The 42,486-nt window shown below is 69.4% G+C and carries 38 protein-coding genes; 17 read left to right on the forward strand and 21 right to left on the reverse strand.

The window, feature by feature from the left end:
• The 5 genes from infB to pnp all read left to right on the forward strand — a co-directional run.
• Nucleotides 1-2,164: translation initiation factor IF-2 (infB, locus tag E5198_RS10600; RefSeq protein WP_256659042.1), on the forward strand; the 2,164-nt coding region annotated here is incomplete at its 5' end.
• Nucleotides 2,165-2,259: 95 nt separating this feature from the next.
• Complete coding sequence (gene rbfA / locus E5198_RS10605) at nucleotides 2,260-2,649, forward strand: 30S ribosome-binding factor RbfA (RefSeq protein WP_136489966.1); 390 nt, start codon at nucleotides 2,260-2,262, stop codon at nucleotides 2,647-2,649.
• Between the two features lie 3 nt (nucleotides 2,650-2,652).
• Nucleotides 2,653-3,567 (forward strand): tRNA pseudouridine(55) synthase TruB, encoded by a 915-nt coding sequence (truB, locus tag E5198_RS10610; RefSeq protein WP_136489967.1) that lies wholly within the window; start codon nucleotides 2,653-2,655, stop codon nucleotides 3,565-3,567.
• Between the two features lie 96 nt (nucleotides 3,568-3,663).
• A complete protein-coding gene (gene rpsO, locus E5198_RS10615) occupies nucleotides 3,664-3,933 on the forward strand; it encodes a 30S ribosomal protein S15 (protein ID WP_136489968.1) in 270 nt (89 codons plus the stop codon).
• A 212-nt stretch (nucleotides 3,934-4,145) separates the two neighbouring features.
• Nucleotides 4,146-6,251, forward strand: a complete 2,106-nt coding sequence (gene pnp / locus E5198_RS10620; protein ID WP_136489969.1) for a polyribonucleotide nucleotidyltransferase — start codon at nucleotides 4,146-4,148, stop codon at nucleotides 6,249-6,251.
• A gap of 71 nt (nucleotides 6,252-6,322) precedes the next feature.
• On the opposite strand, the gene E5198_RS10625 is transcribed toward pnp, so the two are convergent.
• The 15 genes from E5198_RS10625 to dksA form a co-directional block, all read right to left on the reverse strand.
• Entirely contained in the window at nucleotides 6,323-6,628 is a 306-nt protein-coding gene (locus E5198_RS10625) for a DUF2845 domain-containing protein (protein WP_136489970.1), read from the reverse strand.
• A gap of 70 nt (nucleotides 6,629-6,698) precedes the next feature.
• Complete coding sequence (locus E5198_RS10630; RefSeq protein ID WP_136489971.1) at nucleotides 6,699-9,827, reverse strand: DUF748 domain-containing protein; 3,129 nt, start codon at nucleotides 9,825-9,827, stop codon at nucleotides 6,699-6,701.
• 111 nt (nucleotides 9,828-9,938) lie between these two features.
• Complete coding sequence (locus E5198_RS10635) at nucleotides 9,939-10,955, reverse strand: class I SAM-dependent rRNA methyltransferase (RefSeq protein ID WP_136489972.1); 1,017 nt, start codon at nucleotides 10,953-10,955, stop codon at nucleotides 9,939-9,941.
• A gap of 84 nt (nucleotides 10,956-11,039) precedes the next feature.
• Entirely contained in the window at nucleotides 11,040-12,977 is a 1,938-nt protein-coding gene (acs, locus tag E5198_RS10640; protein WP_136489973.1) for an acetate--CoA ligase, read from the reverse strand.
• 99 nt (nucleotides 12,978-13,076) lie between these two features.
• On the reverse strand, nucleotides 13,077-14,741 hold the full coding sequence (pgi, locus tag E5198_RS10645) for a glucose-6-phosphate isomerase (protein WP_136489974.1): 1,665 nt from the start codon (nucleotides 14,739-14,741) through the stop codon (nucleotides 13,077-13,079).
• Nucleotides 14,742-14,826: 85 nt separating this feature from the next.
• The gene (gene panD, locus E5198_RS10650; protein WP_136489975.1) at nucleotides 14,827-15,207 is read right to left on the reverse strand and encodes an aspartate 1-decarboxylase; all 381 of its coding nucleotides are present in this window, start codon (nucleotides 15,205-15,207) and stop codon (nucleotides 14,827-14,829) included.
• A gap of 13 nt (nucleotides 15,208-15,220) precedes the next feature.
• Nucleotides 15,221-16,081, reverse strand: coding sequence for a pantoate--beta-alanine ligase (gene panC, locus E5198_RS10655; protein WP_136489976.1), 861 nt, complete (start codon nucleotides 16,079-16,081; stop codon nucleotides 15,221-15,223).
• Complete coding sequence (gene panB / locus E5198_RS10660) at nucleotides 16,078-16,872, reverse strand: 3-methyl-2-oxobutanoate hydroxymethyltransferase (protein WP_136489977.1); 795 nt, start codon at nucleotides 16,870-16,872, stop codon at nucleotides 16,078-16,080. The genes panC and panB overlap by 4 nt, the downstream gene beginning before the upstream one ends.
• 74 nt (nucleotides 16,873-16,946) lie before the next feature.
• A complete protein-coding gene (gene folK, locus E5198_RS10665) occupies nucleotides 16,947-17,468 on the reverse strand; it encodes a 2-amino-4-hydroxy-6-hydroxymethyldihydropteridine diphosphokinase (protein WP_136489978.1) in 522 nt (173 codons plus the stop codon).
• Between the two features lie 7 nt (nucleotides 17,469-17,475).
• Entirely contained in the window at nucleotides 17,476-18,873 is a 1,398-nt protein-coding gene (locus E5198_RS10670; RefSeq protein ID WP_136489979.1) for a polynucleotide adenylyltransferase PcnB, read from the reverse strand.
• Nucleotides 18,874-19,009: 136 nt separating this feature from the next.
• The gene (locus E5198_RS10675) at nucleotides 19,010-20,416 is read right to left on the reverse strand and encodes a sigma-54 dependent transcriptional regulator (protein ID WP_136489980.1); all 1,407 of its coding nucleotides are present in this window, start codon (nucleotides 20,414-20,416) and stop codon (nucleotides 19,010-19,012) included.
• 137 nt (nucleotides 20,417-20,553) lie between these two features.
• Nucleotides 20,554-23,508 carry a sensor histidine kinase gene (locus E5198_RS10680; protein WP_136489981.1) on the reverse strand — a complete coding sequence of 985 codons (2,955 nt, stop codon included), beginning with the start codon at nucleotides 23,506-23,508 and terminating at the stop codon, nucleotides 20,554-20,556.
• A complete protein-coding gene (locus E5198_RS10685; protein ID WP_136489982.1) occupies nucleotides 23,492-23,668 on the reverse strand; it encodes a hypothetical protein in 177 nt (58 codons plus the stop codon). The genes E5198_RS10680 and E5198_RS10685 overlap by 17 nt, the downstream gene beginning before the upstream one ends.
• A 79-nt stretch (nucleotides 23,669-23,747) precedes the next feature.
• Nucleotides 23,748-24,635 (reverse strand): tRNA glutamyl-Q(34) synthetase GluQRS, encoded by an 888-nt coding sequence (gene gluQRS, locus E5198_RS10690; RefSeq protein ID WP_136489983.1) that lies wholly within the window; start codon nucleotides 24,633-24,635, stop codon nucleotides 23,748-23,750.
• Nucleotides 24,636-24,736: 101 nt separating this feature from the next.
• The gene (dksA, locus tag E5198_RS10695) at nucleotides 24,737-25,177 is read right to left on the reverse strand and encodes an RNA polymerase-binding protein DksA (RefSeq protein WP_136489984.1); all 441 of its coding nucleotides are present in this window, start codon (nucleotides 25,175-25,177) and stop codon (nucleotides 24,737-24,739) included.
• 194 nt (nucleotides 25,178-25,371) lie between these two features.
• Here dksA and E5198_RS10700 point away from each other — a divergent pair, with 194 nt between their 5' ends.
• Together E5198_RS10700 and sfsA are read left to right on the forward strand one after the other, a co-directional pair.
• Entirely contained in the window at nucleotides 25,372-26,553 is a 1,182-nt protein-coding gene (locus E5198_RS10700; protein ID WP_136489985.1) for a pyridoxal phosphate-dependent aminotransferase, read from the forward strand.
• Nucleotides 26,543-27,250 carry a DNA/RNA nuclease SfsA gene (gene sfsA / locus E5198_RS10705; RefSeq protein ID WP_136489986.1) on the forward strand — a complete coding sequence of 236 codons (708 nt, stop codon included), beginning with the start codon at nucleotides 26,543-26,545 and terminating at the stop codon, nucleotides 27,248-27,250. Before E5198_RS10700 ends, sfsA begins: the two co-directional genes overlap by 11 nt.
• A gap of 7 nt (nucleotides 27,251-27,257) precedes the next feature.
• Here the strand turns inward: sfsA and E5198_RS10710 are convergent, their stop codons facing one another.
• Nucleotides 27,258-27,581: a Rieske (2Fe-2S) protein gene (locus tag E5198_RS10710; protein WP_136489987.1), complete on the reverse strand. Its 324-nt coding sequence runs from the start codon at nucleotides 27,579-27,581 to the stop codon at nucleotides 27,258-27,260.
• A 125-nt stretch (nucleotides 27,582-27,706) separates the two neighbouring features.
• On the opposite strand from E5198_RS10710, the gene E5198_RS10715 reads away from it, so the two are divergent.
• From E5198_RS10715 to E5198_RS10725, 3 genes are read left to right on the forward strand one after another with little or no spacing between them, the layout of a single operon-like run.
• Nucleotides 27,707-28,744 (forward strand): iron ABC transporter permease, encoded by a 1,038-nt coding sequence (locus E5198_RS10715; RefSeq protein ID WP_136489988.1) that lies wholly within the window; start codon nucleotides 27,707-27,709, stop codon nucleotides 28,742-28,744.
• On the forward strand, nucleotides 28,744-29,511 hold the full coding sequence (locus E5198_RS10720) for a heme ABC transporter ATP-binding protein (RefSeq protein WP_136489989.1): 768 nt from the start codon (nucleotides 28,744-28,746) through the stop codon (nucleotides 29,509-29,511). The genes E5198_RS10715 and E5198_RS10720 overlap by 1 nt, the downstream gene beginning before the upstream one ends.
• A gap of 12 nt (nucleotides 29,512-29,523) precedes the next feature.
• A complete protein-coding gene (locus E5198_RS10725) occupies nucleotides 29,524-30,417 on the forward strand; it encodes a ChaN family lipoprotein (protein ID WP_136489990.1) in 894 nt (297 codons plus the stop codon).
• Nucleotides 30,418-30,663: 246 nt separating this feature from the next.
• On the opposite strand, the gene E5198_RS10730 is transcribed toward E5198_RS10725, so the two are convergent.
• From E5198_RS10730 to E5198_RS10740, 3 genes are all read right to left on the reverse strand, one after another.
• Nucleotides 30,664-31,461 (reverse strand): Crp/Fnr family transcriptional regulator, encoded by a 798-nt coding sequence (locus E5198_RS10730; protein ID WP_136489991.1) that lies wholly within the window; start codon nucleotides 31,459-31,461, stop codon nucleotides 30,664-30,666.
• A 103-nt stretch (nucleotides 31,462-31,564) separates the two neighbouring features.
• Complete coding sequence (locus E5198_RS10735) at nucleotides 31,565-31,837, reverse strand: TfoX/Sxy family protein (RefSeq protein WP_136489992.1); 273 nt, start codon at nucleotides 31,835-31,837, stop codon at nucleotides 31,565-31,567.
• A 140-nt stretch (nucleotides 31,838-31,977) separates the two neighbouring features.
• A complete protein-coding gene (locus E5198_RS10740) occupies nucleotides 31,978-33,519 on the reverse strand; it encodes a bifunctional aminoglycoside phosphotransferase/ATP-binding protein (RefSeq protein WP_136489993.1) in 1,542 nt (513 codons plus the stop codon).
• Nucleotides 33,520-33,634: 115 nt separating this feature from the next.
• Between E5198_RS10740 and mrcB the strand changes: the two genes are divergently transcribed.
• The 3 genes from mrcB to E5198_RS10755 all read left to right on the forward strand — a co-directional run bounded on the left by mrcB (nucleotide 33,635) and on the right by E5198_RS10755 (nucleotide 37,075).
• Entirely contained in the window at nucleotides 33,635-35,986 is a 2,352-nt protein-coding gene (gene mrcB, locus E5198_RS10745; protein WP_136489994.1) for a penicillin-binding protein 1B, read from the forward strand.
• An 88-nt stretch (nucleotides 35,987-36,074) separates the two neighbouring features.
• Nucleotides 36,075-36,746 carry a tetratricopeptide repeat protein gene (locus E5198_RS10750; protein ID WP_136489995.1) on the forward strand — a complete coding sequence of 224 codons (672 nt, stop codon included), beginning with the start codon at nucleotides 36,075-36,077 and terminating at the stop codon, nucleotides 36,744-36,746.
• Nucleotides 36,746-37,075 (forward strand): YqcC family protein, encoded by a 330-nt coding sequence (locus E5198_RS10755; RefSeq protein WP_136489996.1) that lies wholly within the window; start codon nucleotides 36,746-36,748, stop codon nucleotides 37,073-37,075. Before E5198_RS10750 ends, E5198_RS10755 begins: the two co-directional genes overlap by 1 nt.
• 4 nt (nucleotides 37,076-37,079) lie before the next feature.
• Here E5198_RS10755 and E5198_RS10760 read toward each other — a convergent pair whose 3' ends face one another.
• Complete coding sequence (locus E5198_RS10760; RefSeq protein WP_136489997.1) at nucleotides 37,080-37,514, reverse strand: DUF4124 domain-containing protein; 435 nt, start codon at nucleotides 37,512-37,514, stop codon at nucleotides 37,080-37,082.
• Nucleotides 37,515-37,914: 400 nt separating this feature from the next.
• On the opposite strand from E5198_RS10760, the gene E5198_RS10765 reads away from it, so the two are divergent.
• From E5198_RS10765 to pssA, 4 genes are all read left to right on the forward strand, one after another.
• Nucleotides 37,915-39,639: an acetolactate synthase 3 large subunit gene (locus tag E5198_RS10765; RefSeq protein ID WP_136489998.1), complete on the forward strand. Its 1,725-nt coding sequence runs from the start codon at nucleotides 37,915-37,917 to the stop codon at nucleotides 39,637-39,639.
• Between the two features lie 2 nt (nucleotides 39,640-39,641).
• The gene (ilvN, locus tag E5198_RS10770) at nucleotides 39,642-40,133 is read left to right on the forward strand and encodes an acetolactate synthase small subunit (RefSeq protein ID WP_136489999.1); all 492 of its coding nucleotides are present in this window, start codon (nucleotides 39,642-39,644) and stop codon (nucleotides 40,131-40,133) included.
• Between the two features lie 44 nt (nucleotides 40,134-40,177).
• Nucleotides 40,178-41,194, forward strand: a complete 1,017-nt coding sequence (ilvC, locus tag E5198_RS10775; protein ID WP_136490000.1) for a ketol-acid reductoisomerase — start codon at nucleotides 40,178-40,180, stop codon at nucleotides 41,192-41,194.
• 139 nt (nucleotides 41,195-41,333) lie between these two features.
• Complete coding sequence (gene pssA, locus E5198_RS10780) at nucleotides 41,334-42,161, forward strand: CDP-diacylglycerol--serine O-phosphatidyltransferase (RefSeq protein ID WP_136490001.1); 828 nt, start codon at nucleotides 41,334-41,336, stop codon at nucleotides 42,159-42,161.
• Between the two features lie 96 nt (nucleotides 42,162-42,257).
• Here the strand turns inward: pssA and E5198_RS21835 are convergent.
• A partial coding sequence (locus E5198_RS21835) for a hypothetical protein (RefSeq protein WP_218569053.1) occupies nucleotides 42,258-42,486 on the reverse strand: 229 nt, incomplete at its 5' end.

A 42,486-nucleotide genomic window follows, 5' to 3' on the forward strand; every position in this document is an offset into this window, starting at 1 on the left:
CGAGGCCGCGCGCCAGAAGGCCGAGGCCCCGGCCCCCGCGCCGGCCCGGCCGGAGTCGCGCCGGCGTGTCGACGACGCCGAGGAAGCCCGCCTGCGTGCAGTGGCCGCCCGCCAGGCTGCCGCCGAAGCTGCCGCTGTGGCGGCAGCCCAGGTCGAGGCCGCCAAGCCGGCCACTACCGAGCGCGCCAAGGAAGAGGCTCGCCGCGCGGCACCCAAGCGCAACGAGGACGACGAGCGTCGCGATCGCAAGCAGGCCCAGCATCGCCCGTCGCTGAAGGAAAAGGCGCCGACTCCGCGCGTCGCTCCGCGCAGCGATGACGAGGACGGTTTTGCCCGTCGTGGCGGCCGTGGCGGCAAGGGCAAGCTGAAGAAGCGCAACCAGCATGGCTTCCAGAGCCCGACCGGCCCGATCGTACGTGAAGTGAGCATCGGCGAGACCATCACCGTGGCCGAACTGGCCGCGCAGATGTCGGTCAAGGGCGCCGAAGTGGTCAAGTTCATGTTCAAGATGGGCTCTCCGGTGACCATCAACCAGGTGCTCGACCAGGAAACCGCGCAGCTGGTGGCCGAAGAGATGGGCCACAAGGTCAAGCTGGTCAGCGAGAACGCCCTGGAAGAGCAACTGGCCGAATCCCTCAAGTTCGAGGGCGAGGCCGCGTCGCGCGCACCGGTGGTCACCGTCATGGGTCACGTCGACCATGGCAAGACCTCGCTGCTCGACTACATCCGCCGCACCAAGGTGGCGACCGGCGAGGCGGGTGGCATCACCCAGCACATCGGCGCCTACCACGTGGAAACCGATCGCGGCATGATCACCTTCCTCGACACCCCCGGCCACGCCGCGTTCACCCAGATGCGTGCCCGTGGTGCCCAGGCGACCGACGTGGTCATCCTGGTGGTGGCGGCCGACGACGGCGTGATGCCGCAGACCCAGGAAGCCGTGCAGCACGCGAAAGCGGCTGGCGTGCCGATCGTGGTCGCGGTGAACAAGATCGACAAGCCGGACGCCAATCCGGACAACATCAAGAACGGCCTGGCCGCGCTGGATGTGATCCCGGAAGAGTGGGGCGGCGATGCGCCGTTCGTGCACGTGTCGGCCAAGGTCGGTACCGGCATCGACGAGCTGCTCGAAGCCGTGCTGCTGCAGGCCGAAGTCCTCGAGCTGAAGGCCACGCCGTCGGCCCCGGGCCGTGGCGTGGTGGTCGAGTCGCGCCTGGACAAGGGCCGCGGTCCGGTGGCCACCGTGCTGGTGCAGGACGGTACCCTGCGTCAGGGCGACATGGTGCTGGTCGGCGTCAACTACGGTCGCGTGCGTGCCATGCTCGACGAGAACGGCAAGCCGATCAAGGAAGCCGGTCCGTCCATCCCGGTCGAGATCCTCGGCCTCGACGGCACCCCGGATGCCGGCGACGAGCTGACCGTGGTCGCCGACGAGAAGAAGGCCCGCGAAGTCGCGCTGTTCCGTCAGGGCAAGTTCCGCGAGGTCAAGCTGGCCCGCGCCCACGCCGGCAAGCTGGAAAACATCTTCGAGACCATGGGTCAGGAAGAGAAGAAGACCCTCAACGTGGTCCTCAAGACCGACGTGCGCGGCTCCTTGGAGGCCCTGCAGGGCTCGCTGGAAGGCCTCGGCAACGAGGAAGTCCAGGTGCGCGTGGTCGGCGGCGGCGTCGGTGGCATCACCGAGAGCGACGCCAACCTGGCGCTGGCTTCCAGCGCGGTGATCTTCGGCTTCAACGTGCGTGCCGACGCCGGCGCGCGCAAGATCGTCGAGCAGGAAGGTCTGGACCTGCGCTACTACAACGTCATCTACGACATCATCGAGGACGTCAAGAAGGCGCTCACCGGTATGCTCGGCAGCGACGTGCGCGAGAACATCCTCGGCATCGCCGAAGTGCGTGACGTGTTCCGTTCGCCGAAGTTCGGCGCCATCGCCGGCTGCATGGTGCTGGAAGGTACCGTCCATCGCAACCGTCCGATCCGCGTGCTGCGCGACGACGTGGTGGTCTTCGAGGGCGAGCTGGAATCGCTGCGCCGCTTCAAGGACGACGTCGCCGAAGTGCGTAACGGCATGGAGTGCGGTATCGGCGTGAAGAGCTACAACGACGTCCGCGTCGGCGACAAGATCGAAGTCTTCGAGAAGGTCCAGGTAGCGCGCAGCCTCTAAGCGCCAGCGAGTGCTGCAAGCGCCAAGCCGGAAGCTCCTGTAGGATGCTTCCGGCTTGTGCGTTTCGGCTTCAGGGTTTTTTACGGATTACAGTCATGGCCAAAGAATACAGCCGCACCCAGCGGATCGGTGACCAGATGCAGCGCGAACTCGCGCAGCTGATCCAGCGCGAGATCAAGGATCCGCGTCTGGGCCTGGTGACCCTGACCGGCATCGACGTCAGCCGCGACCTGGCCCACGCCAAGGTGTTTTTCACCGTGATGGGGCAGGACGACAACGCCGAGAAGATCGCCCTCAACCAGGAGATCCTCAAGGATGCCGCCGGTTACCTGCGCATGCTGCTCGGTCGCGCGATCAAGCTGCGTACCATCCCGCAGCTGCATTTCCTCTACGACGAGAGCGTGCGCCGCGGCGCCCAGCTGTCGGCGCTGATCGAGCGCGCGGTGGCCGAGGACCGTCGTCACCAGGACACGGACAAGGAGTAAGGCGTGGCCCAGGTCAAACGCATCCGCCGCGCGGTCAGCGGTATCCTGATCCTCGACAAGCCGCGCGGCTTCAGCTCCAACGCCGCCCTGCAGAAGGTGCGCTGGCTGCTCAACGCCGAGAAGGCCGGCCACACCGGTAGCCTCGACCCGCTGGCCACCGGGGTGCTGCCGCTGTGCTTCGGCGAGGCGACCAAGTTCTCCCAGTACCTGCTGGACGCCGAGAAGGGCTACGCCACGGTCATGCACCTCGGCGTCACCACCACCACCGGCGATGCCGAGGGCGAGGTGCTCGAGCGCCGCGAGGTGAACTTCGACCGCGAACAGCTGGAGGCCCTGCTGCCGCGTTTCCGCGGTGCCATCCAGCAGGTGCCGCCGATGTACTCGGCGCTGAAGAAGGATGGCCAGCCGCTGTACAAGCTGGCGCGCGCCGGCGAGGTGGTGGAGCGCGAGGCGCGTTCTGTTACTATTGACCGGCTCGAGCTGACCCGCTTCGCGCCGCCGTTCGCCGATCTGGAAGTCAGCTGCAGCAAGGGCACCTACATCCGCACCCTGGTCGAGGATCTCGGCCAGGCGCTGGGCTGCGGGGCACATGTCGCCGAGCTGCGCCGCACCCAGGCCGGTCCGTTCAGCCTGGCGCAGGCGATCAGCCTCGACGAGCTGATCGCCGCCCACGAGCAGGGTGGCGCCGAGGCACTGGATCGCTTCCTCCTCCCGGTGGACTGCGGTCTGGAGCACTGGCCGGCAGTGCAGCTGTCGGAGCACAGCGCCTACTACTGGCTGCACGGGCAGCCGGTGCGGGCTCCCGAAGCGCCGAAGTTCGGCATGCTGCGGGTACGCGATCACCAAGGTCGCTTCATCGGTATCGGTGAGGCGACCGACGACGGGCGCATTGCGCCGCGTCGACTGATTCGGTCCTGAGGACCGGACGAGGGTGGCTGTCAGCAGGCACGGTCACTCCTCCATTCATGAAAACGGGGTACTTCCCCGGCCTGTTACCTCAGAGGAAAGTCCATCATGGCACTGAGCGTCCAAGAGAAAGCCCAGATCGTTAACGAGTATCAGCAAGCTGCTGGCGATACCGGTTCCCCGGAAGTGCAGGTTGCCCTGCTGACCGCCAACATCAACAAGCTGCAGGATCACTTCAAGGCCAACGCCAAGGACCACCACAGCCGTCGTGGTCTGATCCGCATGGTCAACCAGCGCCGCAAGCTGCTGGACTACCTGAAGGGTAAGGACACCACTCGTTACAGCGCCCTGATCGCGCGCCTGGGCCTGCGTCGCTAAGACGTGGCTCGCCGAAGCCGGGAGCTGGCGGTTCGGAGCGACAGGTGGGCCTTGGCCCGCCTCCGCCCCGGGGCGCCAGCTCCCGGTTTTCCCAGGGCATCCACGAAAGGCCGTGGCAGTCGCCTTTCGTAGATGACTTGCCGAGCGCGCCAGCGGGCGCGACTCCAGAGCTCCAGCGATTTCCCCAAGGCAACACAGAGAAGGAAAACACCGTGAATCCGGTTATCAAGCAGTTCCAGTTCGGTCAGACGACCTTCACCCTCGAGACCGGGCGCATCGCCCGGCAGGCCAGCGGCGCGGTGCTGGTCAGCACCGACGATGTCAGCGTGCTGGTCACCGTGGTCGGCGCCAAGCAGGCCGATCCGGGCAAGGGCTTCTTCCCGCTGTCCGTGCACTACCAGGAAAAGACCTACGCCGCCGGCCGCATCCCGGGTGGCTTCTTCAAGCGTGAAGGCCGTCCGAGCGAGAAGGAAACCCTGACCTCGCGCCTGATCGACCGCCCGATCCGCCCGCTGTTCCCCGAAGGCTTCATGAACGAAGTGCAGGTCGTCTGCACCGTCGTGTCGACCAACAAGAAGTCCGATCCGGACATCGCCGCGATGATCGGCACCTCCGCCGCCCTGGCCGTCTCCGGCATCCCGTTCGACGGTCCGATCGGCGCCGCCCGCGTCGGCTACCATGACGAACTGGGCTACATCCTCAACCCGAGCTACGAGCAGCTGCAGAGCTCGCGCCTGGACATGGTGGTGGCCGGTACCGAAGACGCCGTGCTGATGGTCGAGTCGGAAGCCGAAGAGCTGACCGAAGACCAGATGCTGGGCGCCGTGCTGTTCGCCCACGAGGAATTCCAGAACGCCATCCGCGCCATCAAGGAATTCGCCGCCGAAGCCGGCAAGCCGCGCTGGGACTGGCAGGCTCCGCAGGCCAACACCGTGCTGATCGACGCCATCAAGGCCGAGTTCGGCGAGGCGATCTCCAACGCCTACACCATCACCGTCAAGCAGCAGCGCTACGCCGCCCTCGACGCCCTGCGCGAGCAGGTGATCGCCAAGTTCGCCGGTGACGGCGAAGGCCAGTTCCCGGCCGGCGAAGTCAAGGAAGTGTTCGGCCTGCTCGAATACCGCACCGTGCGCGAGAACATCGTCAACGGCAAGCCGCGCATCGACGGCCGCGATACCCGCACCGTGCGCCCGCTGGCCATCGAGGTCGGCGTGCTGGGCAAGACCCACGGCTCCGCGCTGTTCACCCGTGGCGAGACCCAGGCCCTGGTGGTCGCCACCCTCGGCACCGCCCGCGACGCCCAGCTGCTGGACACCCTGGAAGGCGAGCGCAAGGACGCCTTCATGCTGCACTACAACTTCCCGCCGTTCTCGGTCGGCGAGTGCGGCCGCATGGGCAGCCCGGGCCGTCGCGAGATCGGCCACGGCCGTCTGGCCCGTCGTGGCGTCGCCGCCATGCTGCCGAGCCAGGCCGACTTCCCCTACACCATCCGCGTGGTGTCGGAAATCACCGAGTCCAACGGCTCCAGCTCGATGGCCTCGGTGTGCGGCGCTTCCCTGGCGCTGATGGACGCCGGTGTGCCGGTCAAGGCGCCGGTGGCCGGCATCGCCATGGGTCTGGTCAAGGAAGGCGACAAGTTCGCCGTGCTGACCGACATCCTCGGCGACGAGGACCACCTCGGCGACATGGACTTCAAGGTGGCCGGTACCGACAAGGGCGTCACCGCCCTGCAGATGGACATCAAGATCCAGGGCATCACCGAAGAGATCATGGAGATCGCGCTGAACCAGGCTCTGGAAGCGCGTCTGAACATCCTCGGCCAGATGAACCAGGTGATCGCCAAGCCGCGCGCCGAGCTGTCGGAAAACGCCCCGACCATGCTGCAGATGCGCATCGACACCGACAAGATCCGCGACGTCATCGGCAAGGGCGGCGCCACCATCCGCAGCATCTGCGAAGAGACCAAGGCCTCGATCGACATCGAGGACGACGGCAGCGTGAAGATCTACGGCGAGACCAAGGAAGCCGCCGAGGCTGCCCGTCAGCGCGTGCTGGGCATCACCGCCGAGGCCGAGATCGGCAAGATCTACGTCGGCAAGGTCGAGCGCATCGTCGACTTCGGCGCCTTCGTCAACATCCTGCCGGGCAAGGACGGTCTGGTGCACATCTCGCAGATCAGCGACAAGCGCATCGAGAAGGTCACCGACGTGCTCAAGGAAGGCGAGGAAGTGAAGGTGCTGGTGCTGGACGTGGACAACCGCGGTCGCATCAAGCTGTCGATCAAGGACGTGGCGGCTGCCGAAGCCTCCGGCGTCTGATCGAGCTGAGCGCATGACAGAAAAGGCCCTTCGGGGCCTTTTCTGTTTTCCGGGATCGGCGAGGGCGAGGCTCAGTAGCGGCGCTGGCTGCGGATCTCGGTGAGGCGGTTGCCCTCGAAGCGCAGGAAGTAGTACATGCCGCTGCGCGGTCCGTAGATCCACTCGTCGATGCGGACCTCCTCGTAGTTGCCCCAGTCGTCGCCGCGCTGGCGGTAGCCGATGATGCTGCGGCTGGCCGGCTCGCCGCACTTCTCCTGGACCTCGAGGGCGTGATCGCCGGTGCTGATCAGGGCGCTGCCACAGCGCAGGGTGGCGGCTCCGGCCGGAACGGCGAGCAGCAGCAGGGTCAGGGGCAGGAAGGCTTTCACTGGAATCATCCCGATGGTGGCTGGGGGGCATTCTGCGGGCCGAGGCGGCCGCTGTCGATTGGACCGCGCAGTCGCATGCTCATTCGCTGTCCAGATGCAGAGGCACGACGATGCGGCCGCCGGTGCCGGCGCCCTCGACGCTACCGACATCCAGCAGGTAGATGCGCTCGTCGGCCAGGCCGCCCTGCTCGACCAGCCAGGCCTTGATCGTGCGGGCGCGGTCCTGGGCCAGCTGGCGCTGCAGCAGCGCGCTCTGCGCCCAGGAGTCGAGCACGGCCTGGCGCAGGCGGACGGCGCGCTCGGGCTTCTTCAGCTCGCGCCATTCGGCCGGTGGCTGCTGGCCGAGGCGGGCGCGGTAGATGCCCTCGAGCAGGATCGCCTGCATGTCTTCCGGCACCTGGAGCTGGCTGGCCTCGGCCGGCACCTTGTCGCCGCGCCGCTGCAGCATGCGGTACCAGGTCTCCTGGTATTCGCGGGCCAGGCGCTGTTCGGCCAGCGGCGGGCCGTCGAGCGCGGCCACGCTCATGCCCTCGACCTCCAGGCGCAGGGCCGGGCGCTGTCCCAGCGCCTTGGCCAGCTTGCCGAGGCTGGCGCGGGCCTGCTCGTCCAGTTCGCTGGAGCCGGCGGCGAAGGGCACGCTGTCGAGCGGCTCCTCGCCGCCGTCGAGCAGGCCGGCGATCAGCTTGAACGGTGCCTGCACCGCACGCAGCATCAGGTTGCGCAGGGTCTGCCAGACGATCGGCACCACGCTGAACTCGGGATTGTTGAGGTCGCCCTGCACCGGCAGGGCGATGGCGATGTTGCCGTCGGTGTCCTTGAGCAGCGCCACCGCCAGGCGCACCGGCAGGTCGGTGGCGCTGGGGCTGTCGACCCGCTCGCCGAGCTGCAGGTCCTCCAGCAGTACCTTGTTGTCGGCGTTCAACTGGCCCTTGGTGATCCGGTAGTGCAGGTCGAGATTGAGACGGCCCTTGCGGATCTTGTAGCCGGCGAACTTGCCGGCGTAGGGCGTCAGGGTGGTCAGCTCGACGCGCTGGAAGCGGGTGGCGATGTCCAGCTGCTCCAGCGGTGCGAAGGGCGTCAGCTGACCCTTGATGCTCACCGGCGCGTAGCGGTCGACCTTGCCGCGGATGTCCACGCTGGCCGGCTTGCGCGACTGGTTGTCCAGGGTGCCGATGCGCCCGTTGAGTTGCTGGATGGCGGTGGCGAAGTTGGGGGTGAGCGAGAAGTCGGCGAAGTTGGCCGAGCCGTCGGCGATGTCGATGCCGCCCACCACCAGGTGCAGCGGCGGCTCCGGGCGGGTCGGTGCCGCCTTGGGCGGCTGCGGGATCAGCAGCTCCTTGACGTTGGTGCTGAGATCCTCGTTGATGATGAAGCGCGCGTAGGGCTGCTGCAGGCGCACGCGGTCGATGCGCAGCTGCTCGCCGTGGCGGTAGTCGAGGCCGTCGAGGTCGAGGGTCTGCCACCTGACGAAGTCGCGCCCCTTGAGGGTGTCCAGGGTGTGCAGCTGGCTGACCCTGGCCTTGCCGGCGAGGCGCAACGCCAGCGGCGCGGCGTTCTGCAGGTCGACCGCCAGTTCGGCGCCGAGCAGGCCGCTGCGCAGCTCCAGGTGGATGAACGGGCTGAGGTAGGCCTGCGCCAGGCGCAGGTCGAGGTCGCTCGCCTGCACCTTGAGCTGGCTGGCGAGCGGCCTGAGGCGCACCTGGCCGCTGGCCGCCAGCTGGCCATGGGCGCCGATGCCGCTGGCCAGCCTGAGGGTGAAGGGCTGCTCGCCAGTGCTGGTGGCATCCTGCAGGTCGAGATCCAGCGGGCCGATGTCCAGCGCCACGGCGGGGCTGGGCACGCGGTCCGCGAGGTGGGCGCGCCAGTCGCGCAGCTGGATGTCCCTGAGCTGCACCTGCCAGGGGCCGGCCGATGGCGCCGAGGCGTCCGTGCCGGCAGTCTGTTCCGTGGCCGTGGCCGGCGCGGCAGGCGTTGCACTGGCGTTGGCCGCTTCGCCGGCCGCGACCGGCTGCTCCGCCGTGCCGACGGGGCGCTCGCTGCTGCCGGCGGCCGCGGCGTGGCGCTGGAGCTGCGCCAGCTGCTGCTCGACCAGCGTCTGCCAGTCGAGGCGGCCATCCGCTTCGCGCGCGGCCCAGGCCTCCAGGCCCTGGCTGCGCAGCTGGCCGATCACCAGCTGGCGGGCGCCCAGGTCCAGGCTGGCATTGCCGGCTTCCAGGCTGGCCAGCCTGAGCAGCGGCTGCTCGCCCGGACGGTGCAGCTGCAGCGCCGCCAGGTGCGCCTGGCCGTCGCTCAGGATCAGCTGCGGTCCCGGGCTCAGACGCAGCTGGGCGCTGGCGAGGTCGAGGCGTTCGGCATCGAGCAGGGGCTGGCCATCGGCCTGCTGCAGGCGCAGGCCGCTGAGCTGCAGCTGGCTGTTGTCCAGCTGCAGATGCAGGCCCTCGCGCAGCTCGAGGCGGAAGTCGCTGGCCACGCTGGCCTGCCCTTGGGTCAGCTCCAGCGGCAGCGCGCGGCGCACGTAGGGCCACCAGGTGGTCAGGCCGATCTCGGCCACCTGCAGCCGCCCTTCGGCGCGCACGGGCTGCAGGCCCAGGCGGCCCTGCAGGTCGAGGTTGGCGCCGCTCGAGCCGCTGGCCTTGAGGCTGAACTCGCCGTTGTCCTCCGCGCGGGTGCCGATGTGGCGCAGTTCGAGGTCGAGGGCCTCGTAGCGCAGTTCGACCGGCGGCTGCGGGCGCTCGTCGAGCAGATGCAGGCTGCCGCCGCTCAGGGCCAGGCGGTCGACCAGCAGCGGGAAGGGCTCGCCGGCCGGCTTTTCTTCCGCGGCGCCCTTCGCCGGCAACCTGAACAGGCGCAGCAGGTTGAACGGCCGGTCGGCGGCGAACAGCAGCTCGACGTGCGGCCGCTCCAGCAGCAGTTCGCGCAGGTGCAGGGCGCCCTGCCACAGGCTGTCGACCTGCAGGTCGGCGTACAGGCGGGCGAAGGCCAGCTGTTCCGCCCCGGCCTCGCCCACACGCAGGCCGTGCAGGGTCAGCTCGAGGCTGAACGGGTTGAGCTCGATGCGCTCGAGGCGGGCCGGCACGGTGGCGTACTCGGCCAGCTTCTGGTTGGCCAGCTTGAGGCCGGCCCAGGGCAGCACGAGGAAGCCGAGCAGGGCGTACAGCAGGGGGGCGAGAACCAGCGCGGCGAGACCGCGTTTCAATCCTTTGGACATGGCCGGGCGCTTCTATCGGGCGTGAGCTGCCTTGGAGTATGGCATGCCCGGCCGGTTCCGATCCTTGCCGGCGCCGGCAGTTTGCCGCGGCAGGCCGGCGCCCGGCACGGTTCAGAGATGGAGGATCAGGGTCTTCAGCGGCGGGCGGCCGTCGAAGGAGGGGAAGTCGGCGGCCGGCGCCAGCACCTCGACCTCGCGCACCGGGCGGCCGTTCTTCGCCGCGCAGCGCAGCACCTGCTCGCGCCAGTCGTCCAGCTCGACCCTGGCGAGGTTGTTGCAGCACACCAGGGTGCCGCCCGCGGCGGTGGCCAGCAGCGCCGGCTTGAGCAGGCTCTGGTAGTCGCGCAGCAGGTCGACGGTGCCGAAGGCGCTGCGCGCCCAGGCCGGCGGATCGAGGAACACCAGGTCGAACTGCTCGGCGGCCAGGCGCGGGTAGCTCGGCAGGCGCTGGCCGCGGCGGTGCGCCACCGGCAGGCCGGCCAGCTGGCGGATCGCCGGGAAGTAGTCGGACTGGATGAAGTGCATTTCCGGCAGGGCCGGATTGAGCGCGCCATTCTCGCGGCCGACCGCCAGGTTGCCCTCGGCGAAGTCGAGGTTGACCACGCGGCGTGCGCCGCCGGCCGCGGCGCACAGGCCGACGCCGCAGGTGTAGGCGAACAGGTTGAGCACCGACCTGCCGGCGCTGTGGCGCCTGACCCAGCCGCGGGCGTTGCGCAGGTCGAGGAACAGCAGCGGGTCCTGTCCCGGGTGGCGGGCGCGCACCCGGTAGTTCAGCCCCCACTCGTGGCCGACCAGCTCGGCCAGCGCCTCGGGGGTAGGCTGGCAGACCGGATCCGTGCGGTCGATGCGCGAGTTGGGCTGCGAGCGGTCGTTGTACACCGCCAGCAGCTCGCTGCCGAGAAAGGCCTGGCAGGCGGCGAACAGCTCGAGCAGGGCATCGCGCTCGAGCGGCTGGTGGAAGCTCTGCACCAGCAGCTGCGGGCCGTAGCGGTCGACGGTCAGGCCCGGCGCGCCCTCCTGGCTGCCGTGGAACAGGCGGTAGCAGTCGGTGCCCTGGCCGTGCAGTTCGGCGATCAGGGCCTGACGGCGCTCGAAGGCGGCGCGCAGCGCCTGGTTCAAGGCGGACATGGCGCGTCTCCTCGGGGATGGGGAGCGGCAGTTTACCAGCGCCCGCGCGGGCTGCCGCCGCTTTTCCACGCGCCGGCGCGACGCTCAGCGGTGGATGCGCTGCTCGATCAGGTTGTCCACCACGGTCGGGTCGGCCAGGGTCGACAGGTCGCCGAGGTTGTCCAGCTCGTTGCCGGCGATCTTGCGCAGGATGCGCCGCAGGATCTTGCCCGAGCGGGTCTTCGGCAGACCCGGCGCCCACTGGATCAGATCCGGGCGGGCGAAGTGGCCGACCTCGCGGGCGACCAGCTCGGCGAGCTCCTGGCGCAGGCCCTCGCTGGGCTGGCTGTCCGTCATCAGGGTGACGAAGGCGTAGATGCCCTGGCCCTTGAGGTCGTGCGGGTAGCCGACCACCGCGGCCTCGGCCACCGCATCGTGCAGCACCAGCGCGCTCTCCACCTCAGCGCTGCCCAGGCGGTGGCCGGAGACGTTGAGCACGTCATCGACCCGCCCGGTGATCCACCAGTCGCCGTCCTCGTCGCGGCGCGCGCCGTCGCCGGTGAAGTAGTAGCCGGGGTAGGGCCTGAAGTAGGTGTCGAGCAGGCGCTGGTGGTCGCCGAAGACCGTGCGGATCTGGCTCGGCCAGCTGGCCTTGAGCGCCAGCAGGCCCGCTCCGGGCCCGTCGATCTCGCGGCCCTGCTCGTCGAGCAGCACCGGCTGCACGCCGAAGAACGGCCGGGTCGCCGAGCCGGGCTTGAGGGTGGTGGCGCCGGGCAGGGGGCTGATCATGATGGCGCCGGTTTCGGTCTGCCACCAGGTGTCGACGATCGGGCAGCGGCTGTCGCCGACCACGTGGTAGTACCACTCCCAGGCCTCCGGATTGATCGGCTCGCCCACCGAGCCGAGCAGGCGCAGACTCGCGCGCGAGGTCCGGCGCACCGGTGCCTCGCCCTCGCGCATCAGCGCGCGCAGGGCGGTGGGCGCGGTGTAGAAGATGTTGACCTTGTGCCTGTCGACGATCTGCCAGGGCCGCGCGGCATCCGGGTAGGCGGGCACGCCCTCGTACAGCAGGGTGATCGCGCCATTGGCCAGCGGCCCGTACACCCCGTAGCTGTGCCCGGTGACCCAGCCGACGTCGGCGGTGCACCAGAACACCTCGCCGTCGCGGTAGTCGAACACGTACCTGTGGGTCATGGCCGCGGCCAGCAGGTAGCCGCCGGTGCAGTGCAGCACGCCCTTGGGCTTGCCGGTCGAGCCCGAGGTGTAGAGGATGAACAGCGGGTCCTCGGCGTCCATCGGCTCGGCCGGGCAGTCGCCGTCGACCTGGCCGAGCAGCTCGTGGTACCAGTGGTCGCGCCCGGCCAGCCAGTCGATGCCGGCGTGGCGGTGGGCGACCACGATCACGCCGGTCACGTTCGGGCAGTCCCGCAGGGCGTGGTCGACGTTGGCCTTCAGCGGGATGCGCTTGCCGCCGCGCACGCCCTCGTCGGCGGTGATCACCAGCCGGCAGTCGGCGTCCTGGATGCGGTCGCGCAGGGCGTCGGGGGCGAAGCCGCCGAACACCACCGAGTGCACCGCGCCGATGCGCGCGCAGGCGAGCATGGCGCAGGCCGCCGCCGGGATCATCGGCAGGTAGATGCACACCCGGTCGCCCTTCCTCACCCCCAGCAGCTTCAGCGCATTGGCCAGCCGGCAGACCTGCTCGTGCAGCTCGCGGTAGCTGAGGTGACGGGACTGTCCCGGTTCGTCGCCTTCCCAGATGATCGCGGTCTGCTCGCCGCGGCTGGCCAGGTGGCGGTCCAGGCAGTTGTAGGCGGCGTTGAGCTGGCCGCCGCGGAACCAGCTGGCCTGGCCGCGGGCGAAGTCGCCGTGGTGCACGCTGCGCCAGGGCCTGAACCAGTCGAGGAACTGGCGGGCCTGCTCGCTCCAGAACTGCTCGGGGTGGTCGATGGACTGCCGGTACAGGCGCCGGTAGTCCTCGGCGTGCAGCCAGGCATGGCGGTAGGCGGCGGCATCGACCGGGTGGGTGCGGATGTCGAACATGGCGCAGCTCCTGGAAGGCTGTCCGCGATGTCCTTCAGCGTGGACCCGGATGGGGAGCGTCGCAAGGACGGCCCGCCGCACGGGCGGGCCGCCCCGGGCTCAGCCGCGGTGGCGGGAGCGGAAGTGGTCGATCAGGCCCTGGGTCGAGCCATCCTCGGCGGGGCTGGAGTCCTCGCCGGTCAGGCGGGCGTAGAGGGTCTTGCCCAGCTCCTTGCCCAGCTCGACGCCCCACTGGTCGAAGGCGTTGATGCCCCAGATCACGCTCTGGGCGAACACCTTGTGCTCGTAGAGGGCGATCAGCGCGCCGAGACGCTGCGGGCTGACCCGCTCGAGGACGATGGTGTTGCTCGGCCGGTTGCCGGGGATCACCTTGTGCGGCGCCAGGCGCTGCACCTCGCTCTCGGCCAGGCCGGCGGCGCGCAGCTCGGCCTCGGCCTCGGCGAGGGTCTTGCCGCACATCAGCGCCTGGCTCTGCGACAGGCAGTTGGCGAACAGCCACTGGTGGTGGTCGGCCAGCGGGTGGTAGCTGGTCACCGGCACGATAAAGTCGGCCGGGATCATCAGGGTGCCCTGGTGCAGCAGCTGGTGGTAGGCGTGCTGGCCGTTGCAGCCGACCCCGCCCCAGATCACCGGGCCGGTGCCGCAGCTCACCGGGCTGCCGTCCTGGCGCACGCGCTTGCCGTTGGATTCCATGTCCAGCTGCTGCAGGTGCTGGTTGAAATTGCGCAGGTTGTGGTCGTAGGGCAGGATCGCGTGGCTCTGCGCGCCCCAGAAGTCGCCGTACCAGACGCCGAGCAGGGCCAGCAGCACCGGCATGTTGGCTTCGAAGGGCGCGGTGAGGAAGTGGCGGTCCATCTTGTAGGCGCCGGCCAGCAGTTCCTTGAAGTTGCCCATGCCGATGGCCAGGGCGATCGGCAGGCCGATCGCCGACCACAGCGAGTAGCGCCCGCCCACCCAGTCCCACATCGGGAAGATGTTCTCTTCGGCGATGCCGAACTCGACCGCCGCCTTGCGGTTGCTGGACACGGCGATGAAGTGGCGGTGCAGGTCGGCCTCGCCGGCGCCCTGGGCGAGCACCCAGCGCCGCGCGGCCTGGGCGTTCTTCAGCGTCTCCAGGGTGCCGAAGGACTTCGAGGAGACGATGAACAGGGTGGTTTCCGCGCGCAGCCTGGCGGTCACCTCGTGGAACTCGCTGCCGTCGACGTTGGCCAGGTAGTGGCAGCGCACGCCGCGCTGGGCGAACGGCAGCAGGGCCTCGGAGACCAGCTGCGGGCCGAGGAAGGAGCCGCCAATGCCGATGTTGACCACGTCGGTGATCGGCTTCTCGGTCCAGCCGCGCCACAGGCCGTTGTGGATGCGCTGCACCAGCTCGGTCATCTGCCCGAGCACCTGATGCACCCCCGGCATCACGTCGACGCCATCGACCAGCACCTTGTCGCCCACCGGGCGGCGCAGGGCGGTGTGCAGCGCCGGGCGGTTCTCCGAGGCGTTCACCGCGGCGCCGTCGAACAGCGCCGCGATGGCCGGGCGCAGCTTCATCTGTTCGGCCAGCGCCAGCAGGGCGGCCAGGCTGTCGGCGTCGATCAGGTTCTTCGAGTAGTCGAGGAACAGGCCGGCCTGGCTCAGCGAGTAGCGCTGGAAGCGCTGCGGATCGGCGGCGAAGGCCTGGCGCAGGCTGAAGTCGTGCATGCGCTCGCGCTGCGCGCGCAGGGCCTGCCAGGCGGGCTGTTGGGTGGCATCCAGCGGCTTGAGGTAGTGTTCCATCGACTGACTCGGGTTTCGTTCGGCTAGGGGCGAATGCAACAAGCCCGGAGCGGGTCCGGGCTTGTCGGGACTGCACGGCAGGCGGTCAGGCCACCTGCACGGGGATCGCGTGGCTGGTGTGGCTGAGCTCGTTGCCCGGGTTGAAGTACAGCATGTACGGCTTGTGCTGGCTCAGCTCGGCCTCGCTGTACTGGGCGTAGGTGCAGATGATCAGGCGGTGGCCGACGCCGGCCTTGTGGGCGGCGGCGCCGTTGACCGAGATCACCTTGGAGCCGTCCTCGGCGCGGATCGCGTAGGTGGTGAAGCGCTCGCCGTTGTCGACGTTGTAGATCTGGATCTGCTCGTATTCGCGGATGCCGGCCAGGTCCAGCCATTCGCCGTCGATGGCGCAGGAGCCTTCGTAGTCCAGGACGGCGTGGGTCACCTGGACACGGTGCAGCTTGGCTTTGAGCATGATGGAGTGCATGGCGGGTTCCTCGTCAGGCCGTGGCGTCGAGATCCACGAGCAGGTTGTCGATCAGCCGGGTGGTGCCCAGGCGGGCGGCGGCCAGAATCACCAGCTGGCGGTCGGCGGAGGTGGCCGGGCGCAGGGTGAGCGGATTGCGGATTTCCAGGTAGTCCGGAACGAAGCCGGCATTCTGCAGCTGGGCGCCGGCCTCGGCCAGCAGGGCGGCGTGGTCGGTCTGCCCGCCACGCAGGGCCGCGGCCAGCTCGCTGAGGGTACGGTACAGCTGCGGCGCCACGGCGCGCTGCTCGTCGTCGAGATAACCGTTGCGCGATGACAGCGCCAGGCCGTCGGCGCCGCGCACGGTCGGCTCGCCGAAGATCTGGATCGGCAGGTTGAGGTCGCGCACCAGCTTGCGGATCACCGCCAGCTGCTGGAAGTCCTTCTCGCCGAAGATCGCCAGGTCGGGCTGGACCATGTGGAACAGCTTGGTCACCACCGTGGCCACGCCGTCGAAGTGGCCGGGCCGGCTGGCGCCGCACAGGCCCTCGCTGACGCCCGGCACGCTGACGATGGTCTGCCCGCTCATGCCGTCGGGGTACATCTCCTCGGCGGTCGGCGCGAACAGCAGGTTGCAGCCGGCCTCGAGCAGCTTCTCCTGGTCGGCGGCGAGGGTGCGCGGGTATTTGTCGAGGTCCTCGCCGGCGCCGAACTGCAGCGGGTTGACGAAGATGCTGGCGACCACGAAGTCGGCGCGCTGGGCGGCCTTGGTCACCAGCGCGGCGTGGCCGGCGTGCAGGTTGCCCATGGTCGGCACCAGGCCGATGCGCTTGCCTTCGCTGCGCGCGCGCGCGACGGCGGCGCGCAGTTCGCGGACGGTCTTGACGGTGATCATGCGGAGAAACCGTGTTCGGGGGCGGGGAACTGGCCGCTCTTGACGGCCTGGGTGTAGGCGGTCAGGGCGTCCTGGATGCTGGCCTGGCCGGCCATGAAGTTGCGCACGAACTTGGCCGGGCGCGGATTGAGGCCGAGCATGTCGTGGATGACCAGTACCTGGCCGTCGGTGTCGACGCCGGCGCCGATGCCGATCACCGGGATGTTCGCCGCGCGGCTGATCTCGGCGGCCAGCGCGCTGGGCACGCATTCGAGCAGCAGCATGGCGGCGCCGGCCTGCTCGAGGGCCCGGGCGGCCTCGCGCATCTCGCGGGCGCGAGCCTCGTCGCGGCCCTGCACCTTGTAGCCGCCGAACACGTTGACCGACTGCGGGGTGAGGCCCAGGTGCACGCAGGCCGGAATACCGTTCTCGGCCAGGCGCTGCACGGTCTCGCACAGCCAGGCGCCGCCTTCCAGCTTGACCATGTGCGCGCCGGCGCGCATCAGCGCCGCGCTGCTCTCCAGCGCCTGCTCGAGGGTGGCGTAGCTCATGAACGGCAGGTCGCTGAGGATCAGCGCCCCCCGGTTGCCGCGCTTGACGCAGGCAGTGTGGTAGGCCATGTCGGCGACGCTGACCGGCAGGGTACTGTCGTGACCCTGCAGGACGTTGCCGAGCGAGTCGCCGACCAGCAGCACCTCGACCCCGGCGGCGCAGGCGGCGGTGGCGAAGGTGGCGTCGTAGCTGGTCAGCATGACGATCTTCTCGCCGTTCTGCTTGAGCGTACGCAGAGTGGTGAGGGTGACATCAGCCATCAAGAAATCCTCGTGGTGCACCGCAAAAGGGCGCGGGCAAACGGTGCCTATAGTCCCGATGGGGGGCGGTGAAGTCAATCGGCGCCATTTTCTGCCGCTCTCGGCCCGTTGGCCCGTTCGAGGCGCTCCAGCCCGACGAACGGACAGTCGGCGAGCAGTGCCTGCAGCGGCTGGCCGTCGGGCAGGCGCAGATCCGGGGCGATCTCCGCCAGCGGATAGAGGACGAAGGCGCGGGCGTGCATATGGTAGTGCGGCACGCTCAGGCGCTCCTCGTCCAGTTGCAGGTCGCCGAACAGCAGGATGTCCAGGTCCAGGGTGCGCGGTCCCCAGCGCTCGGCCTTGCGCTCGCGGCCCTGCTCGCGCTCGATGGCCTGCAGGGCGTCGAGCAGCGCGAGCGGGGCGAGGTCGCAGTCCAGCGCCGCCACCGCGTTGACGTAACGCGGCTGGTCGGCCGGGCCGAGCGGGTCGCTGGCGTACAGCGAGGACACCGCGGCCAGCCTGCACTGCGGCAGGCGGCCGAGGGCTTCGAGGGCGGCCTCGAGTTGCTGCACCGGCTCGGCCAGGTTGCTGCCCAGGCCGATGTAGACGCGGGTCATCGCCGGCTCACTCCTGCCCGTGGCCGCTCGGCGCATCGCTGCGGCGCTTGCGCGGGCTGCGCCGGCGCTTGCGCGGCGCGGCCTTGTCGCGGCCCTCGCCCTCGCTGAGGGCGCGGATCATGCCGCGGCGCTCGCTGTCGCTGGCGTCCTGGTAGCGCGTCCACCAGTCGCCGAGGCCGCCGGTTTCCTCGCCGGCCTCCTCGCGCAGCAGCAGGAAGTCGTAGCCGGCGCGGAAGCGCGGATTCTCCAGCAGCAGGTCGGCGCGCTTGCCGTGGCGGCGCGGCAGGCGCTCCTGCATGTCCCAGATCTCGCGCAGCGGCAGGGTGAAGCGCTTGGGGATGGCGGTGCGCCGGCACTGCTCGCTGATCACCTCGTGGGCGGCTTCCTGCAGGGCCGGCAGCGCCGGCATGCCGCGCGCCTGCAGCGCCGCGGCGCGTGCCGGCAGGGCCGGCCAGAGCAGGGCGGCGAACAGGAACGCCGGGGTCACTGGCTTGCCCAGGCGGATGCGCTCGTCGGTGTTGGCCAGCGCCTGGCGGATCAGCGCGCCGGCGTACTCCGGTTCGGCCTTCAGCGCCGCGGCGCTGGCCGGGAACAGCGGGGCGAACAGGCCGTAGTCGCAGAGCATCTCGAAGGTGCGCTCGCCCTGGCCGGACAGCAGCAGCTTGAGCACCTCGTCGAACAGGCGCGCCGAGGGAATGTCGTTGAGCAGCGGCGCCAGGCGGCGGATCGGTGCGGCGCTGTGCTTCTCGATGTCGAAGTCGAGCTTGGCGGCGAAGCGCACCGCGCGCAGCATGCGCACCGGGTCCTCGAGGTAGCGCTGCTCGGGATCGCCGATCAGGCGCACCAGGCGGCTGCGGATGTCGTGCACGCCGCGGGCGTAGTCGAGGATGCGCTCGCTGGCCGGGTCGTAGTAGAGGGCGTTGATGGTGAAGTCGCGGCGCTGGGCGTCGTCTTCCTGGCTGCCGTAGACGTTGTCGCGCAGGATGCGCCCGCTCTCGTGGCGCGCGGCCTGGGCGCTGTCCTCGTCGTCTTCGCCCTGCGGGTGGTGGGCGCGGAAGGTGGCCACCTCGATGATCTCGCGGCCGAAGTGCACGTGCACCAGCTTGAAGCGGCGGCCGATCACCCGTGCGTTGCGGAACTCGGCGCGCACCTGCTCGGGAGTGGCGCTGGTGGCCACGTCGAAGTCCTTGGGCGTGATGCCCAGCAGCAGGTCGCGCACGCAGCCGCCGACCAGGAAGGCCTGGTAGCCGGCCTGCTGCAGGCGCTCGACCACGTTCACCGCGTTGCGGCTGATCTGCTCGCGCTGCAGCGCGTGCTGGCTGCTGCCGAGCACCTCCGGCGTGGTGCGAACGGCGCGGGCGCGGCGCAGGGGAGAACGGATGGACTGGAACAGCTTCTTCAGCATGGGCGACAGGGTACCGGGATAGGGCGGGAGCGGGGACGGCCCCGCGCGATGGTGGCGGATTCTAGCACTGGCTGGCGGCGATGGTGAACGCGGGGGCGGTAGCGGCCACCCCGGCAGGCGGCGGTGGGGCAACGCCTCAGCCGTCGGTGGCGGCGCCCGACTTGCGACGCGGGATGCCCAGGCGCTGGCGGCGCTCCCACAGGCACTTGCGACTGATGCCGAGCTTGCGCGCCAGCTCGGTCTCGGTCATGTGGTCCTGGTGCTCGAGGACGAAGTGCTGGAAGTAGTCCTCCAGCGACAGGTTCTCCGCCGGCTCGCTGCCGCTGCTGGTCGGCAGGCTGTGCAGCTCGCCGGCGAAGTCGTCCTCCAGCTCCAGCTCGACGTCGATGCCCAGCAGGTCGAGCGGGATGCTGTTGCCCTCGCAGAGGATCACCGCGCGCTCGATGGCGTTCTCCAGCTCGCGCACGTTGCCCGGCCAGTTGTAGTGGCGGATCGCCCGCAGCGCCTCGGGCGAGAACTGCAGGGCCTCGCGGCCCATGCGTGCGCACTGGCGTGCCAGGAACACGCGGGCGATGTCCAGCACGTCGTCCTCGCGCTCGCGCAGCGCCGGCAGGCGCAGCGAGATGACGTGCAGGCGGTAGTAGAGGTCCTCGCGGAACTGGCCGTTCTTGGCCAGGTTCTTCAGGTCGCGGTGGGTGGCGGCGATCAGGCGCACGTCGACCTTCTGCGACTGCACCGAGCCGACCCGGCGGATCTCGCCCTCCTGCAGCACGCGCAGCAGGCGCGCCTGGGCCTCCAGCGGCAGCTCGCCGATCTCGTCGAGGAACAGGGTGCCGCCGTCGGCGGCCTCGACCAGACCGGTGCGCCCGGCGGTGGCGCCGGTGAAGGCGCCCTTCTCGTGGCCGAACAGCTCCGACTCGATCAGGGTCTCGGGGATGGCCGCGCAGTTCACCGAGATCAGCGGCGCCTTGGCGCGCCGCGACAGGTTGTGCAGGGCGCGCGCCACCAGCTCCTTGCCGGTGCCGGACTCGCCCTGGATCAGCACGGTGGAGTCGGTCGGCGCGACCTTGCGGATCTTGCCGAACAGGTCCTGCATCGCCGCGCAGCGGCCGATGATGCCGATTTCGCCGGCGGGCTCGGCGCTGTCGCCGGCGGGCGCCGGGGCGCTGGCGCCCGGTACGGCAGCCGGTTGCTGGCGCTCGCGGAGGATGCGCGCCACCGCCTGGAGCATCTCGTCGTGGTCGAACGGCTTGGCGATGTAGTCGATGGCGCCGAGCTTCATCGAGTCGACGGCCGAGCGCAGGCTGGCATAGCTGGTCATGATCAGCACCGGCGTGCCGCCGGCCAGGCCGATCAGCTCGGTGCCGGGGGCGCCGGGCAGGCGCAGGTCGCTGACCACCAGGTCGAAGGCGGGGATGCTGTAGCGCTCCTGGGCTTCCTGCACCGAGCCAGCCTCGCTGACCTGGTACTGGTTGCGCTCCAGCAGGCGGCGCAGCGCCGAGCGGATGATGGTTTCGTCTTCGACGATGAGAATATGTGCCATGTCTGTTCAGCTCTCGCGACGTGCTCGGAAGCGTCTGGATCCTGTCGGTGCCGGTCTCTGCAGACGGCTTGGCGAGGGCGCGCCGGGCTTCCGGCGGGGTGGCCGCCCGGGCGTTGCGCGTGCAGTGTCCATCGGCTTCACGGGGTGTCGGCAGCCAGCGGGCCGCCATAGCGCGGCAGGCTGATCCGGATGCGCGTGCCGCGCTGGCGTTCCGGGTCTGCCGGGCTGTCGATGGTTATCTGTCCATAATGCTCCTCGACGATCGAATAGACCAGTGCGAGGCCCAGGCCGGTCCCTTTGCCGGGGTCCTTGGTGGTGAAGAAGGGTTCGAACAGGCGCTCGACGATCGACTGCGGGATGCCCGGCCCCTCGTCCTCGACCATCAGCTCGACGCTGTCGGCGCCGGCCTCGCTGCGCACGCGGATGGCGCCGCCGGGCGGCGAGGCGTCGCGGGCGTTGGACAGCAGGTTGATCAGCACCTGGGCCAGGCGCTGCGGGTCGCCCTCGACCCAGTGCTGCGGGTCGCACAGGTTGAAGTAGTGCACGTCGTAGTCGCGGTTGAGCGACAGCAGGCCGATCGCCTCGCGCGTCACGTCGGCCAGGCACACCGGCTCGCTGGCCTGCTGGCGGCCGCCGGCGTGGGCGAAGCTCATCAGCGACTGGACGATGCGGGTGATGCGCTTGGTCTGCTCGATGATCTGCGCGCAGGTCTCGCTGATCTCGGCGTCGCCTTCGCGCTCCTCGCGCAGGTTCTGCGCCAGGCAGGCGATGCCGGTGACCGGGTTGCCGATCTCGTGGGCCACGCCGGCGGCGAGGCGGCCGATCGAGGCCAGGCGCTCGGAGTGGATCAGGCGATCCTCCAGCAACTGGGTCTCGGTGAGGTCCTCGACCAGCAGCACCAGGCCGCTGGTGCCGGGGGCCAGCGGCTCGTCGATGGCCGCCTTGTGCAGGTTGAGCCAGCGGGTCTGGCCGTCGAGGGCCAGGCGCTGCTTGTGCAGGTGCTCGTCGGGCGCTTCGCTGAAGGCGGTGAGCAGGCCGCACCAGGGCTCGGGCAGGGTGGCCAGGCGCGAGCCGACCACGCGCTGCGCCTCGATGCCGGTGAGTTCCTCCATGGCGCGGTTCCACTTGAGGATCTCCTGGTCCTGGGCCAGCGAGCAGACCCCCATCGGCAGCTCCTGCAGGGTCTGCCGGTGGTAGCGGCGCAGGGCGTCGAGTTCGGCGGCCAGGCCGGTCAGGCGCGACTGGTAGTCCTCCAGGCGGCTCTCGATGAAATGGATGTCCTCGGTGACATAGGTGTCGTCGGCGGCCTTGTAGGGCAGGAAGCTCTCGACGATGTCCTGGGCCACGCTCGGCCCCATCAGCCCGGACAGGTTGGCCTCGATGCGGTCGCGCAGGCGGCGCAGGGCGTAGGGGCGCTGCTCGTCGAAGGGCAGGCCGAGGTCGCGCAGGGCCTGCTCCACCTCGCGCTGGGCGGTGCGCGCGCCGAGCGGCTTGGCCAGCTCGGCGGCGAATTCCTGCGGCGAGGCGGCGACCAGCTCGCGGCGCTGCGGGCGGCGCACGTTGTCCACCGCGCAGGTCTCGGCGGCGCCCTGTTCCTCGGCGCTCGGCTCGCTGAACAGCGAGACCAGGGTGAACACCAGCACGTTGACCGCCAGCGAGGCGATCGCCGCCAGGTGCCAGCTGGTGTCGTCGAGCACGTAGACCATGTCCAGCAGCGGCAGGTAGAAGCCGGGCAGGTTGCCGATCAGCGGCAGCAGCATGCTGACGATCCACACGCTGGCGCCGGCCAGCAGCCCGGCGATGAAGCCGCGGCGGTTGGCCGCCGGCCAGTACAGCACCGACAGCGCGCCGGGGAGGAACTGCAGGGTGGCGACGAAGGATACGGTGCCCAGGTGCGACAGCTCCTGGCCCGAGTCGATCAGCAGGTAGAAACCGTAGCTGCCGGCGATGATCGCGACGATCAGGCCGCGGCGGGTCCACTTCAGCCAGCGGTAGATGTTGCCCTCGGCCGGCGGCTGGTACAGCGGCAGCACCACGTGGTTGAGCACCATGCCCGACAGCGCCAGGGTGACCACGATGAGCAGGCCGCTGGAGGCGGACAGCCCGCCGATGTAGGCGGCCAGCACCAGCCAGGGGTTGCCGACGTCCATGCCGATGCCCAGGGTGAAGTATTCCGGGCTGGTGGCGACGCCGAGCTTGAGGCCGGCCCACAGGATCGGCGGCACCGCCAGGCTCATCAGCAGCAGGAACAGCGGCAGCGCCCAGCTGGCGCTGACCAGCGCGCGCGGGTTGAGGTTCTCGGCGAAGGCCATGTGGAACATGTGCGGCATGACGATGGCGGCGGCGAAGAACACCAGCAGCAGGGTGCGCCAGGGACCTTCCTGCAGCGGCGTGTGCAGGGTGGTCAGCGCCTGCTGGTTCTGCAGCAGCCACTGCTCGAGGCCGGCCGGACCGTCGAACACGCCATACAGGGCGTACAGGCCGATGGCGCTCATCGCGCACAGCTTGACCAGCGACTCGAAGGCGATCGCCAGCACCAGGCCCTCGTGGCGCTCGCGGGTGGCGATGCGCCGCGAGCCGAAGAGGATGGTGAACAGCGTGATCAGCGCACAGAAGCCCAGCGCCACGCGGGTCTGCACGCGTTCGCCGGTGATGATGCCGATGCTGTCGGCGACCGCCTGGATCTGCAGGGCGAGCAGCGGCAGCACGGCCACCAGCATGAACAGGGTGGTCAGGGTGCCGGCCCAGGTGCTGCGGAAGCGGAAGGCGAACAGGTCGGCCAGCGAGGACAGCTGGTAGGTGCGGGTCAGGCGCAGGATCGGGTAGAGCAGCACCGGGGCGAGCAGGAAGGCGCCGGACAGGCCCAGGTAGATGGCCAGGAAGCCGTAGCCGTACTGGTAGGCCAGGCCCACCGCGCCGTAGAACGCCCAGGCGCTGGCGTACACGCCCAGCGACAGGGTGTAGACCAGCGGGTGGCGCACCAGCGCGCGCGGCAGGGGGCTGCGTTCGGTCAGCCAGGCGAGGCCGAACAGCACCACCAGATAGACCGAGCTGATCAGCAGCAGATGGGAAACGTCAAAGCTCGTCGGCATCGCGCTGGCTCTGGAGGATGAAGGTGACGACGATCAGGATCAGCCAGAGCATGTACGGCCGGTACCAGGCGCCGTTGGGGTCGATCCACCAGTCCATGATGGCCGGGGAGAACAGGTAGATCCCCACCACCAGGAGCAGGACCAGCCGGTAGATATACATGAGGTGCCTCGTCTTGGGATGCCCGGATGGTAACGGAGGTGCGGGAGAAGCAGAAGCCGGTAACGGTCGGGTTGCGCCGTCAGTGCAGCTGTGCTTCGGCGAGGCCGGTCCGGCGCGGGATGGCGGCCGGCTGCCAGTGGCGTACGCCCCAGGCCAGCACCTCGGCGGCGCTGCCCTGCTCCAGTCCTGCCGGCGGCTGCTGGCCGAGGGCGCGCAGGGCGCGGGCGAGCAGGGCGGGCGCCTGGTCGGCGGGCAGCGGTGGCGAGCGGTAGGACTTGCCGAGCTTGTGGCCGTCGGGCTGCAGCAGCAGGGGGATGTGCAGGTAGCGCGGCTGCGGCAGGCCGAGCAGTTCCTGCAGGTACAGCTGGCGCGGGGTGGAGTCGAGCAGGTCGGCGCCGCGCACGATGTCGGTGACGCCCTGCCAGGCGTCGTCGAGCACCACCGCCAGCTGGTAGGCGTACAGGCCGTCGCGGCGGCGGATGATGAAGTCGCCGACCTCGCGGGCCAGGTTCTGTGCATATGCGCCCTGCACGCGGTCGACGAAGCGGTACTCGGCATCCGGCACGCGCAGGCGGATCGCGGCGTCCGCCAGCGGCCGAGCGGCATCGCGGCAGGTGCCGGGGTAGATGGCGTGGCCTTCGAGCTGCTTGCGCGAGCAGCTGCACGGATAGGCCAGGCCGCGGTCCAGCAGGTCGGCCACCGCGGCGGCGTAGGCGCCGTGGCGGTCGCTCTGCCGTTCCACCGGACCGTCCCATTCGAAGCCGTAGGTCTCCAGGGTGCGCAGGATGGCGTCCTGGGCGCCGGGCACCTCGCGCGGCGGATCGAGGTCCTCCATGCGCAGCAGCCAGCGGCCGCCGGCGGCGCGGGCGTCGAGCCAGGAGGCGAGGGCGGCGACCAGCGAGCCGAAGTGCAGGTAGCCGCTGGGCGTGGGGGCGAAGCGGCCGGTGTAGGCGGTGGCTGGGCTCATCGGCGGGCATTCGGCTGGAAGGGCGGAGCGACAGCGGCCCGTGCCGCGCGGGTCGGCAGGGGCCGGAAACAGCACGGGGCGCCGTGGCGCCCCGTCGCGGGTCAGGAACCCAGCTGCTTTTCCTTGATCTCGGCGAGGGTCTTGCAGTCGATGCACAGGGTGGCGGTCGGCCGCGCCTCGAGACGGCGGATGCCGATCTCGACGCCGCAGGAGTCGCACCAGCCGTACTCGTTGTCCTCGATCAGCTGCAGGGTCTCGTCGATCTTCTTGATCAGCTTGCGCTCGCGGTCGCGGGTGCGCAGCTCCAGGCTGAACTCCTCTTCCTGGCTGGCGCGGTCGGCCGGATCGGGGAAGTTGGCGGCCTCGTCCTGCATGTGGTGCACGGTGCGGTCGACTTCCTCCATCAGCTGCTTCTTCCAGCCGTTGAGGATGCCGACGAAGTGGGCGCGCATCTTGTCGCCCATGTACTCCTCGCCGGGAGTCTCCTGGTAGGGCTCGAAGCTGCGGATCTGGGTGCTTTTGTCTTGGGTATTGGTCGGCATGATCTGTCCGCCTCTCACGTTCGCTGATCCCGTGCGCAGGTTGTGTCCATCAGCGGCATTTTAGCCGTCCCTGCGGTTGCAAGCGGGCGAACCTACCAGAATCGCCGGGTGGATGCCAGTCCGGGGCGCACACGCTCTGCCACGGCGTGTGACAGTTGGCTAGAATCCGCTTTTGCCCTATCGAGGAGGGCCGCATGGCTCCGTCCTACAGTGCGCGCAGTCGCGCCATCGAACCCTTCCACGTCATGGCCCTGCTGGCGCGCGCCAACGAGCTGCAGGCCGCCGGCCACGACGTCATCCACCTGGAGATCGGCGAGCCGGACTTCGCCACCGCCGAGCCGATCGTGCGCGCCGGCCAGGCCGCGCTGGCCGCCGGGCAGACCCGCTACACCGCGGCGCGCGGCCTGCCGGCGCTGCGCGAGGCGCTGGCCGGCTTCTACGCCAGCCGCTACGGGGTGAGCGTGAGTCCCGAGCGCATCCTGATCACCCCCGGCGGCAGCGGCGCGCTGCTGCTGGCCAGCGCCCTGCTGGTCGATCCGGGCAAGCACTGGCTGCTCGCCGATCCCGGCTATCCGTGCAACCGCCACTTCCTGCGCCTGGTCGAGGGCGATGCCCGGCTGGTGCCGGTGGGGCCCGAGGACAACTACCAACTGAGCCCCGCGCTGATCGAGCGCCACTGGGAGGCCGACAGCGTCGGCGCGCTGGTCGCCTCGCCGGCCAACCCGACCGGCACCGTGCTGTCGCGCGCCGAGCTGGCCGCGCTGTCGGCCGCGCTGCGCGCGCGCGGCGGCCACCTGGTGGTCGACGAGATCTACCACGGCCTGACCTACGGCCTCGATGCCCCCAGCGTGCTGGAAGTCGACGACGGCGCCTTCGTGCTCAACAGCTTCTCCAAGTATTTCGGCATGACCGGCTGGCGCCTCGGCTGGCTGGTGGCGCCGCAGGATGCGGTGCCGGAGCTGGAGAAGCTGGCGCAGAACCTCTACATCAGCGCGCCGACCGTGGCCCAGCACGCCGCACTGGCCTGCTTCGAGGCGGAGACCCTGGCGATCCTCGAGGCGCGCCGCGCCGAGTTCGCCCGCCGCCGCGACTACCTGCTGCCGGCCCTGCGCGCGCTGGGCTTTCGCATCGCCGTCGAGCCGCAGGGCGCCTTCTACCTGTACGCCGACGTCTCGGCGTTCGGCGGCGACTCCTACGCGCTGTGCCGGCATCTGCTGGAGACCGAGCACGTGGCCATCACCCCGGGGCTGGACTTCGGCCGCCACCTGGCCGACCGCCACGTGCGCTTCGCCTACACCCAGGGCGTGCCGCGCCTGGAGCAGGCGGTCGAGCGCATCGCCCGCGGCCTGAGGACCTGGCGGCCCGATGCGCTTTGACCCGCCGCTGGAGGAGGGGCGCCTGCTGCGTCGCTACAAGCGCTTCCTCGCCGACATCGAGACCGCGGCCGGCGAGACGCTGACCATCCACTGCCCGAACACCGGCTCGATGCTCAACTGCATGGCCGAGGGCGGGCGGGTGTGGTTCAGTCGCTCGAATGATCCGAAGCGCAAGCTGCCCAGCACCTGGGAGCTGAGCGAGACGCCGCAGGGCCGCCTGGCCTGCGTCAACACCGCCAGGGCCAATGCGCTGGTCGAGGAGGCGCTGCGCGCCGGCGTCATCGCCGAACTGGCCGGGTTCGCCGGGCTGCGTCGCGAGGTGCGCTACGGCGTGGAGAACAGCCGCGCCGACTTCCGCCTCGACTATGCCGAAGGCGTCGCCTTCGTCGAGGTGAAGAGCGTCACCCTGGGCTTTCCCGGCACGCCGGTGGCGGCCTTCCCCGATGCGCGCACCGAGCGCGGCAGCAAACACCTGCGCGAGCTGGCCGCCCTGGCGCGCCAGGGCGTGCGGGCGGTGCAGCTGTACTGCGTCAACCTGGCGGGCGCCCGGGCGGTGCGGCCGGCGCAGGAGATCGACCCGCACTACGCCGCGGCGCTGCGCGAGGCGCTGGCGGCCGGGGTGGAGGTGCTGGCCTACGGCGCCGAGCTGTCGCCGCAGGAGATCCGTCTGGCCCGGCGCCTGGAGGTGCTGCTCTAGCCAGCGGCTACAGGGTGACCCAGATACCGCCGTCCTGCTCGCGGCAGGCCAGCGCCGCGAGGCTTTCCCCGGCGCAGGGCCCGGCCACGCACTCGCCGCTCTCGATGAGGAACAGCGCGCCATGGGTGGCGCACTGGATCAGGCTGCCGCTGTCGTCGAGGAACTGGTCGGGCTGCCACTCCAGCGGAATGCCGCGGTGCGGGCAGCGGTTGCGGTAGGCGTACACCCGGCCCTCGCGGCGCACCAGCAGCAGGCTGGTACCGGCAATGCTGGCGCCCCGGCTGGCGCCTTCGGGTAGTTGCTGGCTGTCGCACAGGCGCTGCTGATCCATTCCGATTCCCCCCTCGTGTCTGCCGATTATCCCCAGCGTCGCGCATTCCTGCCAGGCCGGGGCTGGCCGTGGCCGCTGCGGGCTCTTATCCTGCAGCGCTGATTTCCCCGGCAGAGCCTTGCGCCATGCATTCCCCCGTCCCCGGCCGCGTGCTGATCCCCGCCCTGCTGCTGCTGCTGGCGCTGGCCTTCTGGCTGGCGCTGGCGCTCGGCCCGGTGAGCCTGTCGCTGGGCGACAGCCTGCGCGCCCTGCTGCGCCTGGCCGGCCTGCCGCTGGCGGGCGCGGATCTGGAGCAGGCCGAGCTGATCGTCGGCCAGATCCGCCTGCCGCGCGCCCTGCTCGGCCTCGCCGTGGGCGCGGTGCTGGCGCTGTGCGGGGTGGCGATGCAGGGACTGTTCCGCAACCCGCTGGCCGACCCCGGCCTGGTCGGCGTGTCCAGCGGTGCGGCTCTCGGCGCGGCGCTGGCCATCGTCGGCGCTGCGCTGCTCGGTGGCGCGCCGGCCTGGCTGGCGCCCTGGCTGCTGTCGGTCTGCGCCTTCGCCGGCGGCCTCGGTGTCACCGCGCTGGTCTATCGTCTCGGCCGCCACGACGGCGAGACGCGGGTGGCGACCATGCTGCTGGCCGGTGTCGCCGTCACCGCGCTGGCGGGGGCCGGCATCGGCCTGTTCAGCTACCTGGCCGACGACGCCACCCTGCGCAGCCTGACCTTCTGGAATCTCGGCAGCCTCAACGGCGCCAGCTACGCGCGGCTGTGGCCGCTGCTGCCGGTGGTGGTGGTGGTGGCGCTGTGGCTGCCGCGCCGCGCCGCGGCGCTGAACGCCCTGCTGCTCGGCGAGTCGGAGGCCCGCCACCTCGGCTTCGAGGTCGAGCGGCTCAAGCGCGAGCTGGTGCTGTGCACCGCGCTGGGCGTCGGCGCGGCGGTGGCGGCGGCGGGGATGATCGGCTTCGTCGGTCTGGTGGTGCCGCACCTGGTGCGCCTGCTCAGCGGCCCCGACCATCGCCTGCTGCTGCCGGCCGCCGCACTGGCCGGCGCCGCCCTGCTGCTGCTCGCCGACCTTGCCGCACGCCTGCTGCTGGCGCCGGCCGAGCTGCCGCTGGGCACCCTCACCGCGCTGCTCGGCGCGCCCTTTTTCCTCTACCTGCTGCGCCGGGAGCGATTCTGATGCTGTGCGCCGAAGGCCTGCAGGTGTGCCGTGGCGGCTGCCCGGTGCTGAGCGGGATCGACCTGCAGCTGCGCCCCGGCGAGCTGTTCGGCGTGCTCGGCCCCAACGGCGCCGGCAAGAGCACCCTGCTCGGCGCGCTGTGCGGCGAACTGGCGCCTTCCGCCGGGCGGGTGCTGCTGGACGGCCGCCCGCTGGCCGCCTGGGCCGGGCGCGAGCGGGCGCAACGGCTCGCCGTGCTGCCGCAGAGTTCGACGCTGAGCTTCGCCTTCCGTGTCGACGAGGTGGTGGCCATGGGCCGCCTGCCCCATGCCAGCGGCCGCCAGCGCGATGGCGAGATCGTCGCCGCGGCGCTGGCGGCGGCGGACATCGCCCATCTGGGCGGACGCAGCTACCTGGCGCTGTCCGGCGGCGAGCGCCAGCGCGTGCACCTGGCGCGGGTGCTCGCCCAGCTGTGGCCGGGCGAGGCAGGCCAGGTGCTGCTGCTCGACGAGCCGACCGCGATGCTCGACCCGCTGCACCAGCACGCCATCCTGCAGGCGGTGCAGGCGCTGGCCGCGCGCGGCGTGGCGGTGCTGGTGATCCTCCATGATCTCAACCTGGCGGCGCGCTACTGCGACCGCCTGCTGCTGCTCGCCGGCGGCCGCGTGCAGGCCCTGGGCACCCCGGGCGAGGTGCTGCAGCCCGAGCCCATCCGCGCCGTGTTCGGTCTCGAGGTGCTGGTGCAGCGCCACCCCGAACGCGGCCATCCACTGATCATCGCCCGCTGAGGAAGAACGTCGATGCGCATCCTGCTGCTGCTCTGCCTGACCCTGCTGGCCGCCTGCCAGTCCTCTCCGCCGTTGCCGCCGCTGCCGCAATGGCAGGGCCCCGAGGGGCGCGGGCATGGCGAGCTGGGGGCGATCGTCGACCTGCGCAGCGGCGAGCGGCTGACCCCGGCGCAACTGATCGAGCGCCTGGCGCCGGCCAGGCGCCTGCTGGTCGGCGAGCGGCACGACAATGCCGACCACCACGCCCTGCAGCTGTGGCTGCTGCGGGCGCTGGAGCGCCGCCGCGCACCGGGCAGCCTGCTGCTGGAGATGCTCGAGCCCGGCCAGCAGGCGTCGGTCGACGCCGTGCGCGCCCGGGTGGCGCGCAGCCAGTGGCCGGCCGACCTGCCGGCGGCGCTGGCCTGGCAGAAGGGCTGGGACTGGCAGCAGTACGGTGCGCTGGTGCGCCATGTCCTGGCCCGGCCGGAGCCGCTGCTGGCCGCCAACCTGACCCGCGCCGAGGTGATGCGGGTCTATCGCGAGGGTGCGCCGCTGCCGGGAGCGTCCGCGGGTGCAGCGACGGTGCGTGAGGCGCTGCTCGGGCAGATCCGCGAGGCGCACTGCGATCTGCTGCCGCCGGGTCAGCTGCCGGCCATGCTGGCGGTGCAGCAGCAGCGCGACCGGCGCATGGCCGAGCGCCTGCTGGCGGCGCCGACCCCGGCGGTCCTGCTGGCGGGTGGCTATCACGTACGTCGCGATCTCGGCGTGCCGCTGCACCTGGCCGATCTGGGCGCGGGCGGGGGTGTGCTGGTGCTGCAGCTGGCGGAAGTCGGCCAGCCGGTCGGTGCCGACCAGGCCGACTTCGTCTGGTACACCCCGGCGCCGCCGCCGCAGGATCATTGCGCCGGCCTGCGCCCGGCGCGCTGAGGAGGGGCCATTCCGCCAGGCAAAAAAAGACCCGGCGCGTGCCGGGTCGAAACCGTGATTAGCCTGATGAGGAGATAAACCGGAGAAACGACTGCCATCTCTCGTTTATCGGCCGGTCTCGCGACCAGCTGAGTTGATGATAATTGTTTTCATTTAAGAGTCAAGCGCATTTGAGCTGTTTTTTCTGGCATGAAAAAAGGCGAGCGGATTGCTCCGCTCGCCTTGGGCTCGTTAACCGTCTGCGCTTCAGGCAGGCTGCTCGTCGCGCAGCTGGGTGACCTCCTGATTGAGCAGGCGCACGCGGCGGGCCAGGCTCTCGATCAGGCTGTGGGCGATGCGCGGATTGCTGTGCATCAGGCTGACGAACTGTTCCTTGGGGATCGCCATCACCGTGCAGGGCTCGCTGGCGATCACCGTGGCGCTGCGCTGTTCGCCGGTGAACACCGCCATGGCGCCGAAGATCTCGTCCTTCTGCACGTCGCCGACCCGGTGGCCGTCGACGAATGCCTCCGCATGTCCTTCGACGATGATGAACACGTTGTCGGCTTCGTCACCCTGGTGGATCAGTTCCTCGCCGGCGGCGAAGTGCAGGAAGCCGGTGCTCGGCCGCAACTCGGGCTGGCGCAGACGGGCGAGGGCATCGGAGAGCAGGGCGATCTGGCCGCTGAGATACTGGGTGAGCAGTTCCTGGCGCCGCGGGTCGGCATGGATGTGGGCGAAGGCGGCGGCGCGTGCGTAGGGGCGCAGGCGCACCGGGTCTTCGCAGCCGATGCGGCAGGCGGGCAGTTCGAGCCCCTGGCGCAGGCCGAGCAGGTCGCCCTCGCAGAGGTAGAACACCGGGCGCTCGTCGATGCTGGCCTGCAGCAGGCCGCTCTCGACAAGGAACAGTTGGTCGCCGGGCAGGGCGCCGAGCACGTCCGGCCGATCGGCGATCTCCAGCGCGGGCCCGGCAGGCTCGAGGCCCTCCAGCATCTGGGCGGGCAGGCTCTGCAGGTGGTTGATCAGTTGATCGGCGTAGGCCGGTTGCTCGCCGGTGAGATACATGGGCGCGATTCCTTGAAGGGCAGTTCGAACGATGGCGCCAGGCGCCTGTAGACAATAGGGCTTTCGCCGCGCCAGGTAAATTCGCTGCTGTGGAGGTTGTGAGCTAGCTCTTGTTGCGTGGTTCCTGGACATCAAGCTGGGCCAGCAGGCGGGCCTTGTGCTCGTCGCTCAGCTCGCTCCAGTGGCGGTCGAGCAGGGCGCCCTCGATCGAGTAGAGCAGCACCCGCGAGGCGTTGAAGCCGCGGGCCAGCACCGCGCGGTAGGCGGCGACCGCTCCGCGACGGCGCAGTTCGCTGGCACTGTGGATGCCGACGGCATGCAGCCAGAGTGCCGAAGTCTTGCCGAGGTTCTTCATCTGCAGCAGCTCGTCGTTCATTCCTTCCCCCTTGCTCGCCGGCGCTACCGGAGGACGCCCTGCAACTCCGCGTTTTCGGCGTCTTGCAGGGAAGTCTAGTCGGCGCCGGAAAGCCCGCGACTACCGTCAGTCGCGGGCTGCAGGGGCAGTGGTGACGCGCTTCAGATGCCGGGCAGGTGGCGACGGATGCGCTCGACCAGGCCGTCGAGGCTGGCGGCCTCGTGGGTGTCGATGCGCCCGCTGTGGGCCTGCTCGTCGGCATCGAGCGGTTCGCGCCCTGCTTCCTGGTCCTTGATTACCGCCAGGGTCGCGTCGGAAGGATCGCGCCCCTCGCTCTGCCGTTCGGCCAGCCAGGCGGCGATCACCGCCTCGGGGGCGTGGCAGTCGAGGATCAGGAAGGGCACGCCGGTCAGCTCGGCCATGGCCTGGGCGGCCTGGCGCTGGCTGCGCTTGAGGTAGGTGGCGTCCAGTGCCACCGGAAAGCCGGCCTGGAGGATGTCGCCGGCCAGCGCGTGCAGGCGAGCGTAGGTGGCCTCGCTGGCGCTGGTCGAGTACAGCTCGGCTTGCGCGGCGTCGGGGTGCAGGCGCTTGCGCTCGACGTCCGAGCGCAGGCGGATCGCGCCGAAGGCTTCGACCAGGCGCAGCGCCACGTGGCTCTTGCCGACCGCGGAGACGCCATGGGTGATGGCCAGGAAGCGTGCCGGGATGGCGGCGTAGCTCTCCGCTAGGGCGGCATAGTTGCGGTACTGGCGCAGGATCACCGCACGCTCGACCGGATCCTGCTCCTGGGCCAGGCGGAACAGGCTGATCTTGGCGCGTACCATGGCGCGGTAGGCCTTGTAGAACGGCAGCAGGGTCAGGCCCCGGTAGTCGCCGGTGTGCTCCAGGTAGGCATTGATGAAGCGCCGGGCCAGCGCCTTGAGGCCGCGGTCCTCGAGGTCCATGGCGAGGAAGGCGGCGTCGCTGATCACGTCGATCAGGCGGAACGGCTCGTTGAACTCGATGCAGTCGAACAGCACCGGACGCTCGTCCAGCAGGGTGACGTTGGCCAGGTGGATGTCGCCGTGGCACTCGCGGATGAAGCCGTCGGCCTTGCGCTGCTCGAGCAGCGGCTGCAGGCGGGTGAAGGTGTCCTCGGCCCAGGCCTCGAGGTGGCGCAGCTGCTCGAGATCGGCGGCCTCCTCGAGCAGCGGGCGGATCTGCTCGAAGTTCTGCCGCACCGGCGCCATCACCGCCTCGGCGCTGCCCAGCGGATGCTCCAGCGGCACGCGGGCGGCCTCGGCGTGCAGGGCGGCGATGCCCTCGGCCAGGGTGTCGATGTGCGCGGGTGTCAGCTCGCCGCGGGCCAGCACGTTGGACAGCAGGCCGCTCTGCGGGAACTGGCGCATCTTCAGCACGTGGTCGAGGATCGGGCCGTCGCCGCCGAGCTGCGGGGCATCGAGGCTGCCGGTGACCGGCAGCACCTCGAGGTAGAGGTCCGGGGCGGTGCGCTGGTTGAGGCGCAGCTCCTCGCGGCAGAAGTGCGCGCGGGCCTCGGCGCTGCTGAAATCGAGGAAGCCGAAGTCGACCGGCTTCTTCAGCTTGTAGGCGTAGGGGCCGGTGAGCAGAACCCAGGAGATGTGCGTCTCGATGACGTCGAAGCCCTCCACCGGGTGCGGATACAGGGCAGGATTCTGCAGGGCCTCGATCAGGGACTGGGGCACAGGGCGTCCTTTTCGTCGGAAAAATGGCTGGGCCCGCATTATGGCGGCTGCAGTCGGTCGTGCAAACCGCCGGGCGTCTCATCCGTCCGCCGCCAAGTGCGTATAATGCCGCGCCATGAGCAGATCCCGTACCCCCACCCCACGCAACTCCCGCAATCCCCGTTCCCGCCGGAAACCGGCCAGCACCGGCCGGCCGTGGCTGCGCTGGCTGGTCAGGCTCGGCCTGGTCGGCCTGGCGCTGTTCGCCGTGCTGATGGTCTATCTGGACGGGGTGGTCCGGGAGAAGTTTTCCGGTCAGCGCTGGACGGTGCCGGCCAAGGTCTATGCCCGTCCGCTGGAGCTGTTCACCGGCCTCAAGCTGAGTCGCGAGGACTTCCTCGCCGAACTGCAGGCGCTCGGCTACCGGCGCGCCAGCAAGGTGCAGGGCCCCGGCGAGCTGGCGGTGAGCGGCAACCAGGTCGAGCTGCATACCCGCGGCTTCCAGTTCTACGAGGGCGCCGAGCCGGCCCAGGTGCTGCGCGTGCGCTTCTCCGGCAACCAGGTGGCCGGCCTCGGCCAGGCCGGCGGCGAGCTGGCGGTGGCGCGCCTCGAGCCGCTGCTGATCGGCGGGCTATACCCGGCGCACAACGAGGACCGCATCCTCATCCAGCTCGGTGAGGTGCCGCCGTATCTGGTGGAGACCCTGATCGCCGTAGAGGATCGCGAGTTCTACAACCATTTCGGCGTGTCGCCCAAGTCGATCGCCCGCGCCATGTGGGTCAACGCCAGCTCCGGCGCGCTGGTGCAGGGCGGCAGCACCCTGACCCAGCAGCTGGTGAAGAACTTCTTCCTCAGCAACGAGCGCAGCCTGACCCGCAAGGCCACCGAGGCGCTGATGGCGCCGCTGCTGGAGCTGCACTACGACAAGCAGCAGATTCTCGAGGCCTACCTCAACGAGGTGTTCCTCGGTCAGGACGGCCAGCGCGCGATCCACGGCTTCGGCCTGGCCAGCCAGTACTTCTTCGGCCAACCGCTGGCCGAGCTGCGCCTGCACCAGGTGGCGCTGCTGGTCGGCATGGTCAAGGGGCCGTCCTACTACAATCCGCGGCGCTATCCGGAGCGCGCCCTCGAGCGGCGCAACCTGGTGCTCGACCTGCTCGCCGAGCAGGGCGTGGCCAGCGCCGAAGAGGTGGCCAAGGCCAAGCAGGCGCCGCTGGAGGTCAGCAGCCGCGGCAGTCTGGCCAACAGCTCCTATCCGGCCTTCCTCGACATGGTCAAGCGTCAGCTGCGCCAGGACTACCGCGAGCAGGATCTCACCGAGGAGGGGCTGCGCATCTTCACCAGCCTCGATCCGATCCTCCAGCTCAAGGCCGAGACGGCGATGGCCGACACCCTCAAGCGCCTGGGCAACCGCAAGGGCGTCGACGAGGTCGAGGCCGCCATGGTGGTGACCAATCCGCAGACCGGCGAGGTGCAGGCGCTGCTCGGCAGCCGCCAGCCGCGCTTCGCCGGTTTCAACAGGGCGCTGGACGCGCAGCGGCCGATCGGTTCGCTGATCAAGCCGGCGGTGTACCTGACCGCCCTGGAGAAGCCCAGCCAGTACACCCTGACCAGCCTGCTGGCCGACGAGCCGTTCTCGATCAAGACCGCCGACGGTCAGGTCTGGCAGCCGAAGAACTACGACCGCCGGGCCCACGGCACCATCTTCCTCTACCAGGGGCTGGCGCAGTCGTACAACCTGTCGACCGCCAAGCTGGGTCTCGAACTGGGCGTGCCCAGCGTGCTGAAGACCGTCAACCGCCTCGGCGTCGAGCAGGACTGGCCGGCCTATCCGTCGATGCTGCTGGGCGCCGGCTCGCTCAGCCCGATGCAGGTGGCGACCATGTACCAGACCCTGGCCAACGGCGGCTTCAACACTCCGCTGCGCGCCATCCGCAGCGTGCTGAACGCCACCGGCGAGCCGCTCAAGGGCTACCCCTACGAGGTGCAGCAGCGCTTCGATCCGGGCGCCATCCACCTGGTGCAGGAGGCGATGTACCGGGTGATGCGCGAGGGCACCGGGCGCTCGGTGTACAACCAGCTGCCGTCCTCGCTGATCGTGGCCGGCAAGACCGGCACCAGCAACGACTCGCGCGACAGCTGGTTCGCCGGTTTCGGCCAGGATCTGCTGGCGGTGGTGTGGATGGGCCGCGACGACAACGGCAAGACGCCGCTGACCGGTGCCACCGGCGCGCTGCAGGTGTGGACCGGTTTCATGCGCCGCGCCGTGCCGGCCCCGTTGGATACCACGCCGCCGGACAACGTGACCCGCGCCTGGGTCGACCCCTACAGCGGTCAGGGCTCCGATCCGAGCTGCCCGGGCGCGGTGCAGATGCCGTATATTCGCGGCAGCGAGCCGCCGGCGGGGCCGCCGTGCGGCCTGCCGCAGGAGCTGCAGCAGCCGGCGCAGCAGGTCATGGACTGGGTGCGTGGCTGGCTGGAGCAGTGAGGGCACTTCGTTCCGCTGCGCAGTGTCCAACCGGGGGAGCGGCAGCAGGGCTGCCCGTGACGCAAACTTCTTGGCAAGGGGACTGGATGTGAACAAGGTTTGGTTGGTGCCGCTGGCGCTGCTGCTTCTGGCGGGTTGTGCGACGCCGGTGCAGCGCGGCTCGATTCCGGTGGTGGAGGCAGGGCGTCCGGTGGGGCCGGGAGGCGTGGCCGTGGCCCGGCCGCAGGCCAGCATGCCGCAGGCGGCGCCGCGCGCGCAGCCGCAGGACTCCGGGGTGACAGTGGTGCCGCAGGCCGTCGGTGCACCGATCCAGACCTATCCGGCGGCAGTTGGCAGTGCCCCGCTGAGCACCGGGGGCGGCTTCGTTGCTCAGCCGCCGGTGAGCAATGTGCCTCCGGCCGGGGCATCCTCGGTCACCCTGGCGGCGGACGAGCGTCTCGATGGGCCGGTGCTGGCCCTGCTGACTTCGGCACAGCAGATGGAGCGCAGCGGCAACCTCACTGGCGCTTCGGCCAGCCTGGAGCGCGCCCAGCGCATCGCGCCGCGCGAGCCGCAGGTGCTCTATCGCCTGGCCGAGGTGCGCCTGGCCCAGGGCAATCCGGCCCAGGCCGAACAGCTGGCTCGCCGCGGCCTGACCTATGCGGGCGGCCGGCCGGCGCTGCAGGCCAGCCTGTGGGAGGTGATCGCGCGGGCGCGCGAGCAGCAGGGTGATGCCGCGGGCGCGGCGCAGGCCCGTCAGCGCGCCAAGGTCCAGTTGTGATGGATGCGCGTATCCCTGTCGTCGCCGACCAGCTGCTGCTGATCGAGCGCGAGCTGCGCCGGCTGGGCTGGTGGGCGGCGGTGGCGCCCGAGGCCGAGCGCCTGGCCAGCATCGAGCCGTTCTGCGTGGATACCCTGGCTTTCGAGGAATGGCTGCAGTGGATCTTCCTGCCGCGGATGAAGATGCTCATCGAGCAGCAGGCGCCGCTGCCTGGTGCCTGCGCGCTCCTGCCGATGGCGGAGGTGGTATGGGCGGCGCGTGGCGAGCAGGTGGCCGTGCTGCTGCGCCTGCTCGACGAGTTCGACCGCCTGCTGGCAGCGGGCGCCTGACGGCCTATTCGCAGTGCTCGCCGATGGCCTTCTCGGCCTCGGCGATCTTCGCCTGGCGCTCCTCCTCGGTGAGCCGCCGGGTTTCCCCGTCAATCTTCATGAGCAGGCGCGGGCTGTTGCGCAGCTGGGCCAGATTGGTGCGCTGGGCGGTGCAATATTCTCGGCGCTCCTTTTCCTTCTGCGCGACCTCGCGGCGTACCCGCTCGTCGATCTCCGCCTGCGTGGGCGGGGCGTCTTCGCTGGCCGTCGCGCTGGCGGCGACCGGGGCGGGATGGGGGGGCTGCTTGGCGGGCGGCACCAGGCTGGCGTCACCGCCCTGCGGTGGCTGGGCGGTGAAATGGGTGATGCCCTGGGCATCGACCCACTTGTAGATCTGTCCGGCGCTGGCGGCGCCAGCGCAACCGAGCAGCAGGGTGGCTAGGAGAAGGTGGCGGCGCATGCAGGGGTCCTTGTTATCGCGGAGAAACCGGCGACAACTATACCCAAAAGCCCTGCGCTGCCATTCTGCGCTGGGTCACAGGCGGGCTGGCGCGGCGCCGTGAACTTCGGCTTGACTTGCCGGTGGCGAATCCGAACAATCTGCGATTCGCTGTAGCGAGCCCATCCTGTGGCTCCTCGGCAGACCATGAGGTGCACACCCGCGCCGCCCAAGCCAGGCCCTGTCACGCGTTACCTCGCGCCGGGGTGGGAGTTTTCCGTAACACCAGGAGCGCTCCCGATACTTGCTAAGTCAGCAGCTGACGTCGCCGGCGACTACCGTCGCCCATGCTCTGCCTGGCAGTTAACCGAACTTCGGTCGCCCTCTCGAGGGTGTTTCTCAGGCGTTCTAGAGGTGAAACGTGGAGCTTTTATCAGGCGCTGAAATGATCGTCCGCTTCCTGCGCGACGAGGGCGTGAAGTACATCTACGGGTACCCGGGTGGTGCCGTTCTGCATATCTACGATGCGCTTTTCAAGGAAAAGTCCATCGAACACATCCTGGTCCGTCACGAGCAGGCCGCCACCCACATGGCCGACGGCTATGCCCGCGCGACCGGCAAGGCCGGCGTGGTGCTGGTGACTTCCGGCCCGGGGGCGACCAACGCCATCACCGGCATCGCCACCGCCTACATGGACTCGATCCCCATGGTGGTGCTGTCCGGCCAGGTGCCGAGCAACATGGTCGGTACCGACGCCTTCCAGGAAACCGACATGGTCGGCATTTCCCGGCCGATCGTGAAGCACAGCTTCATCATCAAGCACCCGTCGGAAATCCCCGAGGTGCTGAAGAAGGCCTTCTACATCGCCGAGTCCGGTCGTCCCGGCCCGGTGGTCGTCGACTTCCCCAAGGACATGACCAACCCGGCGGAGAAGTACGAGTACGTCTACCCGAAGAAGGTCAAGCTGCGCTCCTACGGTCCGGCCGTGCGCGGCCACTCCGGGCAGATCCGCAAGGCGGCCGAGATGCTGCTGGCGGCCAAGCGCCCGGTGCTCTACTCCGGCGGCGGCGTGATCATGGGCAATGCTTCGGCGCCGCTGACCGAGCTGGCGCGCATGCTCAACCTGCCGGTGACCAACACCCTGATGGGCCTCGGCGGCTATCCGGGCAGCGACCGCCAGTTCCTCGGCATGCTCGGCATGCACGGCAGCTACACCGCCAACCTGACCATGCACCACGCCGACGTGATCCTCGCCGTCGGCGCGCGCTTCGATGACCGGGTGATCAACGGCGCGCCGAAGTTCTGCCCGAACGCCAAGATCATCCACATCGACATCGACCCGGCGTCGATCTCCAAGACCATCAAGGCCGATGTGCCGATCGTCGGTCCGGTCGACAGCGTGCTCACCGAGATGGTGGCCATCCTCAAGGAAATCGGCCAGAAGCCGAACCAGGAGGCCCTGGCCAGCTGGTGGAAGCAGATCGAGGAGTGGCGCGGCAACCGCGGCCTGTTCCCCTACGACAAGGGCGACGGCAGCATCATCAAGCCGCAGACCGTGATCGAGACCCTCTACGAGGTCACCCGCGGCGATGCCTTCGTCGCCTCGGACGTCGGCCAGCACCAGATGTTCGCCGCCCAGTACTACAAGTTCGACAAGCCCAACCGCTGGCTGAATTCCGGCGGCCTGGGCACCATGGGCTTCGGCCTGCCGGCGGCCATGGGCGCCAAGCTGAACTTCCCGGATGTCGACGTGGCCTGCGTCACCGGCGAGGGCAGCATCCAGATGAACATCCAGGAGCTGTCGACCTGCCTGCAGTACGACCTGCCGGTGAAGATCGTCACCCTCAACAACCAGGCCCTCGGCATGGTCAAGCAGTGGCAGGACATGGTCTACAGCGGCCGTCACTCGCACTCCTACATGGACTCACTGCCGGACTTCGTCAAGCTGGTCGAGGCCTACGGCCACGTCGGCATGAAGATCACCCGGCTCGAGGACCTCAAGCCGAAGATGGAAGAGGCCTTCGCGCTCAAGGATCGCCTGGTGTTCCTGGACATCCAGGTGGATGCCAGCGAGCACGTTTACCCGATGCAGATTCGTGACGGCTCCATGCGCGACATGTGGCTGAGCAAGACGGAGCGCACCTGAACATGCGACACATCATCTCCCTGCTCCTGGAAAACGAACCCGGCGCGCTGTCGCGTGTGGTCGGCCTGTTCTCCCAGCGCAACTACAACATCGAAAGCCTGACCGTGGCGCCGACCGAGGACCCGACCCTGTCGCGTCTGACGCTGACCACCGTCGGCCAGGATGAGGTGATCGAGCAGATCACCAAGAACCTCAACAAGCTGATCGAAGTGGTCAAGCTGGTGAACCTGTCGGAAAGCGCCCACATCGAGCGCGAGCTGATGCTGGTCAAGGTCAAGGCCACCGGCGCCCAGCGCGCCGAGATCAAGCGTACCGCCGACATCTTCCGCGGCCAGATCGTCGACGTCACCAGCAGCGTGTACACCGTGCAGCTGGCCGGCACCAGCGACAAGCTCGACAGCTTCATCCAGGCCATCGGCACCACGTCGATCCTGGAAGTGGTCCGCAGCGGCGTCACCGGCATCGCCCGCGGCGACAAGACACTCAGCATCTGATTTTGAACCAGGCCCGTGAGGCCGCACTGAACCGAGGGTTTTCCATGCACGTTTACTACGACAAAGACTGCGATCTGTCGATCATCCAGGGCAAGAAGGTGGCCATCATCGGTTACGGCTCCCAGGGCCATGCCCATGCCTGCAACCTGAAGGACTCCGGTGTCGACGTGACCGTCGGCCTGCGCGCCGGCTCGGCCAGCGTCGCCAAGGCCCAGGCTCACGGCCTGAAGGTTTCCGAAGTCGCCGAAGCCGTGGCTGCCGCCGACCTGGTGATGATCCTGACCCCGGACGAGTTTCAGGGCCGCCTGTACAAGGACGAGATCGAACCGAACCTGAAGAAGGGCGCCACCCTGGCCTTCGCCCACGGCTTCTCCATCCACTACAACCAGGTCGTACCGCGCGCCGACCTCGACGTGATCATGATCGCGCCGAAGGCCCCGGGTCACACCGTGCGCTCCGAGTTCGTCCGTGGCGGCGGCATCCCGGACCTGGTCGCCATCTACCAGGACGCTTCCGGCAACGCCAAGAACGTTGCCCTGTCTTACGCCTGCGGCGTCGGCGGCGGTCGTACCGGCATCATCGAAACCACCTTCAAGGACGAGACCGAAACCGACCTGTTCGGCGAGCAGGCCGTGCTGTGCGGTGGCTGCGTCGAGCTGGTCAAGGCCGGTTTCGAGACCCTGGTCGAAGCCGGTTACGCGCCGGAAATGGCCTACTTCGAGTGCCTGCACGAGCTGAAGCTGATCGTCGACCTCATGTTCGAAGGCGGCATCGCCAACATGAACTACTCGATCTCCAACAACGCCGAGTACGGCGAGTACGTCACCGGCCCGGAAGTGATCAACGCCGAATCCCGTGCTGCCATGCGCAATGCCCTGAAGCGCATCCAGAACGGCGAATATGCCAAGATGTTCATCACCGAAGGCGCGGCCAACTACCCGTCGATGACCGCCTACCGCCGCAACAACGCTGCCCATGGCATCGAAGTGGTCGGCGAGAAGCTGCGCGCCATGATGCCGTGGATCGCTGCCAACAAGATCGTCGACAAGACCAAGAACTAAGGTCTGCGATGAGGAAAAGACGCGGCTACGGCCGCGTTTTTTCTGTCCGTCGTTCTGCTATAAACCGTGGGTGGCCGGCCTGCGGCGTGAATCCGTTGCCGGCCGGTCGAAATGTCATTGCGATCTAAGGTGTGTACCCATGAGTGAACAACCCGGTGAGCCGAACAAGGCGCCTGAAAGCGAGAGCCTGCTGCCGATCGACGAGCACGTCGAGGAGGGGCAGGATGCCGAGGGGCGCAAGGTCAGGCATCGTGGTGTCTACCTGCTGCCCAATCTGTTCACCACCGCCAACCTGTTTGCCGGTTTCTTCTCCATCGTCAGCGCCATGAACGGCAAGTTCGAGGTCGCTGCCATCACCATCTTCGTGGCCATGGTGCTGGACGGTCTGGACGGGCGCGTGGCGCGCCTGACCAATACCCAGAGCGCCTTCGGCGCCGAGTACGACTCGCTGTCGGACATGGTCGCCTTCGGCCTGGCTCCGGCGCTGCTGGCCTACAAGTGGGCGCTGTCCGGCCTGGGCAATGTCGGCCTGACCGTCGCCTTCATCTATGCGGCCTGCGCCGCCCTGCGCCTGGCGCGCTTCAACACCCAGATCGGCAAGGTCGACAAGCGCTACTTCATCGGTCTGGCCAGTCCTGCTGCGGCGGGAGTCGTGGCCGGTACGGTGTGGGCACTGAAGGACTTCGGCGTCGATGGCGTCGACATGCCAGTGCTGGTAGTGCTGCTGTTCGCCCTGCTGGTGGCGGCGGCCGGAGCGCTGATGGTCAGCAACATCAAGTACCACAGCTTCAAGGACTTCGACCTCAAGGGGCGCGTACCTTTCGTGGCCATCCTGGTCGTGGTTCTGGTGTTCGCAGTGATCTTCAGCGACCCGCCGCGGATCCTGCTGCTGATCTTCCTCGCCTATGCAGCCTCCGGGCCGGTGCAGCGTCTGCTGCAGGTGCGTCGCCGTCGCCAGGCAGAGTAGGGCTGGAAGGGATGGTGCTGACTGCCTGTCGGCGCCATTCTTGATGGGTTGTGTAATGGTTCTGCAAAAAAGTCGTTGACGTCGTCGCCGATGTCTCTATAATGCGCCCCACTTCCAGCGGCAAGCTGATCGAAAAGCCTTGTAAATCAAGTGCTTGGATTGGGTGGTGGAAGTGCAGGGTTGCTTTCCTGCGGCGTCGTCAGTCTCCGGGTTGAAGGCGCGTTGCTCGGAGGTGTTGACAGCGGCTATGGTTGCTGTATGATTCATCTCCCTCGCTTCGGTGGTCGAGTTCTTCGCTGAAGCGCAAGCGGTTGATTCGAAAAGA

Origin of the sequence: Pseudomonas sp. A-1, assembly GCF_004801855.1 — a bacterium.
GTDB lineage: Bacteria > Pseudomonadota > Gammaproteobacteria > Pseudomonadales > Pseudomonadaceae > Geopseudomonas.

Excerpts from the sequence above, each read along its gene's own strand:
- E5198_RS10710 (WP_136489987.1), bottom strand. The coding sequence starts at position 27,581 with ATGGATCAGCAGCGCCTGTGCGACAGCCAGCAACTACCCGAAGGCGCC.
- panD (WP_136489975.1), bottom strand. The coding sequence starts at position 15,207 with ATGCACTCCATCATGCTCAAAGCCAAGCTGCACCGTGTCCAGGTGACC.
- E5198_RS10630 (WP_136489971.1), bottom strand. The coding sequence starts at position 9,827 with ATGTCCAAAGGATTGAAACGCGGTCTCGCCGCGCTGGTTCTCGCCCCC.
- ilvC (WP_136490000.1), top strand. The coding sequence starts at position 40,178 with ATGCACGTTTACTACGACAAAGACTGCGATCTGTCGATCATCCAGGGC.
- rbfA (WP_136489966.1), top strand. The coding sequence starts at position 2,260 with ATGGCCAAAGAATACAGCCGCACCCAGCGGATCGGTGACCAGATGCAG.
- gluQRS (WP_136489983.1), bottom strand. The coding sequence starts at position 24,635 with ATGAGCCCAGCCACCGCCTACACCGGCCGCTTCGCCCCCACGCCCAGC.
- folK (WP_136489978.1), bottom strand. The coding sequence starts at position 17,468 with ATGACCCGCGTCTACATCGGCCTGGGCAGCAACCTGGCCGAGCCGGTG.
- E5198_RS10760 (WP_136489997.1), bottom strand. The coding sequence starts at position 37,514 with ATGCGCCGCCACCTTCTCCTAGCCACCCTGCTGCTCGGTTGCGCTGGC.
- E5198_RS10680 (WP_136489981.1), bottom strand. The coding sequence starts at position 23,508 with ATGCCGACGAGCTTTGACGTTTCCCATCTGCTGCTGATCAGCTCGGTC.
- pssA (WP_136490001.1), top strand. The coding sequence starts at position 41,334 with ATGAGTGAACAACCCGGTGAGCCGAACAAGGCGCCTGAAAGCGAGAGC.
- E5198_RS10720 (WP_136489989.1), top strand. The coding sequence starts at position 28,744 with ATGCTGTGCGCCGAAGGCCTGCAGGTGTGCCGTGGCGGCTGCCCGGTG.
- E5198_RS10735 (WP_136489992.1), bottom strand. The coding sequence starts at position 31,837 with ATGAACGACGAGCTGCTGCAGATGAAGAACCTCGGCAAGACTTCGGCA.
- E5198_RS10755 (WP_136489996.1), top strand. The coding sequence starts at position 36,746 with ATGGATGCGCGTATCCCTGTCGTCGCCGACCAGCTGCTGCTGATCGAG.
- acs (WP_136489973.1), bottom strand. The coding sequence starts at position 12,977 with ATGTTCGACATCCGCACCCACCCGGTCGATGCCGCCGCCTACCGCCAT.
- rpsO (WP_136489968.1), top strand. The coding sequence starts at position 3,664 with ATGGCACTGAGCGTCCAAGAGAAAGCCCAGATCGTTAACGAGTATCAG.
- E5198_RS10625 (WP_136489970.1), bottom strand. The coding sequence starts at position 6,628 with ATGATTCCAGTGAAAGCCTTCCTGCCCCTGACCCTGCTGCTGCTCGCC.
- sfsA (WP_136489986.1), top strand. The coding sequence starts at position 26,543 with ATGCGCTTTGACCCGCCGCTGGAGGAGGGGCGCCTGCTGCGTCGCTAC.
- E5198_RS10670 (WP_136489979.1), bottom strand. The coding sequence starts at position 18,873 with ATGCTGAAGAAGCTGTTCCAGTCCATCCGTTCTCCCCTGCGCCGCGCC.
- E5198_RS10725 (WP_136489990.1), top strand. The coding sequence starts at position 29,524 with ATGCGCATCCTGCTGCTGCTCTGCCTGACCCTGCTGGCCGCCTGCCAG.
- E5198_RS10685 (WP_136489982.1), bottom strand. The coding sequence starts at position 23,668 with ATGTATATCTACCGGCTGGTCCTGCTCCTGGTGGTGGGGATCTACCTG.
- E5198_RS10675 (WP_136489980.1), bottom strand. The coding sequence starts at position 20,416 with ATGGCACATATTCTCATCGTCGAAGACGAAACCATCATCCGCTCGGCG.
- E5198_RS10700 (WP_136489985.1), top strand. The coding sequence starts at position 25,372 with ATGGCTCCGTCCTACAGTGCGCGCAGTCGCGCCATCGAACCCTTCCAC.
- pgi (WP_136489974.1), bottom strand. The coding sequence starts at position 14,741 with ATGGAACACTACCTCAAGCCGCTGGATGCCACCCAACAGCCCGCCTGG.
- ilvN (WP_136489999.1), top strand. The coding sequence starts at position 39,642 with ATGCGACACATCATCTCCCTGCTCCTGGAAAACGAACCCGGCGCGCTG.
- panC (WP_136489976.1), bottom strand. The coding sequence starts at position 16,081 with ATGATCACCGTCAAGACCGTCCGCGAACTGCGCGCCGCCGTCGCGCGC.
- E5198_RS10730 (WP_136489991.1), bottom strand. The coding sequence starts at position 31,461 with ATGTATCTCACCGGCGAGCAACCGGCCTACGCCGATCAACTGATCAAC.
- dksA (WP_136489984.1), bottom strand. The coding sequence starts at position 25,177 with ATGCCGACCAATACCCAAGACAAAAGCACCCAGATCCGCAGCTTCGAG.
- mrcB (WP_136489994.1), top strand. The coding sequence starts at position 33,635 with ATGAGCAGATCCCGTACCCCCACCCCACGCAACTCCCGCAATCCCCGT.
- E5198_RS10715 (WP_136489988.1), top strand. The coding sequence starts at position 27,707 with ATGCATTCCCCCGTCCCCGGCCGCGTGCTGATCCCCGCCCTGCTGCTG.
- E5198_RS10635 (WP_136489972.1), bottom strand. The coding sequence starts at position 10,955 with ATGTCCGCCTTGAACCAGGCGCTGCGCGCCGCCTTCGAGCGCCGTCAG.
- panB (WP_136489977.1), bottom strand. The coding sequence starts at position 16,872 with ATGGCTGATGTCACCCTCACCACTCTGCGTACGCTCAAGCAGAACGGC.